We start from the raw sequence: 54,759 nt of genomic DNA on the forward strand, positions 1-54,759 counted from the left end.
AATCTGGTGGAAACGGTCAATTCCTTCATGGTGCGGCTGCAATCGGCGCTCGATGCGCTCAGGCATTTCACCGGTAATGCCAGCCATCAATTGCGCACGCCGCTTGCCATCATCAGCACCCAGCTTGCGCTTTCCGCCCGCGCCGCAAGTCTCGAAGACGCGCAGGCGGCGGCGCGCAAGGGCGGCGCTTCGGTGGCCCATGCCGAACACATCCTCGCCCAGTTGCTGCGCATGGCCAATATCGATGCCGCCGGTTCGAGCGAAAAACATGATTTTTCCCAGATCGACCTCGTGGCGGTGGCGCAAAACGTGACGGCAGATTTCGTGCCACGCGCGGCCGATGCCGGTATCGATCTCGGTTTCGAAGGCGAGGGCGAAGCGACAATTCTCGCCGAGCCGCTCCTTATCGGTGAACTGATCGGCAATCTCGTTTCCAATGCCATCAACTACGCGGGGCGTGGTGCGGAAGTCACCGTGCGCGTCGGCAGGCAAGGGGGTGCCGTCTGGCTGGAAGTGGAAGATAACGGACCCGGCATCCCCACAGACAAACGCGCCATGGTGCGCCAGCGCTTCGCCCGCGGCGAAGCCAACGCCGCCCCCGGCGCCGGCCTCGGCCTTGCGATCATCGAGGAGATCGCCGGGCTGTTCGGCGGGCGACTGACGCTGGAGGACGGCGCGGGCGGGCGGGGCTTAAGGGCCCGGGTGGAGTTTTCCTGAGGCGGCACTGCCGCGCCGTCCCCTTGGATGAGACTCGCGGTCCTATTCGTTCATCTTGTCGATAATCTGCATCATGATGTCAGCGCAGGCCTTCATCGGCTCGTCATCGGCACATTTGACGTCGATTTTGCGCTCGCCGTCTTCAATCCTGAAATGCGCTGCCTTGGAGGGCGGGGGTGGCATTCTCTTGCCATGCGGGCCGTCCCGCCAGCCTGCTTCCCTCGGACCACCAGGGCCGGGCGGAGGAGGTGGCGGCGGCGCATCCGCCCTTGAACCAGCGTCCGCTGGTCCCGGCGGTGGTGGCGGCTGCTGGGCGAAGCTGGACCCCGCCGCGATGAGAAACGCGGCGCCGGCAATGACGAGTTTTTTCATGTGAGAGACCTCGCTGTTGGGCTACAGTGAAGAAACGGTCACATGGGATGCTCGGTTGCCGGTCGGTAAAAATAATTCCGCGTTGTTTTCGTGGCGTATTAGCCCATCCGTTCCGAAGCGTAGCTGCCCGGGCTTGGCGGGAAGACTACGGTTCGGTTGCCGTTGATGAAAGTGCGGTGGTGGATGTGGGCATGGATGGCGCGTGCCAGTACCTGGCTTTCCACATCACGGCCAAGAGAGACGTAGTCTTCGGCAGATTGGGCATGGGTGACGCGCACCGTGTCCTGCTCGATGATCGGGCCTTCGTCCAGATCGGCGGTGACGTAATGGGCTGTCGCGCCGATCAGCTTTACGCCGCGGTCATACGCCTGCTTGTAGGGGTTGGCGCCCTTGAAGGATGGCAGGAAGGAGTGGTGGATGTTGATGATACGGCCCGACATCTTGCGGCACATGTTATCGGACAGCACCTGCATGTAACGCGCCAGCACCACCAGTTCGGTGCCGCTGGTCTCGATCAGGTCCATCAGCTGCGCTTCGGCCTGCGGCTTGTTTTCCTTCGTTACCTTGATGTGGTGGAAGGGAATATCGTGGTTGACCACCACTTTCTGATATTCGAAATGGTTGGAGACGACGCCGACGATATCGATCGGCAGCGCGCCGATCTTCCAGCGGTAGAGCAGATCGTTGAGGCAATGGCCGAAGCGGGACACCATCAGAAGTGTTTTCATGCGCTGGCCGTCGCTATAGATGCGGGCTTCCATGCCGAATTTTTCCGCCACCGGCTGAAAGCCCTCGGTGATGGCCTGCATCGTCGCGCCCTCTTCGGAAATGAAGGAAACGCGCATGAAGAACTTGCCGGTCTCGAGGTCGTCAAACTGCGAACTGTCGACGATGTTGCAGCCCTTTTCCGCCAGATAACCGGAAATCGCGGCGACGATGCCGCGGGTCGATTTGCAGGCTACTGTCAGAACATAGGTTGTCATTCGTTTTCCCTCAAAGACTTTGCACCGGCGAGAACCGGCGCAGTTGGCGCGTTCCATAGCGCAGCTCTGTGGCGGAGCAAAGCGCCAAGACGAGTGCAGCAAAGTCATAAGACGGGAAAAGGGGCCGCGCCGTGCCGGAAGCGACATGGAATGTTCCACGGCCAGCACGGCGGCGGCAGGCGTTGCCGCCTGCCGTTACCACTCTCAGGCGCGGCGCAGGCGCATGGCCGGGCGGCCGCGGCCGTCGATCAGCTCCAGCGTGCCGCGGCGCGGCTCGAGCCGGAAGGAGCGGGCGCCTTCAAGCGCTTCGATGAACTGCCTTTCCTGGCGCATGATGTCAGGAGCGCAGGCCATCTGGGTGGAAATCATCCGGCCGAAATCGAGGCGGTTGCGGCTTATCTTCACCTCGCCGCCGATGCCGTTGCAGCCGGCATTGCCGGAAACGCCGCCCTCGCGGGAAATTTCCAGCGTTGCCTCGCGGCGGCCGCGAATCCTTTCGCCACGGATTTCCTGCACCAGCCAGCGCCCCTCAATGCCAGCCTGCGGCTCCGGCCTGCCTGGAGCCGCCGCCACCCGTTCCAGAACGAGATTGGTATCGTCACGCCCACCGGCCAGAACCGAGTAACGGCGCGTGGTGGTGAAGAGCAGCCGGTCGCCCTCGCGGATTTCGGCGCTGAGCGCATAGGAGCGGCGGCCACGGATGTCGCGGTCGTCATAACGCAAAACGAAGGGTACCGGCACCTGCCCACGCGGGCGTATGGTTGTTTCGGCGATCGTCTGCGAAGGCGCGTCCGCCAGCGAGACGTCGATGAGGCGCACCGTAACAGTCGCGCCCGGCGGCAGGGCGATCCGCTCGCGATAGGAAACGCTGCCGCGCAGGCTTGCGGGTGCGGCAGCCGCACCGCCCGCTGCAAAAAGCGGTGCAAGCGCGAGGAGCCCTGCGAAATTCCGGCGCGAAAGAAGTGGCTGGCGGTCGTTCATGGTGCTTGCTCCGTGCTGCTGATCGAATTTCAGCGGATGATAAAAAACGGCACTGAACGGGCGATGAACCGGTGAATGTTTCCTCACGAGTGGGGCTGAGCCATCGCGGACTGATGAGGAAGGAGGGAGGCCACCACCAGCAGCCTCCCATTCACTTAGCCACGGAAACTGTCCCGCAGCGCTTCGAACTTCGCCAGCTGATCGCCACGCAGTTCCTTGTTTTCGTCGCGACGGACGAAAATCTTGAACATGGCGCCGCCGGCGGCATTCATGAACCAGACGGAACAGGAGCGTCGGCCATGAAAGCCGCGATCGACGAAGGTGATGCCGGCGCAATTGTCCTTCTTGATGTGGCCGCCGATGGGGCTGTCCCCGTGGATGTTGAACCAGCCGTGGCTTTCGCTGCCCTCTGGCAGGTCGCCCGGCACTTCCAGCACGATATCGCCGGTCTGGACGATCATCAGGACTTCGCCCCAGCCGCGCATCTCGTTCCAAATCGCGTCGAACTGATCGGAACCAGCCGAAACGGCCGCACCTTGCGGCAGGATCGCCAGAACCTCGGCTGATGTCACCTCTGCCTTGGCGGCAATGGCTTCCACGATGCCGTCAGGCTTTTCGGCAAGTGCTGCGGCAGCGCGGGCCTGCCGATCATCGGTCTTTTGTGCTGCAATGCTCATAGGCGAGCCTCAGGCGGCAATCGAACGGCGTTCGCCATTCTTGTCTTCGTGGATGATGACGTCAAAACCTTCGAAATGCGGGCCGGAAAGATATTCGACCTTGCCACGGTTCTCACCGGCCTTGGCATGGGCGGCGCGGAACTGTTCGGATTTGGTCCAGCTCAGGAAATCGTCCTTGGTGGCCCAGACGGTGTGCGAGGCATAGAGCGTGTGGTCATCCGCCTTCGGGCCTTTCAGCATGTGAAATTCGATATAGCCCGGCAGCTCGCTCAGGTGCGATTTACGCTCGCGCCAGATGGATTCGAAGGTATCCTCATAGCCCGGTACGACGCGAAAACGGTTCATTGCGATAAACATGGAAGTCTCCCTTTAAGTTTACAGTTGCAGTCAGGATATCCAGCCGAAGCGTGGATGGAAAGAGGCTGACGATAAAGCGAACAATTTTACTCCACTTATCGATTGCGCCTTCTATAAACATGTGCAAATAACTCAAGTTAAATAAGATGGGCAATCCCGTATCCGCCCGTGCCAGCTTGTGTTTCAGGATAGCGTCATGTTGAATTTAAGCCTTCGCTCGTTCGTTTTCGCCGCCCTCGTGCCCGCCGTCATCGCCGTTGCCGCGCCCGGAGCTAGAGCTTCGGACAAGGGCAATCCGGAGGCGAAACGCATCGTTGCAGTCGGCGGTACGGTAACGGAAATCCTTTATGCGCTCGGCGCGAGCGACCGCATCGTTGCGCGTGACAGCACCAGCAGCTATCCGGCGGACGTGCTGTCCAAGCCCGATATCGGCTATATGCGGGCGCTCTCGTCGGAGGGCATTCTGTCGCAGAAGCCCGATCTCATCCTGTCTGAAGATGGGTCCGGCCCGGCGGATGTCGTTGCCATCCTCAAGGCCAGTGCGGTGCCTTTCGTCACCGTCGATACCCCGCCGAGCGGCGACGCCATCCCCAGGAAGATCGAAGATGTCGGTGCGGCAGTTGGTCTTGCCGACAAGGCAAAGGCATTGGCCGCGGAAACCAAAGCCGGGCTTGATGTGCTCGCCAAGGACGTCTCAGCCGTGCCGGAAAAGAACAGGAAGCGTGTGCTCTTCGTGCTCTCCAGCGCCGGCGGTCGCATCATGGCGGCGGGCAAGGGCACCGAAGCGGCGGCGATCATCGAAATGGCCGGCGGCATCAATGCCGCGCAGGAAATCAGCGGGTACAAGCCGTTGACGGATGAGGCGGTCATCGCCTCCGCGCCCGATGTGGTGCTGACCATGGCGCGCGGCGACCATGCCGGCAAGGCGGATGAGATTTTCGCGCTGCCCGCGTTCCAGTCCACGCCGGCTGCTGCGGAGAAGGCGCTGATCAGCATGGACGGGCTTTACCTCATCGGTTTTGGCCCGCGCACGCCCGCCGCCGGTCGTGAACTGGCGCACAAGCTCTACCCTGATGTGGTGAAGCCGTGAGCCTTGCTGCCTTGAGTTCCACGGAGGGCAGGGTTGCCGGTGACAGATCCCGTCAGGGGGTCGTTACCCTTGCCGTGCTCGTTGGCATCCTGCTGTTTGCCTGCGGCGTGTCGCTCGTCAGCGGGCCCACGGGTGTGGGCATTTCCGAACTCTGGGCCTATCTGACTGGCAGCGCGGATCAACTCGATGCGCGTGATAAAGTCATTCTTGAGGCGGTGCGATTGCCGCGCACGGCGCTCGGCATGTTGATCGGTGCTGGGCTTGGCGTCTCGGGCGCCATGATGCAGGGTCTTTTCCGCAATCCGCTGGCCGATCCCGGCATTGTCGGTGTCACCTCGGGTGCAGCACTTTTTGCGGTTGCGGCAATCTCTCTTGGGGAAGGTGCGCTCGCAACGGTCGCCGTATTTTTCGGCCCGCATTTTCTGCCGCTGATGGCGTTTTTCGGCGGGCTTTTGAACACCTGGCTGCTTTACGTCATTGCCACAAGGGATGGCGCCACCTCCACGACGACGCTTATTCTGGCCGGCATTGCGGTTGCGGCGATTAGCGGTGCGCTGACCGGCCTGATGATTTTTGTGGCCGATGACCGGGCGCTCCGCGACATCACCTTCTGGTCTCTCGGTTCGCTTGGTGGGGCCACCCCTGCCAAGGTTCTCGCCACCTTGCCCTTCATCATCGTCGTGCTCGCCATCATTCCCTTTGTCGCAAGGGGGCTGGATGCGCTGATCCTTGGCGATGCGGCGGCCTTTCACATGGGCATTCCCGTGCAGCGGCTGAAGCGAGTCATCATTCTGGCCGTTGCCGCTGCCTGCGGGGCGAGCGTGGCGGCTGCCGGCTCCATCGGTTTTGTCGGTATCGTCGTGCCGCATCTGCTGCGGCTTGCCATTGGCCCATCGCACCGCTTCCTGCTGCCGGCCTCTGCACTTGGCGGGGCCGCACTTCTGCTTCTCGCCGACAGTTTTGCCCGCACGGTTGCGGCACCGGCGGAATTGCCCATCGGTGTGGTCACCGCGCTGATCGGCGCGCCGGTCTTCCTGTTCCTGCTGCTTGGCCGCGGCGGATTTTCCATGCGGAACATGTCATGATCCAGGCCGAAAACCTCACCCTCATCCGCTCCGGCCGCCGTCTGCTCGATGAGGTCTGCGTCGATCTGAAGCCCGGCAAGGTCAATGTCATTATCGGTCCGAACGGTGCCGGAAAATCGACGCTGATGAAGGTTCTGTCCGGCGAGATGCGTGCCGAGGCCGGTTCAGTGACCTATAATGATGTTGCCCTGCCGTTGTTTACGCCGGTTCAGCTTGCGCGCATCCGCGCCGTGCTGCCGCAGAATACCCAGCTTGCCTTTCCTTTCACCGCGCTCGAAATCGTGCGAATGGGCGCTGTCGCGCAAGGGTCGCGCGCGCCGGAAGAGCAGGCCCGCCGGGCGCTCGCCAGGGCCGGGCTTCGCGGGTTCGAGCAGCGCTCCTACAACATGCTGTCTGGCGGCGAGCAGCAGCGCGTGCAATTTGCCCGCGCTCTCGCCCAGGTGCCGCATCCCGTGGAAAACGGCGAGGTGCGGGCTCTCTTTCTCGACGAGCCGACGGCCAGTCTCGATATCGGCCACCAGATCGCGGTGCTGGAAACGGCGCGGGATTTCGCTATTGGCGGCGGTCTCGTGCTTGCCATCCTGCACGATCTCAACCTTGCGGCAGAATTTGCCGATCAACTTATCGTCATGCATGGCGGCCGGGTAACGGCGAGCGGTCCATCGCTGGACACGATCAGCGACGAGACGATTGAAAGGGTCTATGGCATTGGCGGCGTCGTCGGACGTCTGCCGGCGCGGCATATTCCTTATGTGCTGCCGCAGTCGAGGCATCGCTAGAGCATTTCCAGGAAAAGTGGAACCCGGTTTTCCGTCAGGAAATGCGACAAGGCTCTAAAGGTGATGTCGCCTCAGCTTTCCGGCCGGGTGACGATGAAGAGTGCAGAGCCGAGCATGACGGCGGCAACGATTGCCGCGCGCAGAGCCGGCGGGTCGCTGAGGAACCAGAAGGCGGCATAACTCGCACACATGGCCGACAGGGCCGCAATCTTTGCCTTGCGGGCAATTGCGCCGCGTTCGCGCCATTGCCGAAGCGACGGGCCGAATCGGGGGTGGGTCAGAAGCCACGCCTCGAGTTTCGGTGAGGAGCGGGAAAAGCACCAGAGCGCCAGCAGCAGAAATGGCGTGGTGGGCAAAACGGGAAGAAACGCGCCGACGATGCCGGTCGCGACCATAAGCCAGCCAAGACAGAGGTACAGAAGGCGCATGGATATGCCGGTATCATGAGTTCTCTACTCAGGATAGAGCGGCGGGGCGAAATGTGAGGGCCATTTTGACCGGAAAGCCCGCGTGTCCAGGTCATGCGCCAACTGTTTCGCCATCACATTTGCCGTGATCGGGCGGTTTCCCCTGCTCCTTAATCCGTCTTTAGGGTTGAAAGCACGGCACTCTGTCTTTATCCCCTTGGTCCGCAATGTCCGGAGCACAACCGGACGACGACGAGATAAGAAGCAGAAGGAAAACACCATGGCCAAGCTGATCCACTCGATGGTCCGGGTGCTGGAAGAAAAGCGTTCGGTGGAGTTTTACAAGCAGGCTTTCGGGCTTGAGATTGCGGAACGTGCCGAGTTCGAAAATTTCACGCTGATCTATCTCAGCAATGCCGAAGGCGATTTCGAGCTGGAGCTGACTGTCAACCGGGGTCGCGAAGTGCCCTATGCGCTGGGTGACGGCTACGGCCATCTCGCGGTCAGCGTTGCCGATGTGGATGCCGAACATCAGCGTTTCATCGAGCTTGGCCTGTCTCCGGGCAAGATCATCGAAGCCGACCATAAAGGTCAGCCTTTCGCGAAATATTTCTTCATTTGCGATCCGGATGGCTACAAGATCGAAGTGCTGCAGCGCGGCAACCGGTTCAAGTAACAAAGAGGCACATCATGGCAGAGGCAGGCGTCAAACTCGAAGACAGCTGGAAACGTGTTCTTTCCACCGAATTCGCCAGCCCCTACATGCAGAAGCTCAAAGATTTCCTGCTTGCCGAAAAAACTGCTGGCAAGCACATCTTTCCCAAGGGTGCCGAATATTTCCGGGCGCTGGATCTGACCCCGCTCGACAGGGTCAAGGTCGTCATTCTGGGGCAGGACCCCTATCATGGGGTTGGCCAGGCACATGGGCTTTGCTTTTCGGTGCAGCCCGGTGTGCGCATTCCGCCCTCGCTCGTCAATATCTACAAGGAACTGCAGAGCGATCTGGGCATCCGCCCCGTCAGTCACGGTTTTCTGGAAAGCTGGGCGAAACAGGGTGTGCTTTTGCTCAACAGCGTGCTGACGGTGGAAGAATCGCGCGCTGCCTCGCATCAGGGGCAGGGCTGGGAAAAGTTCACCGATGCCGTCATCCGCGCCGTCAATGACGAATGCGAGCATGTGGTGTTCCTGCTCTGGGGTTCCTATGCCCAGAAGAAGGCGGCTTTCGTGGACCAGAAAAAACACCTCGTGCTGCGCTCGCCGCACCCTTCGCCGCTTTCGGCCCATAACGGCTTTTTCGGCAATGGCCATTTTTCCAAGGCAAACGCCTTCCTGGTATCCCATGGCCGCGAGCCTATCGACTGGCAATTGCCGGAAACTGCTTAAGCAACCTTCCAGCCTCCTCCGTCATGCCGGCTCAAGACGGGCATGACGGGGAGTGCAGCAAACATCTTTACAGCGCAGTCGGGTCCGGTTTAAGAATACTCGACTACAAAGTGAAGGATTTGTGCCCGTGTCTCTCCTGTCTGCAGAAACCTCTGTCTCGCTGCCCGATCCCGCATCGATCGTCGATGCTTTCGAGGATCATTTTTCGGAGCATATGGAGATGGAGCGGGAAGGGACGACGGTGCGTTTCAAGGCGGAATATGGCCATGGCAGCTTCAGCGCCGAAGGTGGCCGGTTCGCCGCCCGGGTAAGCTGCGTTTCGGAACATATATTGACGTCGGTCAAGGCCATGGTGGCTGAGCATATCGTTGAGTTTTCCGGCAAGACGGGACTCGATTTCCGTTGGAGCGGACACGGCGCCTATCAGCGCGAGCTACCCAATCTCTTCGTCGGCAAGGTTGCCCGCGCCTATAATCTGACGCCGCATATGCGCCGTCTCGTGGTGTCCGTCGAAAGCGGTATTGAAAGGCTTGTCACCGGCGGCATGCATGTTCGCCTGCTGCTCGTTCCCGATCAGGCGCGCGCTGCGGTCTGGCCTTATCTCGCGCCCACCGGCGCGATCGTCTGGCCGGCGGGCGACGATCTTCTGACGCGGCGCGTCTATACCATCCGCTCCGGCGATGTCGGCCGCGGTGAGGTGGATATCGATTTCGTCATGCATGAGGGCGATGACATGCCGGGCGCAAATTTCGGTGCGACGGCAAAGCCGGGCGACGTTCTCGGCATCATCGGTCCGAGCGGCACTTGCCCGGAAGCGGAGCGTTACGTCTTTGCCGGCGACGAGACCGCGCTGCCGGTGATGCTGCGCATGGCGGCGGAAATGCCTGTTGGCAAGACGCTCAGCGTCTATGCCGAGATCGACAACGAGGCGGAACGGCAGGAGATCGTCTGCGCAGCCAATGTCGAATGGACATGGCTTTATCGGCGCGGCAAGCCCGCCGGCACATCGGGCCTTATCGAACAGGCGTTGCGCGGCCATGCCTGGACGGGCGAGCATGACGGCCTGCATGTTTTCGTCGCCTGCGAGAAGTCCGAGGCGAGGGCGGCGAAATCCTTCCTCACTGATGAGATCGCCTTCCCCAAGGCATCGCTGCGCGCCGTCGGTTACTGGAGCATGGGCCTCGCCGACGATCATTGAGGCATGCCTCTATCGACTGGGTTGAACAGTCGGTTTTATCGTTCACCAATCGGGAACAATCCGTTCCTGTTGCCGGTCTATGCCCGCAGCACTTCTTACCCCATCTTCACGCCATGAACACGGCTGGCCCGATTGACGGGCCGCCAGGGCGAAAAGGGGTTTTTCATGTTGAACCAGATCAAGGGCCTGCACCACGTCACCTCCATGGCCGGTAGTGCGCGCCAGAACAACGGCTTTTTCACCGATACGCTCGGCCTGCGCCGGGTGAAGAAGACGGTCAATTTCGATGCGCCGGATGTCTACCATCTCTATTATGGCGATGAGCTCGGCACGCCCGGCTCCGTCATGACTTACTTCCCGTTCCCGCATATTGCCCGTGGTCGTCCCGGCACCGGCGAAGTGGGCACAACGCTGTTTTCCGTCCCGGAAGGCTCGCTCGGCTACTGGCAGGATCGTCTTTCCAAGGCGGGCGTGGACGGTCTGAAGGCTGACGAGGCATTCGGCAATAAGCGCCTGCATTTTGCAGGTCCCGATGGTGATGGTTTTGCGCTGGTCGAGGTCAAGGATGATGCCCGTGCGCAGTGGACCGGCAATGGGGTCAGTGCGGATCAGGCGATCCACGGTTTTCAGGGCGCGTCCTTGCGCCTTCATGACGAAGGGGCAACCGCCGAGCTTTTGAAGTTCATGGGGTATGAGGAAGTGGACCGCCAGGATGGCGTGCTGCGTCTCGGCATGCCCGGCGGCAACGGTGCTGATGTCATCGACATCGAAACCATGCCGAACATCTCCGGCGCGCGCCTTGGCGCGGGTTCGGTGCACCACATCGCCTTTGCGGTCGAAAACCGCGAAAAGCAGCTCGAAGTCCGCAAGGCGCTGATGGATACGGGCTATCAGGTGACCCCGGTGATCGACCGCGATTATTTCTGGGCGATCTATTTCCGCACGCCCGGCGGCGTGTTGTTCGAAGTGGCCACAAACGAGCCAGGTTTCGACCGCGACGAGGATACGGCGCATCTCGGCGAGGCGCTGAAGCTGCCGACCCAGCACGCGCATCTGCGCGCCCAGCTGGAAAAGCAGCTGGAGCCGCTGGGTGACGAGAAGGCGGTTTAACCCTATCGGACCTGGCCATCCTTTGGCGAAACGTTAGCCACTCTTTTCTTCTCCCCGTCCGGGGAGAAGACGACACGCTGAAACCTCTCGCTCGACATGTGATGCCTAATGCCTTGCGGCAGAGTGAGTTCGGTATCGCTGCATTTCTCCTTTCAGAAAGGATTATCCAATGACCAAAGACACATATTTCCACAAATCCCGTGCCGGCGTTGCGGGTGCACCGCTTTTCGTCGTGCTGCACGGCACCGGCGGTGATGAAAATCAGTTCTTCGACTTCGGCTCGGGCCTGTTGCCGAATGCCACGATTGTCTCGCCGCTCGGCGATGTCGCCGAACATGGCGCTGCGCGGTTTTTCCGGCGCACGGGTGAGGGCGTTTACGACATGGCCGATCTAGAGCGGGCAACAGCCAAGCTGGCGGATTTCGTCAAAGCCAACCGGGAGCACTATCAGGCTGGTCCGGTAATCGGTCTCGGTTTCTCCAACGGCGCGAATATCCTCGCAAATGTGCTGATCGAACAGCCGGAGCTTTTTGATGCCGCCGTGCTGATGCATCCGCTCATCCCGTTCGAGCCGCAGGCGGCTGCGGCCAAATCCTCGCGCCGGGTGCTGATCACGGCCGGAGAACGCGATCCCATCTGCCCGGTGCCGCTGACGAAGGCGCTGGAAAAGAGCCTTGAAGCGCAGGGCGGCACGGTGGAAACGGTTTGGCATCCGGGCGGGCATGAAATCCGTTCGAACGAGATCGAGGCGGTGCGGGAGTTTCTAGCGCCTTATGGAGGGTAGCTTTCTGCCCGGCCTCCTTCCTCACCGGCATGCCGGATCTAGTCCGGGGTGACGGTGAGGGTAGGTGATCCGCCTTTCCGCATCGCAGCCAGGCAGAACGATCCTGCTACCCCCGCCTTAGCGATATCCGCATTGCTGCAACTGCGCCTCGTAACGCAGCGCCATGTTGGCGGAGCGGCGGGCGGCTTTCTGGACGGCGGAATTGTTGCGCCAGCTTCCCTTGGCGTAACCGGCATGGCCGGAATAATAAGCGAGGTAGAGGTTATAGGGATCGTTCAGCGCAATGCCGTTTTCGCGGCGGCTCTTGGCGTGATACCAGCCGACGAAATGGATCGCGTCGGTGAAATCCGTGCGGCTTGCCGACCAGCGGCCGGTTTCGCGCTTGTAGACTTCCCATGTACCGTCCAGCGCCTGGGCATAACCGTAAGCGGTGGACTGGCGCGTCCAGGGAATGAAGCCGAAGAGTTTGGTGCGCGGCGGGCGGGCATAGGGGCGGAAGGCAGATTCGGTGTAGATCGTTGCCATCATCACCGGCACCGGCACGCCGAACTCCCGTTCGGCTGCCCTTGCGTCACGTCGCCAATTGTTGAAGAGGCCGTTCCGCTGCTCGAAAATCGCACAGGCATTGGTGACCTGCGACGGTGCGGTTGCGCAACCGGCCAGAACAGTCATCAGTAAAACAACGGCAAATACGCCACGCATCGCGGAACCCTTTCGTTCCGCTATTCTTAAATTGCTAACCATTAACGTCGGGTTTTAAGACAAGGTTAATTCAAATGCCGCCGATCAAGCGCTTGTTAACCCGCTGAAAATTCCTGTGTCCGGGATGCGGCAAAACCATGGGGTGAGTGGCGTTTTTTTCCGGGCATGGCATTGCCGGCATCCCCGCACATCCCCGGTCTCACAAAGCCGCTTATGCTTATCCCATCCCGGTCATCCAGCGTGCGCGCGGCGCAAGGTGGGCGGGGCAGGCGGCCAAAACCGGGGAGTTTCCCGATGTCACGGTTGAGGCGGCCGGCATGTGCTCATCCTCCAAACAGGAACCGGTTTGGCGGGCGGGTCACATGTTGAAGCCGGGGCCGCATCGTCTGCAAAACCCTACTACACCATTTGATACTCCCGCAGCGATGCGGCCCCTTTATCGCTTCTAAGCGTTGCCTCGGTTTCGGGGCGACGGGCGCGGGCTATGTTTCCGGAGAGCCTGCCCGCTGTACAAAAATGAAAACCGATAAAATTGTAGCAATCGGCTTAAAGCGGCTGAAAACAGTGCTGTGCCATTGTGGGATCACAGACAAGGAGCGGACAACCTGCAAGGACGGGGCCGCTGCGGAAAACAGAAATCGAGACCGGCACAAGCCGGCGGATCGTCAAACGGGGTATGAAAATGCTGAAGAAGATTATTGCTGCCGCCATCTGCGGAATTGCCATTGCTTCCATGTCCACTCATGCCGATGCGGCTGGTGCCGCCGGTTTTGCCCGCAGCTTTGCCGCAGCCGAAAAGAGCGCCGTAACACAGATCGGTATTTCGGCGCCCGGCGGTTTCGATGGCTGCGTTCTGTCCGCCGGCCAATGCGTTTCGACGATTGGCGCGCCGCTGACCGGCGAACGCCGCGATGAACTGCTGCGCGTCAACCGCGATGTGAACGCCACCATGGGCGCACTCGATGATTATTTCTCCGGCTTTTCAGCCGATGTTCCGGCAACGCCTTCGGTAAGCGCCAATGATTGTGGCGATTGTGCTGCGATCAAGCGCACGGCACTGGCCGGTGCCGGCTGGTCTTCCGCAGCACTGCGCCTTGCCTTTTTGCTTGATGATGACGGATCGCTCGAAAAGGTGCTTGTTGTCACCACAGACAAGGGCGATATCGTGCTCGGCAACGCCGCTTTCTCTCCGGTTGAGCGCGAAACCGCGCTCTAACCCGAACTTTTCATGCCTGCCAGACTGCGCCGGTTTTCCAGACCCTTACGGGATCAGGAAGCCGGCGATTTTTTTCGTTCCGCCACGGCAATGCCGGCCAGCGCCATCACCAGCGCCGCGATCTGGTAGGGATGCAGGGTTTCGCTGAGGACGATGACAGAGAGAAGCGTGCCGAAGACGGGGACGAGGTTGATGAAAAGACCGGCGCGGTTGGCGCCGATCTGCTCCACGCCCTTGATGTACAGGATCTGGGCGATGAGCGACGCGAAGATGGCGGCATAGACCACCAGCACCCAACCCTTCTGATCGGGCCAGACGACGTTGTCGCGTGAGATTTCCCAAAAGACCAGCGGGACTGAGGTTAGGAGGGCGAAAAAGGCTGGGATCGCCATCAGCGTGCGCCAGTCCACGATTGGTTTCCAGCGCAGGATGACGGTGTAGATGGCATAGACCAGCACCGCCAGCAGCATGATGGCGTCGCCGGCATTCATCTCCAGTTGCAGCAGCGAGACCGGATCACCATGCGAGGCGAGAAGCGCCACGCCGGCAATGGTGAGACAGAAACCGGCGATCTGGCCGAACAGCACGCGAGTGCGGAACAGGATGAAGTTCAACACGAATATGACCATGGGAATGCCCGCCTGGATGACGGCGGCATTGATGGCGGAGGTGTGCTGAAGCGCGGTATAAAGAAAGACGTTGAAAGCGGTGTAACCGACACTGCCGAGCGCGAAGAAGTAAGGCAGGCGTTTTTTCACCACCGGCCAGTCCTTGATGAGCTGCGGCACGGAAATGGCGAAGATGATGGCGACGGCCAAAACCCAGCGCAGGAAGGTAAACGCCATGGGGCTGATGTGGCCGACGGCGAGCTTTCCGGCAACGGTATTGCCACCCCAGCAGAGCGTGGCGATGATGAGGGCGAGATAGGCTTTCGAAGGCACGCTGATGTTTCGCTTCTTCAAGGGGCGGGAAAAGGCTAAGGGGTGAATAGCGGCCTTGCGTCCGCGCTTGTCCCCCCACGGGGCGAGATAATGCGGAATTCGACGTTTTGTCACGGAAAAAGCAAAATTCACCATAAGAAACAGGGTCGCTTTCCGTAAAACAACGCAGTATACATTCGCGGGTTTGGGTTTCCCATCGGGTTATCGGGCGCGCAAGCGCCATGAGCAGGAAAGCAAGAAATGACGAATGTTGTGGTGGTCGGCTCGCAGTGGGGCGACGAAGGCAAAGGCAAGATTGTCGACTGGCTGTCCGAGCGGGCAGATGTCGTCGTGCGGTATCAGGGCGGCCACAATGCCGGCCATACTCTTGTCATCGATGGCATCAGCTACAAGCTTTCGCTTCTTCCTTCCGGCGTCGTGCGTCCGGGCAAGCTCGCCGTCATCGGCAACGGCGTCGTGGTCGATCCGCATGCGCTGATCGCTGAAATCGGCCGTCTGGAAGTGCAGGGCGTAAAGGTTACGCCGGAAAACCTGCGCATTGCAGACAATGCCACGCTCATTCTTTCCCTGCACCGCGAACTTGATGGCATGCGCGAAGACGCCGCCTCCAACAGCGGCACCAAGATCGGCACCACGCGCCGCGGTATCGGCCCGGCCTACGAAGACAAGGTCGGCCGCCGCGCCATCCGCGTCATGGATCTGGCCGACATGGAGGCGCTGTCCGCCAAGGTCGATCGCATCCTGACGCATCACAATGCGCTGCGTCGCGGCTTCGGCGCTGCTGAAGTTTCGCATGAAACCATCATGGAAGAGTTGAGCTCGGTTGCAGAACGCATCCTGCCGTTCAGCGAAACCGTATGGCTGCTGCTCGACAAGAAGCGCCGCGCCGGTGCGCGCATCCTGTTCGAAGGCGCGCAGGGCTCGCTGCTCGATATCGACCACGGCACATACCCCTATGTCACCTCTTCCAACACGGTTGCCGGTCAGGCCGCTGCCGGTTCGGGCATGGGTCCGGGTTCGCTGGGTTATATTCTCGGCATCACCAAGGCCTATACGACCCGCGTTGGCGAAGGTCCTTTCCCGACCGAGCTGCATGACGAAATCGGCCAGTTCCTGGGCGAAAAGGGCCATGAGTTCGGCACCGTCACCGGCCGCAAGCGCCGTTGTGGCTGGTTTGACGCAGCGCTGGTGCGCCAGTCGGTCGCCACCAACGGCATCACCGGCATCGCGCTTACCAAGCTTGACGTTCTCGACGGTCTGGACGAGCTGAAAATCTGCGTCGGCTACAAGCTCGACGGGCAGGAAATCGATCATCTTCCCGCAAGCCAGGGTGCGCAGGCTCGTGTCGAGCCGATCTATGTCACGCTGGAAGGCTGGAAAGAATCTACCGTCGGCGCCCGAAAATGGGCGGATTTGCCTGCTCAGGCAATTAAATATGTCCGTCAGGTGGAAGAACTGATCGGGGCGCCTGTCGCGCTTCTGTCGACAAGTCCGGAGCGTGACGACACCATACTTGTGACTGATCCGTTTGAGGACTAATGTCCTCGGCGATCTAGATTCATAAACCATATCGGGCCGGTACGTCGCCGGTCACGACGAGAAAGTGCTTATGGCGGATTTTGTAGCAGTCATTCGCAAGGCCGTGGATGGCTTGGCGAACAATACTCCCGAAAACCGGGCGAAGGTTTACGACAAGGCGCGCAGTGCGGTTGTGCGCCAGCTCGAGAATATGAAGCCACGTCCGCCGGAAGAATTGTTGCGCCGGCAGATCGCCAAGCTGGACGCCGCCATAGCCGAGGTGGACAGTGAATATGCCGAGGCCTTGCCGGCACTGGAGGAGGATGATGCTTTCTCCCCCGTGGCGGAAGAGGCGGATGCTGTCTATCATCCGCAGGACGTTGCCGAAGAGCCTGCCGTTCATGCCGCCGAGCGGTACGAGCCGGTGGAGGAAGAGCCTGCTCCGGTTGTGCCCGCACATTCGGAGCCGGTTTATGAAGAACCGGCCCGCGAAGAGGAGCCTCGCCCCGAGGAACCCGTCGCCGCTTTAATCCCGCATGAGGAGCAGCATTACGGCGCGCGTGAGCCGGAGGAGCTTTACGACGCACCCGAACCGGCCCGTGTCGCGCCGGTTCATGAAGCCGGTCCTCACGAGGAAGTCGGTACCTATTTCACCCGCGCGCATGAAGAGCCGGCCTATCAGCCGGAGGACGAGCGCGTTGACGATATCGCGCCTGAAGCGGCGGCCCCCCATGCCGATGATTCCGTGCCGCCCCATTGGGCGCAGCCGGTTGACGAGGATGACTGGCGCAAGCTCGAAGAAGCGCAGGACGAGGATGTTCGCCCGGCTGCCGAGGCCGAAGTGCGCCACGAGAGGGACGACCATTCCGTCGTCGCCGGTTATTCCGCGCAGCACTATCAGGCCCCGGATGTCAGCTTCGAGCCGGAGCGGCGCGACGGGAACGAGCATGCCGGTTACCGCGCTGCTGCCGATCACGATCCGATTTTTGGCGGGCACGACGATTTTTCCGAACCCCGGCAGACCGAAGACACGGCTCCGAAGAAGGCTGCTGTCGTCGAGGACTTCTCGTCCTATTTCGAGGATACGGATCTCGCGATCCCGCCGAAGGCCACGCCTGCGTTGCCGCGCGCCGATAACGATCCCTTCGATGACCGTGCCTCCAAGGACAACAAGGAGCGCACGCCCTGGGACGATCTGGACGAGCTGATCGGTTATGACGGCGCATCGTCTTCCAGCCGGGCAACGACGAACGAAATGCCCGCTCTCGGTGCTGGTGCCGCGACGCCCGCTTACATGGTCAAGAAGAAGCCGCGCCGGAATTATGCCTCGCTGGTACTTGCGCTTGTGGGCGCCGGGCTTCTTGCCGGTGGTGGTTATGCGCTGTGGTTGAACCGTGATGCGCTGAACGACATGGTCGGTGGCCTGGTGCAATCGGCACAGAAGGATGGCGGCACCCAGACGCCTCCAGCCAATACGGCGCAGACGCCGACATCCACACCGCCAGCTGCCCAGCAGCCGCCCGCCAGCGGGCAGCAGCCGACGACAAGCCCCACCAATCATCAGGCGCAGCCGCATGCCGATGACGGGTCCGTCACCGGCACGAAGTTCACCCAGCGGCTTCTGGCCGACGGAACCGAGCGCGACGAGGGGCCGGCGCCGGGCGCCAATGGCCAGCCCGTCACGGCGGAAGGCCAGTCGGTCTATGAGCAGAATGTTGCGCCGCCGCCTGCAGGCGAGGCTCCGGCCAATACGGCTGCGGGTACTCCGGCTGGTACGCCGCCGGCACAGCCGCCTGCTGCGGCCGCTGCCGCCACGGGCGACCGCATGTTCCTCTACGAGGAAGTGCTCGGCCAGACGGTTCCGACCGCCATTCAGGGCAGCGTTTCCTGGTCCTTGCAGCAGGAAAACGACAATGAGGGTCGTCCGTCCGCAACGGTGCAGGGCCAGATCACGGTTCCCGGCCGTGGCCTCAGCGCGCTCATCACCTTCAAGCGCAACACCGATCCTTCGCTTCCGGCAAGCCATCTGATCGAAATCGTCTTCTCGGTTTCGCCCGGTTTCGAAGGCGGCGCGATCGACAGCGTCCAGCGTATCGCGATGAAGAGCACGGAGCAGGATCGTGGTAATGCCCTGATCGCGGTTCCGGCCAAAATCACCGACGATTTCCACATGATCGCGCTCAACGACTTCCCGGATGCGATGAAGACCAATCTGGAGCTGTTGAAGAGCCGCAACTGGATCGACATCCCGGTTTCCTACCGCAACGGCCGCCGTGCGCTTCTGACCTTGCAAAAGGGCAATGACGGCATCGCCGCCTTCGACACGGCGCTACGCGAATGGGCGGCTGCAAAGCCCGCGACCGGTCAGTGATTGGTGTGGGGGATCGGCTAAAGCCGGTCCCCTCATTTCTTCCTTATGTCTTGCAAATAAAAAGCCCGCAGATCTCGCGATCTGCGGGCTGAGAAATTTCCTGGCAAAGAATCTCACTCTTTCGTCACGCCGGACATCAAGGGGAGTGAGAGGGGATGGCAGTCGAGCCAGCTACTCCGACGTCATCCTCGGGACAGGCCCGAAGATGACGTAGCCGATAAGTTCAGCCCCACTCTCTTAAAAAGACCGAGCCTTACGCATCCACCACGCGCAGCGCGCGGGCGGCTTCGAGGGCTTCCTTCTGGACGGCTTCCTGAACCTTCTCGAAGGCGCGAACCTCGATCTGGCGCACGCGTTCGCGGCTGATATCGAACTCGGATGAGAGTTCTTCCAGCGTCACCGGGTCTTCGGCAAGGCGGCGGGCCTCGAAGATGCGGCGTTCACGATCGTTCAGCACGCCCATGGCCTTGGCCAGCATGCGGCGGCGGGTTTCCAGCTCGTCCTGCTCGATCAGCACGGCTTCCTGGCTTTCATGGTCGTCCACCAGCCAGTCCTGCCATTGGCCGGATTCGCCTTCGGATGCCTTGATGGGCGCATTCAGCGATGCGTCGCCATGCAGGCGGCGGTTCATCGAGATCACTTCTTCCTCGGAAACCTGCAGCTTGGTGGCGATTTCCTTGACGTGTTCCGGCTTCAGATCGCCATCGTCGATCGCCTGGATACGGCCTTTCAGCCGGCGCAGGTTGAAGAACAGGCGTTTCTGGTTGGCAGTCGTACCCATCTTCACCAGCGACCACGAACGCAGGATATATTCCTGGATCGAAGCCTTGATCCACCACATGGCGTAGGTGGCCAGACGGAAACCGCGTTCCGGATCAAACTTCTTCACCGCCTGCATCAGGCCGACATTGCCTTCGGACACGACTTCGCCAATCGGCAGGCCGTAACCGCGGTAACCCATGGCAATCTTGGCAACAAGGCGCAGGTGGCTGGTGACGAGCTTGTGAGCGGCGTCGCGGTCGCCATGCTCGGCGTAACGCTTGCCAAGCATGTACTCTTCCTGCGGCTCCAGCATCGGGAATTTACGGATTTCGTCGAGATATCTATTGAGACCGGCTTCGCCGGCCGTAATTGTAGGCAAACTATTGCGGGCCATAAAGCACCCCCTTATCTATGGTCTGGAACGGCACCCTCATCGATTGGCGATTACTCGCCCAAGGCACACCGCTAGTGGCTGGTCGTTACCGACCCCGCACGAACCCACGTAACAAATATGTATGCACCCGCCGCGTTTCAAGCGAACACAGCGTTCACACATGCGTTATGTCCCGGCGACACCTTCTTTGACCTGTTTAACTTTCGAACGGTAAATTCGTTCCGAAAAACCACCGAGACCGGAGCGCACCATCAACTCATACATGACCCGCCGGCGGGTGGGGTTGTGCAGGCGAACGACCCGGGAGCCGAGAAACTCCGTTTCGACATGATCGAGTGTCTGCAAGTCGGGGCCAGAGGCAATCGCGTCCGCGTAGACAGCGTGAAATTCCCGGCGGCAGACATAGGTCTTGTATTTCGTCATGGCGAAGCAGGCGAGGCTGTGGCCGTGGGTGCGCAGAAAATCGGCGACGCCAACGGTCACTTCCGGCCATGCGGGGTTGAAGGTATCGTCGAAGACGATGACGCCGTGCGGGGCGATCACCTCCAGCGCCAGTTTCGCGTCCGCCAGCACATGGTGCAGGTGGTGCCCGCCGTCGATGCTGAAGAACCTGACGGGACCGGTCCGCGACGTAATATCGGTGGGTGCGAGCCGGGTGCTGTCGCCCTTGATGATCAAGTCCTCATCCATCGCAAAACCCAACCGCCTGCCGTTTTCCATCAGGCGGTCATATTGGTCGAGGCTTCCGTCCGAGGGTGGGTCGAGTTCGAACAGGTCGACGCCCAGAACCTTTTCCTGCGGCTGCGCGAATTTGCGCAGCAGAAAATAGGAGCGGCCATAATAGACGCCGATCTCCGCCATGCCGCCCTTCAGGCCGTCCCTTGTCTGCGCCTGCAGCAGCGCCTTGAAGACAAGCGCGTCGGGTGGGTCGATATAGCCTTCGACGCTTCGTAATCCCTGAAAGATAAACTGGCGTTCATCGGTGTTCATGCGCGATAGATCCCGTCGTCATGCCGGTTCCGTTCAGCTCTGCGGATAAAACGGCGTTCCTTGCAACGTCTGTCTTTCGGCAAGCCCGAGGTCCGGCCACGGCATTCGCGGTGACGATTTCAAGCTTTCCGGGGTTCGAAGAGGTGCGACGATTGAAGCGGAATTGGGGCGGTCTACAAGAAAGACCATGTGGGGAATATCGCTATCCGCTAATCTCTTTTTATTTTCCGTGGCTTCCGGCAAGATGCACGGCGTGGTTTTTTTGACCTCGCCGTGCGGCATTTTCAGCTCCGCAGGGCGATGAGCAGTTCTTCCATATCATCAGGCATGTCTGTTTCGAATTCCATCACCTCGCCGGTGCGGGGGTGTTCGAAGGCCAGGAGATAGGCATGCAGCGCCTGTCGCGGAAAGCGGTTGACGGTGCTTCTTGCCGGTTCCTCAAGCAGGTTCGCCTTGGTGCGGAAGGCCGCGCCATATTCGGGGTCGCCGATCAGCGGATGGCCGATATGGGCCATGTGCACGCGGATCTGATGGGTGCGGCCGGTTTCCAGGCGGCACTCCACCATCGAGGCGAGGCAGGACGCATCCGCCTTTTCATGGAAACGTTCCATAACCTCGTAATGGGTTATCGCCTCGCGGGCATCGTCCGTGTCCTCGCGCTTGACGGCGCGTTTGGTGCGGTCGGCGCCGCGGCCGAGTGCGGCGTCAATGGTGCCGCGCAGCGTGCGCGGTCGGCCCCAGACGACGGCCTTGTAGGCGCGTTCCAGCGGGCCGGTGCGGCCGTGATCGGCAAATTGCGCGGCGAGATGGCGGTGTGCATTGTCGTTTTTCGCCACGACCATGACGCCGGAGGTTTCCTTGTCCAGCCGATGCACGATGCCGGGGCGCTTCACGCCGCCAATGCCGGAGAGGCTGTCGCCGCAATGATAAATGAGGGCGTTGACCAGCGTTCCGGTCCAGTTGCCGGCGCCGGGATGCACGACGAGACCGGCGGGTTTGACGAGCACGATCAGGTCGTCGTCCTCATATTCCACATCGAGCGGGATATCCTCGCCCTTGGGTTCAGGGTCTTCCGGCTCCGGCATGACGATCTCGACGCGGTCGTGCGGGTGCACCTTCTTTTTCGGCTCGGTCACCGGCGTGCCGTTCAATAAGACGGCACCCTGCTCGATCAGGGCTTTCAGGCGGCTGCGCGACAGATCGCCGCCAACTTCGCCCGCCAGCCACACATCGATGCGGCCTTCGGCGTCTTCGCCGGCAATCAGGACTTTCCTTGCGTCTCCGCCTTGTTTAAAGGGGTCGTTCATTCTTATTTTTCCGATCAATCAGCATTCTAGGGAACCCGATGACGCACATCGAGCAAGACGAACAGGAAGACAAGCCGCTTGATCCGGCCATGGATAAAGTTCGCCGCAAGATGATCCGTTTGCAGATCGTGTCGGGCTCCGTGATGTTCATCAGCCTTATGGCTGTGTTCGGCGCGGTTGTCTACAAGGCGGTAGGACCATCGAAAACCGTTGTAACGCAGAGCGTACCGCAAAATCTGGCGGTTCCCACCGGCAACGGACCGCTTGCCGTGACCGCCAGCCTGCCGCAGGGCTTTACAATCGACAATGTCAGCTATTCCGGCGGTGACATGCTGTTTTACGGCAAGCTTGCCAACGGCACCCGCAAGGCGCTGGTCTTCAACGTCGCGGCCGGCCGGTTTCTCGCCGATGTGACGGTCGATGCCCAGTGAGGATATTGATCCGGCGGGCGCGCATGCGCTCCTGGGCGGTCGGGCTCTGATCCCGGTCGAAGACCCGGCCGATCCGCGCATTGCCGCCTTTCGCGATATTCGCGAGCGTGATCTCACCGGTCGCCAGGGCCGTTTCATCGCGGAAGGCACGGTTGTGTTGCGCATGCTGGCCGCCGCCCACAAGGCGGGTGGTGCCTTTGCGGCGGAGAGCATTCTCATCCTCAAGAACAGGCTTTCCGGCGTCGCGGATATCCTAGCCGATTTTCCGCCCGATGTGCCGGTCTATGTGGCGGAAGCGCCGGTGCTGGATAGCATTGTCGGTTTTCACCTGCATCGCGGCATTCTGGCGCTCGGCCGCCGGGTGCGTGACATTACGCTGGACGGGTTGACGGACGCGCTTCCCGCCTCGTCGCTGGTGCTGGTGGGCTGCGGCATTTCCAACCACGACAATCTGGGTGCGATGTTCCGCAACGCCGCGGCCTTTTATGCCGATGCGGTTTTTCTGGACGAGACTTCATGCGATCCGCTCTATCGCAAGGCGCTCCGGGTGTCCGTCGGTTCCGTTCTCTCGGTTCCCTATCATCGCGGCGGTGGTGCGGTGCAGATGCTGGAGCGGCTTTCGCAGGCCGGTTTTGCGATCTGGAGCCTTTCGCCGAATGGCGAGACCGAGATTCGCGATATTCCGCGTTCGGATCGCATGGCGCTGGTCATCGGCACGGAAGGCGAGGGGTTGCCGCAATCGGTACTGTCTCGGTTCCATACCGCCCGGATTGCGCAGTCGCCGCAATTGGACAGTTTGAATGCGGGGACGGCTTCGGGGCTGGCGCTTTATCAGATGGCGGGGGCGATAGGGCGGGTTTAGGTCTTCGCGATGTTACTCGTGACGAATGCCGCTCACCCCCCTCTGTCCTGCCGGACATCTCCCCCACAAGGGGGAGATCGACCTGAGGCTAGGTCTCGGCCATCTCGATGTTTGCGAATGAAGTGACGTAAAGCTTCTTGCCGATCTCCCTCCTTGGGGGGGAGATGCCCAGCAGGACAGAGGGGGGTAAACCACACCCACCGAAGGGAATATCAACCCTTCCGCTTCTCCATCAACACACTCGCCCGCTTCGCAAGGCTCTCACGGCCGGTCGAGGCGCTGGCCTTCGCAAGCAGCCCCGGGATCGGCGATTTCTCGCCCTCCTGCGCTGCGGTGAGCGCGATCATCTGGGCGGCGATGCGGGCGATTTCGCGACGGATCGGTTCGTCGTTGCCGGTGCCGCGCACATTCAGAAGGCGTTCGGTGAGTGCCGTTCCCTGATTGCGGATATCCTCGATCTCCTGCTCCAGACCTTCCGGCGGCGTCGCTGCCGGTTCCATGGCGGTTGGGACCGGTGGAATGTCTGCCGCGACCACGGGCGCGATTTCGGGCAGGACGGGCGCCTTCTGCGGCTGGCTTGCGGTTTCCCCGTTCAGTACGGCGGGGTTGGGCAGACGGATGATCATGTCGTCGGCGCGGCCGCCGGTTGCGGCAAGCTGTTCCTTCAGGCGGGCAACCTCCTGATTGCGCAGGGTGAGCATTGTGTCGAGATCGGCATTTTTTGCCATGACACTGGCGATCTGTTCCTCCAGCCGGGTAACCTTGCGGCTTTCGCGCGCAACCGCCGTCATGGCCTCCTTGTTGCGGGCAGCGACATCCTGCAATTCGCGGGTCGCCGTTTCGCCCTCCTTGCGGAAACGCGAGGCGGTCTGTTTTGCCTGCTCGGCCTCCAGATCGCGGGTGGCGGCGAGGATTTTCGAATCATCCAGCTCGCGGGTCAGATTGGTGAGGCGAGCGGTGATCTCAGACATCTGGCCGGCACGCGCATTTGCGGCCTGTTCCTGCTCCAGAAGGTTTGCCTGTATTGCGCTCGCGCGTTCCTCGCTGGCGTCGAGTGCGCCTCGCAATTCGCCGATTTCCAGCGTCAATTCCTCGATTTTCAGCAAAAGGCCGCGGTTCTGCTCGCCGAGGCGATAGGCATCGCTGGATGCTGCCTCGTTGGCGAGGCGGAGCGAGGTGTTCTTTTCCCGTTCGGTGTCCAGTTCCTGACGAACCTTGGCGTTTTCGGCGGCATAGAGCGCGCGTGCCATGTCCTTCTGGGCACGAACTTCCTGGGGGCTGATGGGCATTGTCGCGCGCAGCCGGTTTTCCGTATAGGCAACGATGCGGCGATGGATCGCGGGCGCGATCAGCAAGGCCAGCAGGGTTGCGGTGAGAAAACCCAATCCGAAAAGAATGGCATATTCAATCACGCGAGACAGTCTCCGAAACTCAGATACGCGCGCATTCGGAAAGAGGAGCGCGAGAGCACGTTACGCTATTATTGCAACTGTTGGGAGGGGTATCGCCAAGGCAATTGCGCGGGGAGCCGCAAGAGTGCCTCCCCATCTCAGCGTCAGAAGGGGTTCCAGGTCGGTTCCTGGGTAAGCTTCAGGTAGCCGACATTGATGCCGAGGCGCGCGCCGATGCCGGTGCGAATGGGTGCCAGCGTGACATCGCTGCTTTTCAGATAGGTCATGCCGACGCCGGCGACGATGAAGGCCGAGCCGCTGACGCCGCCGTAACGGCGATAAAGCGAATCGACCGACGGCAGGTTGTAGACCAGCATCATGGCGCGGGTGCCCTGGCCGCCGTAATCGAGGCCGAGCGAGGGGCCTTGCCAGAAGACGGGATGCTGGCCGGCATTCTTGGTATAAAGCGTGCCTTCGCCATAGGTGAGGCCCGCGACGAAAGCGCCGGAGCCTTCCTGCCCCAGAATATAGCCGTTCGGAAGACCGTATTGCTGGAAGGCGCGTTCCACCACCTTGGCGAGCCCGCCGGTGGTTTCACCGAAGAATCCGTGGCCTGCATCCACGACTTCCTGAAAAGAATATTGATCGCTGTTCTGGGCCGAGGCCGGTGCGGCCCACATCAAAAGGCTGGCAAGGAGCGCAAAAATCTTTCCCAGTCCGAGGCGTGCAATGGTGCGGGTTTTCGTAAGGCGCATCGTCATGTCCGTCCGTCTGTTCGTTGGTGCATCAGCCCGAAAATCCGAATCGATTTTCGGCAGGGCCCATGCGAAGATTCAAAGTTCCAGAGCATCCTTTATACGTCCGAACGGACGCAGGGCGCTCCAGGGTGGCCTGTTAAGGCATTTGGCATTTTGAAACCATCCTATTAACAATCGGTTTACCAAATATGGTGTCATTATGGCTTAACAATTTCCACACCGTCCGCGCCTCCCTTGCGCAGGAGAGAATTTTATGACGAGCAAACTCAATATCACGCTGTCCGGTCCCGATCTGGCAGCTCTTCTGTGCAGTCGTGTGTGCCATGACGTGATCTCTCCTGTCGGCGCCATCAATAACGGCCTCGAATTGCTGGACGAGGGCGGCACCGATGACGATGCGCTGGATCTCATCCGCACATCCGCTCTTAACGCATCCGTGCGGCTGAAGTTCGCCCGCCTCGCTTTCGGCGCGTCCGGCTCCGCTGGCGCTTCGATCGATACCGGCGAGGCTGAAAAAGCCGCCAAGGATTTCGCTGCCGCCGAAAAGAAGGCCGAAGTGACCTGGAACGGCCCACGCGCCATCGTCGCGAAAAATCGTGTCAAACTTTTGCTCAACCTCTTTCTCGTGTCGTACAGCGCGATCCCGCGCGGGGGTAATGTGGATGTGGTGCTGGAAGATCCGGAGGGTGACGCCAAATTCGAAATCACCGTCAAGGGCAAGATGATGCGCATTCCGGCCAAATTCGCCGAGATCTACGAAGGCAGGCTGGAAGAGGCGGTCGACGCCCATTCCGTGCAGCCCTATTACACGCTGCTTCTGGCGGAGGAGGCCGATATGGCCGTGGAATACAAGGTGCATGAGGATCGCATCGTGTTTACCGCAAAGACGGTTGCCGCGTGACCGTTCAGTTGCAGAGGTAGTTTTGTGAAAGGGCCGGGTAGCGTTTTCCGACGCGCCGGCCTTTTTTGCTTTTGGGGAAGAGGTTCATGACACGTCTGACAACCGCGCGCCTCGTCCTGCGGCCGCACGCCATCACGGATGAAGCGCTTTATTGTGCGTTCTGGAGCGCGGATGTCCGGCCCATCGAAGGGGTCACATCGATTACGCCGCTGGACCCCGAAATCGCCTTTGCCCGTCTTTTGCGCTTCATCGGCCATTGGTCGGTCTTCGGCTTCGGTCCCTTTGTCGTGGAGGAGGCAAGCTCCGGGCGTATCGTCGGCGAGGTGGGCTTTGCCCATATGCGCCGTGGAAACGGCACCGATTTCGATGGCGTGCCAGAAGCGATGTGGAAAATCGATGCTGATCTGAACGGCAAGGGCGTCGCGACCGAGGCGGTGGCGGCGGCAACCGGGTGGTTCGATCGCAGCGGAATTTCGCAGCGGACCGTCTGCATGATCGACCCGCTCAACACCCCCTCGCTCGTCATCGCCGCCCGTTTCGGCTTCCGCCTGTTTCGCGATTCGACATTCCGGGGCAATCCCATCCGGCTTTTCGAGCGGGTGGTGGGGGTTTATTAGTGCTGCGCATTCCCGCCGTGCCGTCTCAATCGCGTTTCAGGGCGACCTGAAACCTGTTCGAGGTCTCGGGCGGTGGCGGTTTGAACCAAGGGTTGATCCAAGATCAATTTTTGGAGCTTAACATGCGCAATTTTTTTGTGGTTGCCATCGCCATCCTCTCCACCGCTGCGCAGCTGATTCGGAATATATCGCCCGCAATCTGCCAAAGGCGACCACGGTTTATCGCGAAATACCGGATGCCAGCCATTTCAGTTTCATGCAGATATGCAAGCCAAACGGCGAAAAAATCGTCGAGGAGCTTTCACCGGGGGAAGGTTTCGTCTGCCGTGACGGCGGTGGCAGGGACCGCCTGGCAATCCACCGGCAGATCGCGGAGGCGATTGTCGGCTTCCTGAACGTGGAAATGCATTAAGACAGGTGTTCGGGACGTCTCGGTGAACCGTTGCGCGACGTCCCGATCCGTCAGGTCACTTTTTGCGGATGATACCGATAGGCAAGGTCTTCGGGATCAGACCGTGGTGCCAATGGGTCGATAACACCGCCGAGGCGCTGTGCAACTGCTGCTGATTTGCTGTTGCGCGGCGAGACATAGCTGACCAGCGTCTGCAATTTCAGGGTCTCGAATGCCCAGTCGCGCAGTGCAGAGGCCGCTTCCGCAGCATAACCGTGGCCTTCCTGGCCGCCATAAAGCAGCCAGCCCAGTTCCCTTTCGGGAAATAGCGGGCCGTGATTGATGCCGACCTGGCCGATACATTGCCCGGTTTCGCCAAGTTCGATCATCAGCGCCCCGTGGCCGAAAAAATGCCAGTTGGCGAGATCGTGACAAAAAACGCCCCAGGTTGACGGCAGGTCATATGGTCCGCCGACGCCGATGGAGCGGGTTGACGCCATAAAGTCGCGATAGGCGGGGAAATCCGCCATGATCTGCGGGCGCAAAATCAGGCGTTCCGTTCTGAGGGTGGGGATAGAATGGTCCATGGCACTATCCAATCATGAAATCGCAACAAAAAACCCGCTGTCGCCAGCGGGTCTTTTAAAAACTGCCATATCCTGAAGGGGATCAGGCGGTTTCGAGAAATTCCGTGGCTCCATCAGGCTCGCGCAGGACATAACCGCGGCCCCAGACGGTTTCGATGTAGTTTGCGCCGCCTGCGGCATTTGCGAGCTTCTTGCGCAGCTTGCAGATGAAGACGTCGATGATCTTCAGTTCCGGTTCGTCCATGCCGCCATAAAGGTGGTTCAGGAACATTTCCTTGGTCAGCGTCGTGCCCTTGCGCAGCGAAAGCAGCTCAAGCATCTGATATTCCTTGCCGGTCAGGTGAACGCGCTGGCCGCCCACTTCAACCGTCTTGGCATCGAGATTGACGATCAGCTCGCCGGTGGAGATGACCGATTGCGCATGGCCCTTGGAACGGCGGACGATTGCGTGAATACGGGCAACAAGCTCGTCCTTGTGGAACGGCTTCGTCATGTAGTCGTCTGCGCCGAAGCCGAGACCACGAACCTTATCTTCGATGCCGGCCATGCCGGAGAGGATGAGGATGGGTGTCTTGACCTTGGAAAGGCGCAAGGTTCTCAAGACCTCGTAACCCGACATATCGGGCAGGTTGAGATCGAGAAGAATAATGTCGTAATCGTAGAGTTTACCGAGGTCCACGCCTTCCTCGCCGAGGTCGGTCGTGTAGACGTTAAAACTTTCCGACTTGAGCATCAGTTCGATGCTCTGCGCTGTTGCGCTGTCGTCTTCAATAAGTAGAACCCGCATAATTATCCCCTTTGCCGCCCGCAGATTGGTAAATCATTGCCTCGCGCGATGCGGATCCAGACGTTGCCTGATTTGCAGGCTGCCACCAAATGGTTAACAAATTCTAATTGCCTTTGGCAAGGTGTATCGAATTTATTAAGCAAAGTTGGCATTTCGCTGTTTTTGCACGTGAATCCACCATCGCCAAAATTGAAGCTTAACGTGAGGATATCTCGCTAAGTGATTCAATCGACTCTTACATCGTCGGGCCCGTTTTTTTGGACCTGGCATTTACCGACCCTTAAATGATCGTGTTTATCATTAACGATGCCCGTAAACGAAAGGTTAACGGCGGCGTTTTTTTATTAACGCCGGGTAACTTTTGGGAATCATTCCGGCACAACGGGTTAACCGGGCCGGTTGAGCGGGCGGGTTAAACGGGCCGATCGAGGGGGCATAGTGCCTTTTTGATCCGGGTCTCGCTATCCATGGAGTATTGCGTATGAAGTCGCGTGACAGCCTGGTTCGCCTGAAAGAATTTCAGGTTAATGAAAAACGCCGGCAACTTAGCCAGTTGCAGCAGATGATGTCCGAGTTTGAGCGGATGGCAAAGGAACTGGTGCATCAGATATCGCTGGAAGAGAGCAAGTCCGGCATTACCGATCCGACCCACTTCGCATATCCGACCTTCGCCAAGGCCGCGCGTCAGCGTGCGGACAATCTTCAGGTCTCGATCCGGGAGCTGAAGACCCAGCAGGAAGCCGCAGAGGCTTCTCTGGAAGAGGTGCAGGCCGAATATGAAAAGGCGGCGGCACTGGAAAACCGCGACGGAGCGATCCGCGCCCGCGCCTAGGTATTGGCGCAAGATCATATAAGGATCGCCCTCATTGACGGCTGCCGGTGGATCAGGAGGCGGCTTTCAATGACCGGATGCCCATGCTTTTTTCTGGAAGGCCGCCTCTTGTTGGCGGCCTTTTGCTTTGGCGCACCGCAGCGCCTTGCCCTGCTGGTTTCTTGCGGGGCAGGGACGCAGGGAATCCCTGCGTTTTCGATTGTCCGGGGCCGGGGAAAGGCGTAATTTGGTGAAGTTCCGACCAAGAGCCGGAGGCTTGTCCCACGCGCGCCCTGCGCGGACGCGGGTGGGCCAGAAGCGGGGAGGAAACAAATGGCCCGCCAATATATCGATTGCCGCGAATTCCCGAGCGACAGCAAATGCTCGATCGCTATCTCAGCCGATACGCCGGAGGAGCTCATGGAAGCGGCGGTTCAACATGCCGTGGCAGTGCATGGCGCCGAGGATACGCCGGAATTTCGGGCCGAAGTTCGAAGGAGCATACATGCAGGAACACCGCCGCTGAAGGTGGCGTGATTGCTGGCAGCCTGAAATCTATCCGTCGACATGCCGGGCCTGATCCGGCATCCAACCGACGCGCGTCTGCGCGGCGGAAGATTCCCTTAAGCTCAAGGATTTGAGCTGGCTGGACCCCGGCTCTTGGCCGGGGTGACGGAGCGTGTGGGCTCCGCTTTCGCTAAAAAACAAACTTGAGGTTTTGTCCCGAGTCTCAGCCCGTCTGGCTAGTTACCCCTTGATAACATCTGCCCAGTCAGGGTGGCGTAGCGTCTGAGCCTTGAAGAAAGGGCAGAGCGGAATGATTTTCCAGCCGCCCTTGCGCGCTTCATCGATGGCATGGGCGGCGAGCGCCTGGCCGACACCCTTGCCCCGTAGTGCATCGGGCACGCCGGTATGGTCGATGATGATGAGGGAAGGGGAGGTGCGCGAATAGGTCATCTCGGCCTTGTGGCCGTCGATGGTTGCCGAATATTCGCCGCGCGATCCGGTTTCGGTTGTCTTGATATCCATGATCTCTGCCTTCGCATTGCTTTTCGTTTTTTCCACTGTAACGGCCTGCGCCTGAATTGAAACAGCGGGATAGCGAACGCAGTGGACACAAACCGGTGACAGTCACCGGCTGTGTCTGGCAATTTTCAGGGGAAATCCAAAATCAAACCGAAAGCCCCGTCGATACGACGGGGCGTTTTGGAAGTTCGGTTTGGGCGCGTTGCCGCGCCGGCGCACTGGTTTAGTGGCGATATTGCTGAATGCGCGTGGTGCGCAGGCCGGCAAGGCCATGATCGGCAATCGACGACTGCCAGGACAGGAATTCTTCGACGGTGAGCGTATAACGCTCGCAGGCTTCCTCAAGGCTCAGAAGTCCTCCGCGCACGGCGGCGACGACCTCTGCCTTTCTGCGAATAACCCATCGACGGGTATTTGACGGCGGAAGATCCGCAATCGTCAGAGGGCTGCCATCGGGGCCGATGACATATTTAACTCGTGGGCGTATCATTTCGGTCATTGGACACTCTATACAAACTCAAGACCATATGACGGGAACTTTAGCCCCGTACCTTTAAAAATTGCCTAAGCAGTTCGTGACAATTTATTAAGAATTTGAACGGTTTCGCCCGATCTGTTCGAGTCGCCTTATTTTGTCGGGAAAAAATTTTTCCAAAAATCGTGTTTTTTATCGTCCATCGGTTGTTTTCCTCACAGCGCCGCAAGCGAAAGGCACGTTTTCCCGCTGCCGTGGGCGAATTCCGCGGTTCCCTCATGCACCAGCCGCAGGCGATCGCCGGCATTGAGGGGCAGGATAAGGGTCGTCGACTGCGAGGCGTCGGCATTGGAGGCGTTGCCCGCTACAGTGAGGCCGCCAGCCGCGCCGTTGACGGCAAGCGAAACCCGGTGCCCGGATGAGGACACCACGGCAAGCGACAGGGTGGCCAGATAGAGACCTTTCACGGGAACGACGAGTTCCCTTCCGCCGCCTGTGCCGACCGCGTCGCCGAGAACGAAACCACCCTCATCGATGAAGAGCATTGAAAACCCCGAAGCCGAGCCGTTGGCCGGCCTCGTCGTGCCCGAAGGCAGGCTTGCCAGAACCACGGGCCGGTTCGGCATCGTGACCCTGCCGTCGCCGCTGCACAAAAGGGCCGTTTGCCAGGAAATGCCGTCGGCGCTGGTCTTGATCGAAAAACCGTCATTGCCTGCAAGGCCCATTTCCGCCCGGCCGCTCCAGCCGGACTGGAACAGCAGCGAGGCGGTATCGGCCTTTGCCGCCTTGTTGATCGCCATGCGGTGGTTGCCGTTCTCTTCTGTGTGGGTGAAGAGGCTGGCGGGGGCGGCAAGCGCCAGACGGTTGGTGACATCGGCCTGTGTGCCAATGCCAAGCCTTTCGAGGGTCGCCGCGGCAGGCAGCGGCACGTCCCGCCATGCGCTGTCCCGTAGGACGCGATGTTTACCCTCGCTGGCAAACCATGCCGTCCAGCCGGGTTGCGGCGCTATCAGCAGCCATGCACCGTCCTGCCGGAAGGCAAGCTTCCCGCCCTTGCCCGCCCAGTCGCCAGCGGAGTCAAGCGAGAGCAGGAAGCAGTCTCCCTCCGGCGCATTGTCGGGCGGGGCGGCGACCACGTCCTTGACGACCAGCTGGACGATCGCGTCCAGCCGCTGCAGCGCCTCATTGTGGGTGACGTGTTTCTGTGCCTGCGAGGGCAGGATATAAGGAAGCCTAAGTCTCGCCGTCTGTTCAGTCATCATGTCTCTTCCGCGCTCGGTGGCTGTTCGCTGGCGATTGTGATGCGGCGGGGCGGGGCGGGGATGAGCGGGGATGAAATTATTTTTGCGGCTTCGGTGGGGAGTGCATTCCGTGGTTGCGGAGATGGGTGGCTGGGGCAGCGGGAGAGCAGTCTTTGCTTCGGTGCCTGCGGCTTCACCCCCCTCTGCCCTGCCGGGCATCTCCCCCACAAGGGTGGAGATCGACTCGTGGCGGGGTCCCGCCAATCTCGACGTTTGAGAACGAAGCGGGGGTAGCGCATCTTGCTGATCTCCCTCCTTGTGGGGGAGATGCCCGGCAGGGCAGAGGGGGGTGAAGCCGCAAACACCGAAGCGGACGTCTAGAAAAGCGCAATCACCATATTCCGGCGTCGCCGCCGTCCTATCGCGCAATTTCCACCGTCGCTGCCATTGCGCCCTCGGCAATGAAATCCGGGTTGGCGAGTGCATCTTCACCATCGCCTCTCACCTCATAGGCAAGCAGCCGGCCCTCGCAATCCAGCGTTCTGCCACCGGCGGCGCGCAGTACGGCGTCGCCTGCCGCCGTATCCCACATCATGGTGCGGCTGAAGCGGGGATAGATATCGGCAGCACCTTCCGCCAGCATGCAGAATTTCAGTGAGGAACCAACGGAAATGCAGTCTTTCAGGCCGTGTTCGGCCACGAAGGCTTCCGTTTTCGCGGTACAGTGCGAGCGGCTGATCAGCGCCACGGGGGAGGCGCCGCGCTGGCGTGCGCGGATGGGGTGGCGCGCGAGGATCGCTCCTTCGCTTGATATTGCGAGCTTTTCGGCGCTGTTGTCCTTGCCGGTCCAGGCCTGGCCGCGGCAGGGGGCGTAAACCACGCCTGCAACCGGCACGCCGTTTCTGATCAGGGCGATATTGACGGTGAAATCATCCTTGCCGGAAATGAATTCCTTGGTCCCATCCAGCGGATCGACCAAAAAAAATTCCGTGCCTGTCTCCGGCAGAATGCCGTTCGAGACCGCTTCTTCGGCAATGACCGGGATTTCGGGAAAATGCGCAGCCAGTGCCTGTAGAATGATCACCTCCGCCCGCTGGTCTGCCTCGGTCACGGGCGAGCAATCGTCCTTGTACGATACGTGTGGCCCGGCGCGATGGACCGCCATGATTGCCTGCCCGGCGTCCAGCGCCGCTTTCGTCAATATGTCGATCATCTTGTTGCCGTTGCCATTTCGTGCCGGGGATCCTTTACCCCTCTATTTCGCTACTCTTTTGCCCGCCACCCGTCAAACAATGCGTCAGGCAACACTGAAATAAGCATTCGAACGCCATTTTTTTAGCACTTACTGCCGAAATCCTGGCTATTCTGATCGGGAAAACGGCAACGAATGTGGAAATTCCAAATTTTGTGCAGGATCGCCCGTTTTTGACTTCACATTTTTAGCGAACACGATATGCATTTTGCAGGTGGGGGCTAATCGAAAAGGTTCCCCCTATAATTAACATAAACGAGGCGTGGCTCATTAGAGGTCATGCCCAGGGGAAAGACATGGAGTATTTTATCCAGCAGCTCATCAACGGGCTGACTCTTGGATCGATCTACGGCCTCATCGCAATTGGCTATACGATGGTCTACGGCATCATCGGCATGATCAACTTCGCCCATGGCGATATTTTCATGCTTGGCGGTTTTGCCGCGCTGATCGTTTTTCTGATCGCAACATCGTTTTTTGCCGGTATTCCGGTGGCGCTTCTTCTGATTTTGATGATGGTCGTCGCCATGCTGATGACCGGCCTGTGGAACTGGGTGATCGAGCGCGTGGCCTACCGTCCGCTCAGAGGCTCGTTCCGCCTTGCGCCGCTGATCACCGCCATCGGCATGTCGATCGCGCTGTCCAACTTCATCCAGGTGACACAGGGTCCGCGTAACAAGCCGATCCCGTCAATGGTCACGGACAGCTACCATTTCGGCTCCATCACCGTCTCGCTGAAGCAGTTCATCATCATGGCGGTGACGTCGGTGCTGCTGTTCGCCTTCTGGTACATCGTCAACAAGACTCCGCTCGGCCGGGCGCAGCGCGCCACGGAACAGGACCGCAAGATGGCGGCCCTTCTGGGTGTGGATGTCGACAAGACGATCTCGATCACCTTCATCATGGGTGCCGCACTCGCGGCGGTCGCCGGTACGATGTATCTGATGTATTACGGTGTCGCATCGTTCAACGATGGCTTCATTCCGGGCGTCAAGGCGTTTACCGCAGCGGTTCTCGGCGGTATCGGTTCGCTTCCGGGCGCCGTTCTCGGCGGTCTCCTGATCGGCCTCATCGAATCTCTCTGGTCCGCCTATTTCTCCATTGCCTACAAGGACGTCGCGGCATTCGGCATCCTGGCTTTCGTGCTGATATTCAAGCCGACCGGTATTCTCGGTCGTCCGGAAGTCGAGAAGGTGTGATCCCATGACCAATATCGCTTCCGAAAACGACACTTCCAGCCCGAGCCTGATGGCAACGGCGGTGAAGGAAGGCATCTTTGCGGGCATCGTCTCGCTCGGCATGTTCATTCTTTACGTCGGTATCGTCACCTATCAGGACATCAACAACCAGCTTATCTGGGGCACCCGCTGGGGGCTTCTGTCGATCTTCGTCGGCGTCGCCGCCATCGGCCGTTTCCTGATGGTCGGCTTCATCCGGCCGTCGATGGATCGCCGCAAGCTTGCCAAGGCCAAAAGCGGCATTCTGGAAATCTCCGAGGAAAAAGGCTTTTTCCACAAGCACTTCCTGAAGCTCGCGCTTGTCCTGCTGCTGCTTTATCCCGTCGTCGCCGTGCAGCTGTTCGGTTTTCAGGGTTCGCTGAAATTCGTCGACAATTTCGGCATCCAGATCCTGATCTATGTGATGCTGGCGTGGGGCCTCAACATCGTCGTCGGCCTCGCGGGCCTGCTCGATCTCGGTTATGTGGCATTCTATGCGGTGGGCGCCTATTCCTACGCGCTGCTGTCAAGCCATCTCGGCCTGTCCTTCTGGGTGCTTCTGCCGGTGGCCGGCATTCTCGCGGGCTTCTGGGGCATCATTCTCGGCTTCCCGGTGCTCAGACTTCGTGGCGACTATCTTGCCATCGTCACGCTCGCCTTCGGTGAAATCATTCGTCTCGTGCTGTTGAACTGGACGGATGTGACCAAGGGCACCTTCGGCATTTCCGGCATCGCCAAGGCGTCTATCTTCGGCATCTGGTCCTTCGATGTCGGCGCGCCGAACAATTTCGCCAAGGCCTTCGGCCTGACGATGTCGTCGGCCTATTACAAGATCTTCCTGTTCTACGTGATCCTGCTTCTGTGCATGCTGACGGCTTACGTCACCATCAAGCTGCGCCGCATGCCGATCGGCCGGGCGTGGGAAGCTTTGCGTGAAGACGAAATCGCCTGCCGTTCGCTCGGCATCGATACCGTCATCACCAAGCTTACCGCTTTTGCGACAGGCGCGATGTTTGGCGGTTTCGCCGGTTCGTTCTTCGCCGCCCGTCAGGGTTTCGTATCGCCGGAAAGCTTCGTCTTCCTGGAATCGGCCGTCATCCTTGCCATTGTCGTTCTCGGCGGCATGGGTTCGCTCACGGGCATCGCCATTGCCGCCCTCGTCATGGTCGGCGGCACGGAGCTGCTGCGCGAAATGGAATTCCTGAAGCATGTCTTCGGGCCTGATTTCACGCCGGAACTCTACCGCATGCTCCTGTTCGGTCTCGCCATGGTCATTGTCATGCTGTTCAAGCCGCGCGGCTTTGTCGGCTCACGAGAACCGACGGCCTTCCTCAGGGAACGCAAGGCCGTCTCCGGCAGCTTTACCAAGGAAGGTCACGGTTGATGGCTTCCGGAACGACAAACATGACACCCAATCTAACTGGCGACACGATCCTCAAGGTCGAACATCTCTCGATGCGGTTTGGCGGCCTGATGGCCATCAATGACTTCTCCTTTGAGGCGAAGCGCGGCGAGATCACGGCGCTGATCGGTCCGAACGGTGCTGGAAAGACCACGGTTTTCAACTGCATCACCGGCTTCTACAAGCCGACGATGGGCATGATCACCATGCGTCAGCAAAACGGCGAGGCGCATCTTCTGGAGCGCCTGCCGGATTTCGAGATCACCAAGAAGGCGAAGGTGGCGCGTACCTTCCAGAACATCCGCCTGTTTTCGGGTCTGACGGTTCTGGAAAACCTGCTGGTGGCGCAGCACAATGCGCTGATGAAGGCATCGGGCTACACCATTCTCGGTCTTCTCGGCCTGCCCGCCTACAAGAGGGCGGTCAACAGTTCGATCGATAAGGCCAAATACTGGCTGGACAAGGCCGATCTGACCGACCGCGCCGACGACCCGGCCGGCGATCTGCCCTATGGCGCGCAGCGCCGCCTGGAAATCGCCCGCGCCATGTGCACGGGGCCGGAACTTCTGTGCCTCGATGAACCGGCGGCCGGTCTCAACCCGAAGGAATCGCTGGCGCTCAATGCGCTACTGCGCGGTATCCGCGACGAAGGCACGTCGCTGCTTCTGATCGAGCACGACATGTCGGTGGTGATGCAGATTTCCGATCACGTCGTGGTTCTCGAATACGGCCAGAAGATTTCCGACGGTTCGCCGGACCATGTGAAGAACGACCCGAAGGTCATCGCCGCCTATCTGGGTGTCGAGGATGATGAAGTGGAAGACGTGATTGCGGAAGAACTCGACGGAGGAGTGGCCTGATGTCCGGTGAACCGCTTCTCAAAGTACAGGGTGTCGAAACCTACTACGGTAACATCCGGGCCTTGGCCGGTGTCGATGTCGAGGTCAACAAGGGCGAGATCGTCAGCCTTATCGGCGCCAACGGCGCCGGCAAATCGACACTGATGATGACCATCTGCGGCAGTCCGCAGGCGCGCACTGGCCAGGTGACGTTCGACGGCGAAGACATTACCCGCCTGCCGACGCACCTCATCGCCCGCAAGCGTATTGCCCAGTCACCCGAGGGCCGCCGGATTTTCCCGCGCATGACGGTGCTGGAAAACCTGCAGATGGGCGCCAATCTCGACAACCTCAAATATTTCAAAGAGGACGTCGAGAAGATTTTCGTCATGTTCCCGCGGCTGAAAGAACGTCAGAGCCAGCGTGGCGGTACGCTTTCCGGCGGCGAGCAGCAGATGCTCTCCATCGGCCGCGCGCTGATGGCACGGCCGAAACTGCTGCTTCTCGACGAACCGTCGCTGGGCCTTGCCCCGCTTATCGTCAAGGGCATCTTCGAGGCCATCAAGAAGCTCAACCAGGAAGAGGGCCTGACCGTCTTCCTCGTGGAGCAGAACGCCTTTGCGGCACTGAAGCTTTCCGACCGCGCCTATGTGATGGTCAACGGCAAGGTGACGATGAGCGGTTCGGGCAGGGAATTGCTGGCTGATCCGCAGGTACGCGCGGCCTATCTCGAAGGCGGCCGGCACTGAAAGATTTTACTTGCGCCGGAAATTTTGCGGCGCAAGATAACGAACCGCCGCCGGCCGTTTTCGAAGGGGAAATGGCCGGTGGCAAACAATAAAATGCCTGCCGGAAAAACGGCGGGACGACAAACAAGGCAGGGCCGGACATTTGCATCCCGGCGCTGATGGGGAAAGAAGATGCAGGGCCTTTTATTCGAGACCGATAGCGGCGTGCGTTATATTCTGCGCGCACTGGTTGTTCTTCTTGGTTTCTGGACGGCGTGGCGCACGGGCAGATCCGTCGCCGATGGCTGGGGCGATTTCCCGCGTGTGGTGATCTATACGCTGGCTTTGGGGCTCGTGATGCGGTTTCTGCATTTCGCGCTTTTCAACGGGCCGTTCATCAACGGCTTCTACTACGTGTTTGACGTCGTTCTTCTTCTGGCTTTTTCCAGCATCGGTTTCCGCATGCGCAGGACGAGCCAGATGGTCAATAACTACTATTGGCTCTACGATCGGACGTCGGCATTTTCATATAAAAAGAAAGATTGACAGCCGGATTCCTCCGGCTGCACGATACTCGCGTGAGTGGAACGTTTCCTGTTCGGTTAAGGTGGGTACTGAACAGGTCCTGGTAGTCAACCCATCCAAAGGAACTGGGAGTATAGTAATGAAGAAGTCTCTTCTTTCCGCCGTTGCGCTGACCGCCATGGTCGCCTTCAGCGGTTCGGCCTGGGCCGATATCGTGATCGCTGTCGGCGGCCCGCTGACAGGCCCGAACGCCGCATTTGGCGCTCAGCTTCAGAAGGGTGCTGAACAGGCTGCGAAGGATATCAATGCTGCAGGCGGCATCAACGGCGAGCAGATCAAGATCGTTCTCGGCGATGACGTTTCCGACCCGAAGCAGGGTATCTCGGTTGCCAACAAATTCGTTGCTGATGGCGTGAAGTTCGTTGTCGGTCACTTCAACTCCGGCGTCTCCATTCCGGCTTCCGAAGTTTATGCCGAAAACGGCATTCTCGAAGTAACGCCTGCTGCGACCAACCCTGTTTTCACCGAGCGTGGCCTGTGGAACACCTTCCGCACCTGCGGTCGTGACGACCAGCAGGGTGGCATTGCCGGCAAATATCTGGCCGACCACTACAAGGACGCCAAGATCGCCATCATTCACGACAAGACCCCATATGGTCAGGGCCTTGCCGACGAAACCAAGAAGGCAGCCAATGCGGCCGGCCTGACGGAAGCCATGTATGAAGGCGTCAATGTCGGCGACAAGGACTTCTCCGCACTGATCTCCAAGATGAAGGAAGCCGGCGTTTCCGTTATCTATTGGGGTGGCCTGCACACCGAAGCCGGTCTGATCATCCGCCAGTCGGCTGACCAGGGTCTGAAGGCGAAGCTCATCTCGGGCGACGGTATCGTCTCGAACGAACTTGCCTCCATCGCCGGCGACGCCGTCGAAGGCACGCTGAACACCTTCGGTCCCGATCCGACGCTGCGTCCTGAAAACAAGGAACTGGTAGAGAAGTTCAAGGCCGCCGGCTTCAACCCGGAAGCCTACACGCTCTACTCCTACGCCGCCCTGCAGGCGATTGCCGGTGCTGCCAAGGCTGCCGGTTCCGTTGAGCCGGAAAAGGTTGCCGAAGCTCTGAAGAAGGGCACCTTCCCGACCGCACTCGGCGATATCTCCTTCGACGAGAAGGGCGACCCGAAGCTTCCCGGTTACGTCATGTACGAGTGGAAGAAGGGCCCGGACGGCAAGTTCACCTACATCCAGCAGGGGACGTAAGTCTTACTGGACTGCAATATGGAGGCCCGGTCGCAAGACCGGGCTTTCTGCTTTCTGGTGCGGGGCATTTCCGGCGTCAGCACCCAGCCAGCCCAAGTCCTTGGGCGAAAACACTTTCCGAGCCGCACGTCAGACGGATTCCGTCTCAAAGACGGAATGACGGTGATGGGAAAGGCTCGAAACATTTGGCTCCGATCGCGCCTTCAGCCAGCTTCAGCCGCCAGCCTCTCCAGCACAATATCCGCACGTTCCGTGACGGGGGCTTTCGGCAGCACAATCGTCTCATAATCCAGACGGGCATAGTCGTGCAGCAGGCGTTGATATTCCTCCACTGCCGCCTCGAAACCGTGCTTGCGCTCGCTGTCGCCTCGGTAGATCTCCGGCCAGGGCGGGGTGAGGAAGACCAGCGGGTTATAGCGGTGCGTGCGCCGCAGCGTTTCGATGAAGCCATCGCCGCTAATATGATGAAGTGCTGAGCCGGCGTCGATCAGGCCGCGGTCGAAGAAGACGAAGCCTTCCGTTGGCGCCTTTTGCCGGTCCTCCAGCGCCATGGCGATCGCCCGGCGGGCAAAGGCTTCCAGGTCGATCCAGGGGAGGGCGGTGCCGTTATTTCTCGTTTCCTCAATCACGATGCGCCGCCCCGGTTCCTCGACGGTCGCGAAACCACGGTGAGCAAGCTCGGCAAGCAGGGTTGATTTGCCGCCGCCGGAGCAGCCGGAGAGAATAATGAAATGGTCCATGGGAACCTCCCTGCGCGGGGTTTGGGTTGGATGGAAGGTGATGTTTTTTGGGGGGACTGTATTGCGGCGTTGCCGCTTGTTTCTTTCCTCGAGGGGAGAAGAAATATGCTGCACTCGCTCGGCGAATAAGTCGATGCTCTACGCTTAAGCGGAAAATATATGTTTTTCCAACCGTGTCACATCAGTTGCAGCCGTCACCCCTGATGCAAAATATGCGCGGCCTTGACGGCGGCGGAGGCGCGGTTTTCGACACCGAGTTTGACGTAGATCTGTTCCAGATGTTTGTTTACGGTTCTGGCGGAAAGGCCGAGAATATCGCCGATATCGCGGTTGGATTTGCCTTTGGCAATCCAGAGCAGAACTTCCGATTCCCGCGTTGTCAGGGCAAAGTGGTCCTTTAGCAGGTGGTCGTCGGATTTCTCGTTGGCGGCTGTCAGACGGAAGAGATATTCGTCCGGTCCCATTGCGCCGAGGAAGGAGAGCTGCAAAGCGGGCCGCCCGGCCTCGGTGATCGTCAGCGGTGCATCGCGGGCGGAATCCACTGTTGTCCTGTCGGCCAGCCAGCCGGAAATATGGGTAACGACAATCTCCAGCCCATCATCACGGCCGGTGGCGGCGTTGACCAGCCGGGTTGCCTGTGGTGTGGACCAGTGGATCGCGCCGTTGGCGCGCACGGCAAGCAGGTGGCGTCCGGCGGCATCAAGCGCCACGCGGGCGCTCTGCGCCGAGCGGGCATTGGAGAGATGCACACGGATACGGGCGCGCAGCTCATCGATGTTGATCGGCTTGGTCAGATAGTCGACACCGCCGGATTCGAGCGCCCGCACCACATGTTCGGTCTCCGTCAGCCCGGTCATGAAGATGACAGGCACCTGGGCCACGGCGGCGTTGGCCTTCAGGCGGCGGCAGGTTTCGAAACCGTCCATGGCCGGCATGACCGCATCGAGCAGGATGATATCGGGCGTGATGCGTTCGGCAATGTTGAGCGCGGCCTGACCGGATGTGGCGATCAGCGCCGAAAAGCCTGACTGTTCCAGCGCATCGGTGAGGAACCCGAGCGCTTCCGGGCTGTCATCCACCAGCAATACAATGTCTCTCGGCAGTGCTGCGCCTTGCCCGCTCATGCCTTGCCGTCTCCCCTGTCGCTCTCTTCAAACCGCTTTAGAAAATGGGCGTAACCGGCCAGATCGAAGGCCTGCACATAGGTGCCAAGCTCTTGCGTGAAGGGCAGGTTGTTGGTGTTGCGGGCGAGATCTGCGAGTTTTGCCTCTATGCCGCGTATGTAGCCTATTTCGCCGAGCCTCTGCAAATCCTTGATATGAATCGCGCCGGGATGAACGATCTGCGCCGGCGGCTGGGGGATGGGTGCCGGGGGAAGGTCGGTATCGTAAATCCATTTCAGGCCGAGATGCACCGCAAGCCTGTCGCACAGGTGGCGGATGTCGACCGGCTTGGCGATGGCGTCGTTGTGATTGTCTTCTCCGGCACCCGCTACGGTGCCGTCACCGATATTGGCCGAGAGCATGATGAGCGGAGCTGTCTGCCCTGCTTCACGCAACTTCGTCACAAGCTGCCAGCCGGACATTCCGGGCATGGAGATATCGATGAGGAAGAGGTCGGGCTGCACGCCTTCGATGAGTGTCAGGCATTCCGGTCCGCTCTGGGCGGTCAGCACCACGAAATCGAGCGGCGAAAGCACCTGCCGCATCAGCTCGCGGTGATCCTCGTTATCATCAACCACCACGATGGTGCGGCGTGGGCCCGAATAGGAGCGAATGGTTTTTTCCGGCGCAGGTGCGGTACTTGGCCGGTGCACAGCCGACAGCATGAGACGGACGCGGAAGGTGGAGCCGTTGTCCTTTTCGCTGGAGACGGAAATCTCGCCGCCCAGTGTGTTGGTCAGAAGCCTCGTGATGGTGAGGCCGAGGCCAAGGCCCGGCATGGGGCGCACGCTTTCGGCCTCGCCGCGCTGGAAAGGCTCGTAGATGCGGGCAAGATCTTTTTCGGCAATGCCGCGCCCGGTATCCGACACCGTGAAGCTCGCCACCTGGCTGCGATAGGCGACATCGAAGGTGACGCTGCCCTCGTCGGTGAACTTGATGGCGTTGGAGAGCAGGTTGACGAGGATCTGGCGCAGACGCTTTTCATCCGTGCGGACATATTGCGGCAGGGAATGGGCGCGTTCATGCCGGAATTCCAGACCCTTGGCCTGCGCCTGCGGGCGGAACATATCAACGATCTGGTCGAGGAAATCCTGAATATTGATCTCGTTGGAATAGACCTGCAGGCGGCCAGCCTCGATCTTGGAGATATCCAGAAGCCCGTCAATCAGGCCGGAGAGATGGTCGGCGGAACGGCGAATGACCTTGATGGCCGATTGCCGCGGCGCGGGAATGGTCTCATCGCGTTCGAGGATCTGGGCGTAGCCCAAAACAGCGTTGAGCGGCGTGCGCAATTCGTGGCTGAGGCCGACCACGTAGCGGCTCTTGGCGCGGTTGGCGGCCTCAGCCGTTTCCTTGGCGTCCTGAAGGGCGGCGTCAGTCTTCTTGTGTGCGGCGATTTCCTTCAACAGCAGCGTGTTCTGGCGTGAGGATTCCTCTTCCGCAACCACCCGGCTGTCATGGGCAAGAACCAGAAACCAGCAGACGATGCCGGCAATGACGGCAAAGACGAAAAATACGATGAGGATGGTGCGGTTGACCACGTCAGCCGTTGCCGGCGAGGCGGTGCCGACCTGATGGGCGATGAGCGCCAATATGCCGCCAATGGCGGTGACGGCGATGGCCGCCGCCATGCCATAACGTCCGAGCCTTGTGGCGAGTTTTGCAACCAGTTGGTGGGGCAGGAAAGATTTTGCGACCGTCGCGACCTGATAGTTGAGCTTGGCCTTCGGCTTGCACATGTCATGGCAGCGGCTGTCCAGCGAGCAGCAGAGCGAACAGATCGGCGCCGCATAGGCCGGACACCATGCCATGTCTTCCGGCTCGAACGGGTGTTCGCAGATGGAGCAGGTGATGGCGCTCAGCTCGCGCCATTTCTGGCGCGGCTTGCGGGCCAGATAGAATTTGCCCTTCGTGCCCCACGCGATCAGCGGCGAGGCGATGAAGGCGACGATGAGGGTGAGATAGGGCGCAAGCGAGGCAGCGAGTGCGCCGAAGGTGCCGAAATGCGCCATCAGCGCAATCGTGGCCGAAAGCGCCATGGAGCCGACGCCGACGGGATTGATATCGTAGAGATGGGCGCGCTTGAACTCGATGCCCGGTGGGGCAAGGCCGAGTGGCTTGTTGATGAACAGATCGGCCGAGATGGTGCAGAGCCAGGCCATGGCGACGATGGAAAAAATGCCGAGTGTTTCTTCCAGCAGGCGATAGATGCCGAGTTCCATCAACAGCAGCGCGATCACCACGTTGAAGACCAGCCAGACCACGCGGCCGGGATGGCTGTGGGTGAGGCGGGAAAAGAAGTTGGACCAGGCGAGCGAGCCCGCATAGGCGTTCATGACGTTGATCTTCAGCTGCGAGACCACCACGAAGGCGACCATCAGCAGCATGGCCGCCGTATGGTTGGGGATCATGTAGCCGAAGGCGGTGAGATACATCTGGGCGGGATCGGCGGCGCGGTCCACCGAGACGCCGGAACTGAAGGTCAAGACCACGAGGAAGGAACCGGCCAGCAGCTTCGGCACGCCGACGACGACCCAGCCAGCACCGGCCAGAAAGACCGCGATGCGATGGCGCAGACGGCTCTGGCCCTCGGCGGGCAGGAAGCGCAGGAAATCCACCTGTTCGCCGATCTGCGACATCAGCGCGAGGATGACGGCAGACGCCGCGCCGAATTCCACCAGATTGAAATGGGCCACGGTGCCCGGCGGACCGGAGGCGTGATGAATGCCGGAAAAGGCCCGCCACAGATCGTATTTTTCCCAGTCCATCAAAGCGATGAAGATGAAGGGCAATACGTTCAGCACGATCCAGAAGGGCTGGGTGATGATCTGGAAACGGCTGATGAGGCGCACGCCATGGGTGACGAGCGGAATGACCATGACGGCGGAGATGATGTAGCCGATCCACAGGGGAATGCCGAGCGCCAGCTCCAGCGCGCCGGACATGATCGACGCCTCGATGGCGAAGAGCATGAAGGTGAAGGCGGCGTAGATCAGCGAGGTGATGGTGGAGCCGATGTAACCGAAGCTCGCGCCGCGTGTCAGGAGATCGATATCGACGCCGTGACGGATGGCGTAACGGCTGATCGGCAGGCCGACGGCAAGCATGGCAATGGCCGCGACGATGATGGCGTAAAAGGCGTTGGTGGTGCCGTATGACAGCGTGATCGCGCCGCCGATGGCTTCCAGTGCCAGAAAGGAAATAGCGCCGATGGCGGTGTGGGAGATGCGGTTGGACGAAAATTGCCGGGCGCTTTTGGCGGTGAAGCGCAGCGCATAATCTTCCAGCGTCTGGTTGGCGACCCAGCGGTTATATTCGCGCCTGACGGGGATGATGCGTTGCCGTGCGGCCATGCCTAGGATCCAGCCCCTTCCCGCAAAAGGTGTTTTGCCATTCTCACAGCCGCACCGACATGCCGCCATCCACCGTCAGCACATGGCCGTTGACGAAGGAGGAGGCGTCGCTGGCCAGAAACAGGGCTGCACCGGCGATTTCATCCGGCCTGCCCCAGCGTTCCAGCGGTACGCGCAGTTTGGCAAAGGCGACCATGTCAGGGTTTTCGGCAAGGGCCGCATTGGTTTCCGTGGCGAACATGCCGGGTGCAATGGCGTTGCTGGTGATGCCGCGCGCGCCATATTCGACAGCGATTGCGCGCATCAGCCCGGTCAGCCCCTGCTTGGCAACGGGATAGATCGCATCGCCCGGCCTGACGATGTGGCCGAGAATGGAGGTGATGGTGATGATGCGGCCGTAACCGTTGGAATTCATGGCTTGCGCGGCATCTCGCGACAGCGAGACGGAGGAGGTGAGGTCGGTGCGGATAAGCTCCAGCACGTCCTCGTCGCTGAATTCGGAAAGCGGGCGGCGGTCGCGTGCGCCGACATTGTTGACGAGGATATCGAGATGGCCGAATTCGTCCATGATGCGGTGGACGAGGGCAGTTCCGGCGGCGGTGTCGGCAATGTCGAAAGCGGCATAATCGGCTTTTCCGCCGGCTTGCCGAAGTGTGCCTGCTGCCTGTTCCAGCGCCTCGTCGTTACGGCCGGTCAGCCACACATGGGCGCCAGCCTCGGTAAAGGCCCTGGCGATTTCGAAACCGAGACCGCGGCCGCTGCCGGTGATGATGGCGATGCGGTTTTCGAGAGAGAATTTTTTGAGAATGCCCATCGCTCACCTTCTTGCTTTAGAGCATCGGACCGAAAACCGTGTCGCGGTTTCGGAAAAGCCGATGCGGTTGGTCAAAGCCACGCAACGTCTTCGAGTTTGCGCATAGGCAAGAATATTCCACGCAGGGCAGAGGGCGAAAGGTCGCCTGTCCGGTCCGGCCGTTCGGTGGACATAAAAATGGCGTCGCCCGGTTGCGGGCGACGCCATGTCTTGGGTTATCAGGCAGCAGCCGACTTTGCGAGCGGCACTTCTGCAATCGTCTTCAGAACGACGGAAGCGATCTGGTAAGGGCAGCCCTGCGAGTTCGGACGACGGTCTTCGAGGTAACCACGGTAACCGTTGTTGACGAAGGAGTGCGGAACGCGGATCGAGGCGCCACGGTCGGCAACGCCGTAGGAGAACTTGTTCCACGGAGCGGTTTCGTGCTTGCCGGTCAGGCGCAGGTGGTTGTCCGGACCGTAAACGTCGATGTGCTCCTGCCAGTTCTTGGCGAAAGCGGCCATGAGGGCTTCGAAATACTCCTTGCCGCCAACTTCACGCATGAACTTGGTGGAGAAGTTGCAATGCATGCCCGAACCGTTCCAGTCGGTATCGCCGAGCGGCTTGCAATGGAATTCGACGTCGATGCCGTACTGTTCGCAAAGACGCAGCAGCAGGTAACGGGCGATCCAGATCTGGTCGGCGGCGCGCTTGGAGCCCTTGCCGAATACCTGGAATTCCCACTGGCCCTTGGCCACTTCGGCATTGATGCCTTCGTGGTTGATGCCGGCTTCGAGGCAGAGGTCGAGATGTTCTTCAACGATTTCGCGGGCAACCGAGCCGACGTTCTTGAAGCCGACGCCGGTGTAATACGGACCCTGCGGAGCCGGGTAACCCTGCTCGGGGAAGCCGAGCGGGCGGCCGTCCTGGTAGAAGAAATATTCCTGTTCGAAGCCGAACCATGCGTCCTCGTCGTCGAGGATGGTCGCGCGGCTGTTCGATGCATGCGGGGTGACGCCGTCAGGCATCATGACTTCGCACATGACCAGCACGCCGTTGGTGCGGGCCGGATCGGGGTAGATCGCGACGGGCTTCAGCACGCAATCCGAAGAGTGGCCTTCGGCCTGCTGCGTGGACGAGCCATCAAAACCCCAAAGCGGCAGCTGCTCGAGCGTCGGGAATTCATCGAATTCCTTGACCTGTGTCTTGCCGCGCAGGTTGGGGACCGGCTTATAACCGTCAAGCCAGATGTACTCGAGTTTGAACTTAGTCATTACGAACCTCTCATAGGTAACAATGCGAAGCCTTGAGGCTTGCCGTGGCTTTCGCCACCGGAAGCACATTCGCGTTCAAGGGCTGGCCATATAGATGCATGCCGCGTGCCAGATTGGCGATGTTTTGCGAATTCTTCGAAAAATCTTTCAGGCATGCTCAGGGCCGAGGGGGCCGATATGGCCACTAACCGCTCATGCTGCACTGCGGCAGGTAAATCGAACCCTAATGTTTCGTCAGTGATTCCTAACAGATAGCGGGTGGCATCGCTCAAAATGCCCTGTTGCGGTGCAATGTTTTCGATTGCGAACGACGGATCGGCATTTGCCCCAAAACCGGCGCTTCCGGAATGGTTTTTCTTGCTGAATGACCATTTAATGCCTATATTTTTCGCAACGTGATTTTTTTTTAATCAGATGGAGCTAAACCGGAGCTAACGGGTTTGCTTCACAACCAAAGTGCTTCGATGCAAACAAAGTGAGATGTTCGATATGGCAACTGGCTTTCATCGTGAAACGGCAACGATCTTTCAATTTCCGGTCGGCGGACGCGCGGGGCTCTCAAAGTTCCGTAACATCGGGCTGAGCGATCTGGAGCGCGAGGCACGTCAGCCGCATGTCGATTTCGGCTCCTGGTATCATGACGATGCGATCCGCGACGAAGAGCGGGACGACAAGCCGCACGCCTGATGTGAAGCGTCGCTGATCGTTTCTTCTCCCCTGCCGGTGAGAAGGTGGCGCGAAGCGCCGGATAAAGTGACGACTTCTCAGTCTGTCTCCGACCTCGCACCATCGACCCGCTGCTGCTCTCGTCTTCCCTGCCGGAAAAGAAGCAAGTTGAAACGCCAGGTTTCACATCGATTGCCCCGGCCGGGATTTCCCTCTCCCCAACACTCCCTGCAGCTTTCGCCACCCCGCCTACGTCAATTGACGTATACGGTTTCTCGCCCGCGAGATCGATAGTCCCTTCCAGCAGCGGTCAACGATGCCGCTGAAGCCCCGTGAGGGCTAAACAAGGAGAGGGGTTCTTCCGATGACATTCCGCAAGACGCTTAGCGCCGCGCTGCTCGGCGCAATCATGTCCACCACCGCCTTCCATGGCGCATTTGCCGCCGACGATACGATCAAGGTAGGCGTGCTGCATTCTCTTTCCGGCACCATGGCGATTTCAGAGACGACGCTGAAGGACGCCATGCTGATGCTCATCGACGAGCAGAACAAGAAGGGCGGCGTTCTCGGCAAGAAGCTCGAAGCCGTCGTGGTCGACCCGGCCTCCGACTGGCCGCTGTTTGCCGAAAAGGCCCGCCAGCTGATTTCGCAGGACAAGGTCGCCGCCGTTTTCGGTTGCTGGACATCTTCGTCGCGCAAGTCCGTGCTGCCGGTTTTCGAAGAGCTGAATTCCCTGCTGTTCTACCCGGTGCAGTATGAGGGTGAAGAATCCTCCCGCAACATCGTCTACACCGGTGCAGCGCCTAACCAGCAGGCCATTCCGGCCGTCGATTATCTCGCCAAGACCGAAGGCGTCGAGCGCTGGGTTCTGGCAGGTACCGACTATGTCTACCCGCAGACCACAAACAAGATCCTGAAGGCCTACCTGATGTCGAAGGGCGTCAAGGAAGAGGACATCATGATCAACTACACGCCGTTCGGCCAGTCCGACTGGCAGACGATCGTGTCCGACATCAAGAAGTTCGGCTCGGCCGGCAAGAAGACCGCCGTTGTTTCCACCATCAACGGCGATGCCAACGTGCCCTTCTACAAGGAGCTGGCGAACCAGGGCATCAAGGCCGAGGACATTCCGGTCGTCGCCTTCTCGGTCGGTGAAGAAGAGCTTGCCGGTCTCGATACCGCGCCGCTGGTCGGCCACCTTGCCGCCTGGAACTACTTCCAGTCTGTCGATACCGAGGTCAACGCCGAATTCATCAAGACCTGGCATGCGTTCACCAAGAACGACAAGCGCGTGACGAACGACCCGATGGAAGCCGCCTATATCGGTTTCAACGCCTGGGTTAAGGCCGTCGAAACCGCAGGCACGACCGATACGGACGCGGTTCTTGACAGCATCATCGGCGTTTCCGTGCCGAACCTTTCTGGTGGTTACTCCACCGTCATGCCGAACCACCACATCACCAAGCCGGTGCTGATCGGTGAAATCCAGGCCGATGGGCAGTTCGAAATCGTGCAGCAGACGCCACAGGTCGTGGGTGACGAATGGTCGGATTACCTGCCTGACTCGAAGGATCTGATTTCGGATTGGCGCAAGCCGATGTCCTGCGGCAACTTCAACGTGGCCACGGGCAAGTGCGGCGGCAAGGGCAGCTGATAAGGAAACGAACGCCGCCCCTCTTTGGAGGGGCGGATTGTTTACAAACTGAGCCAGAATTACCCCCCTCTGTCCTGCCGGACATCTCCCCCTCAAGGCGGGAGATCGGCAAGATGCTCTCCCGCCATTTCATCCTTGAACGTCGAGATGGACGGGACCTTGCCACGGGTCGATCTCCCCCCTTGAGGGGGAGATGCCCGGCAGGGCAGAGGTGGGTGAAGCCGCATATTCAGGTCGTGCCACACGCAACCGCAGAGTCGCAAACCGCTCCAAGGAACCCGACATGACGATCCGATCTTTTCTCGGAGCCATCTTCCTCTGGCTCACCCTGGGGATCGCCGCCCAGTCCCTCGCGCAGAGCGATCCGAAGGCGCTGATAGACCAGCTCGGCGCGGCTGACTTCAAGCAGGCCGAAACATTGATCGGCCAGATTGCTGCCACCGGCGACGCGCGGGTGGTGCCGGCGCTTGAGGCTTTTGCATCAGGCGATCTTTACGTGCGCAAGGCCGACAATCTGGTGTTCATGACCAAGCCGTCGGGTTCCAATTTCACGCTCATCGATCCGCTGACCGGCGAAAGTGCTGGCGAAGCGCCGAAGGCGGCGGTTACCAAGATCAGGGTCAACAACAATCTGCGTCGCGTCATCCGCGCCGCGATGGGCGGCCTGACGTTGCTCAGTCCGGAACGCTCGGTGCGGCTTTCCGCCGCCGATGCGGTTCTGAAAGCCCCCAGTGCCGAAAATCTGGAATTGCTGGAAGCGGCCATATCCAAGGAAACCGACAAAGAGGTGCGGACGCGGATGGAGGAGGCGCGGGCAGTCTCGCTGCTTTCCTCCGACCGCCCCCTTGAGGTGAAGAAAGAAGCGATCGCCACCATCAAGGCGCTTGGCGGGCGCGATGCGATCAGCATTCTGATGGCGGCGACGCCCACGGTTGATCCGAGCCTGAAGCCCGATGTGGACGAGGCGATTTCCAGCATCGAAAGCGCGCTTGCCATCTGGGACTACGCACAGAATGTCTGGTACGGCCTGTCGCTCGGTTCCGTGCTGCTGCTCGCCGCCATCGGTCTTGCCATCACCTTCGGCGTCATGGGCATCATCAATATGGCGCATGGCGAGATGGTGATGATCGGCGCCTATTCCACCTTCATGGTGCAGGAGCTGATCCGCAGCCATTTCCCCGGCCTGTTCGACTGGTCACTGGCGATTGCCCTGCCGGCCGCCTTTCTTGTCACAGCCTGCGTCGGCCTCATCATGGAGCGCGGCGTCATCCGCTATCTCTACGGGCGACCGCTGGAAACGCTGCTCGCCACCTGGGGTATCTCGCTGATCCTGCAACAGGGCGTGCGTTCCATCTTCGGCCCGACCAACCGTGAGGTCGGCAGCCCGAGCTGGATGTCCGGCTCCTTCAGCGTCGGTTACCTCAACTTCACCTGGAACCGCGTGTGGATCGTCTGCTTCTCGCTTTCCGTCTTCTTCGCGCTGCTGGTGCTTTTGAAGCGCTCCGCCTTCGGCTTGCAGATGCGCGCCGTGACCCAGAACCGCCGCATGGCCTCTTCCATGGGCATCCGCACGCCCTGGGTGGATGCCTTCACCTTCGCGCTCGGTTCCGGCGTTGCCGGCCTTGCCGGGGTAGCGCTGTCGCAGATCGACAATGTCTCGCCCAATCTCGGCCAGAGCTACATCATCGACAGTTTCATGGTGGTGGTGTTCGGCGGGGTCGGCAATCTCTGGGGAACGCTCGTGGGTGCGCTGTCGCTCGGCGTGCTCAACAAGTTCCTTGAGCCGACGGTGGGCGCCGTGCTCGGCAAGATCCTCGTGCTCGTTCTCATCATCCTGTTCATCCAGAAGCGGCCACGTGGTCTCTTCGCACTCAAGGGAAGGGCGATCGAAGCATGATTACCGGCTTCCTCCTGCGCGCGCTCGATCGGCGCATTTCCATCGCCATCGGCATCATCCTGGCCATCGCCGTGCTGGTGCCCGCCTCCAATCTGCTGTTGCCGGCTGACAGCGCGTTCCGCATCCCGACCTACATCATGTCGATGCTCGGCAAATATCTGGCCTACGCGCTGCTGGCGCTGGCGCTTGATCTGGTCTGGGGATATTGCGGCATTCTCTCGCTCGGCCACGCCGCCTTCTTCGCGCTCGGCGGTTATGCCATGGGCATGTATCTGATGCGGCAGATCGGCACGCGCGGTGTTTACGGCCATCCTGTGCTGCCTGACTTCATGGTGTTCCTCAACTGGAAGGAACTGCCGTGGTTCTGGCACGGCTTCGACATGTTCTGGTTTGCAGCACTGATGGTGCTGGTGGTGCCCGGCCTGCTCGCCTTCGTGTTCGGCTGGTTCGCCTTCCGCTCGCGCGTCAACGGCGTTTACCTCTCTATCATCACGCAGGCCATGACCTACGCCCTGCTGCTTGCCTTCTTCCGCAACGACATGGGTTTCGGCGGCAATAATGGTCTCACCGATTTCAAGGATATTCTCGGCTTTTCCGTGCAGGCGGATGGCACCCGTGCCGTGCTGTTTGCGATGACGGCCGTTATGCTGGCGCTTTCGCTGCTGATTGCATCCGGCATCGTCAATTCCAAATTCGGCAAAGTGCTGGTGGGCGTGCGCGATGCCGAAAGCCGGGTGCGCTTCCTCGGTTTCCGGGTGGAAAACATCAAGCTCTTTACCTTCGTCGTCTCGGCCATGATGGCGGGCATTGCCGGTGCGCTGTTCGTGCCGCAGGTGGGCATCATCAATCCCGGCGAATTCTCCCCCGCCAACTCCATCGAGGTGGTGGTTTGGACCGCAGTCGGCGGGCGCGGCACGCTGATCGGGCCGATCATCGGCGCGCTGCTGGTCAATGGCGGCAAGAGCTATTTCACCGGCGCTTTCCCCGAATTCTGGCTGTTTGCACTGGGTGGGCTGTTCATCGCGGTGACGCTGTTCTTCCCCAAGGGCATCGTCGGCACCGTGCAGCATTATCTGGTCGGCCGGCGCGAAAAGCGTGTTGCGCGGGCGGCAAGTGCGGCCGGACAACCGGGCAATGACAGTGCTGCAACAGCGGCGCAACAGGCGGCGGAGTGAGGCTGATATGAACACGGTTTCCGAAAACAGAACCAAAAGCCTGCTTTATCTCGACGGTGTTTCCGTTTCCTTCGACGGGTTCAGGGCGCTCAATTCCCTGTCCTTCGTGGTGGAGCCGGGCGAGCTGCGGGCCATCATCGGTCCGAATGGCGCCGGCAAGACGACGATGATGGATATCATCACCGGCAAGACCCGGCCGGATACCGGCACGGTGCTGTTCGAAGACAGCATCGACCTCACGAAAAAGGACGAGGCGGATATTGCCCAGCTGGGCATCGGGCGTAAATTCCAGAAGCCAACGGTGTTTGAAAGCCATACCGTCTGGGACAATCTGGAACTGGCGTTGAACCGCAAACGCGGCGTCTTCGCCACGCTGTTCTACAGGCTGACAGCGGAGGACAAGGCGCGTATCGAGGAAATCCTCGCCACCGTGCGTCTCAGCCACCGCCGCGGCGATCTCGCGGCCAACCTCTCGCACGGCCAGAAACAGTGGCTGGAAATCGGCATGCTGCTCGCGCAGGAACCGAAGCTGCTGCTGGTGGATGAGCCGGTGGCGGGCATGACGGATGCGGAGACAGCCGAAACCGCCGTGCTTCTGAAGGAAATCGCCAAGACCCGCTCGGTCGTGGTGGTGGAGCACGACATGGGCTTCATCCGCGAGCTGGGCGTAAAGGTGACGTGTCTTGCCGAGGGCTCGGTGCTGGCCGAAGGGTCTATCGATTTTGTGTCCAGCGATCCGAAGGTGATCGAGAATTATCTGGGACGGTGATGGAAGCGTCTGCGGCTTTACCCCCCTCTGCCCTGCCGGGCATCTCCCCCACAAGGGGGGAGATCGGCAAGCGGCTAACACCCTGCCCCAAGACCAGTAGGCGATGGGACGAGCGGGAACGGCATCTGATTTCCCTCCTTGTGGGGGAGATGCCCGGCAGGGCAGAGGGGGGTAGCGCCGCCCACCAAAGCATCAATGGAGTTGCACCATGCTGAACGTCGAAAACATCAACCTCCACTATGGCGCAGCCCAAGCCCTGCGGGGCGTGTCTCTGAAAGCGGAGATGGGCAAGATCACCTGTGTTCTCGGCCGAAACGGCGTAGGCAAAAGCTCGTTGTTGCGCGCGGTCACCGGCCAGCATGCCATCAGTGGCGGGTCGATCAGCTTTGAAGGGGCAGCACTGGATGGGCTGGCACCTTACCACCGTGCCAAGCGCGGTGTCGGCTACGTGCCACAGGGGCGTGAAATCTTTCCGCTGCTCAGCGTGCAGGAAAACCTTGAAAGCGGTTATGCGCCGCTGCCACGCAAGGAGCGTTTCATTCCCGACGATATTTTCAGCCTGTTTCCGGTGCTGCAATCGATGCTGGGCAGACGCGGCGGCGACCTGTCCGGTGGCCAGCAACAGCAGCTCGCCATCGGCCGGGCGCTGGTGACGCGGCCGAAAATCCTCGTTCTCGATGAGCCGACCGAAGGCATTCAGCCGTCGATCATCAAGGATATCGGCCGCGCAATCAAATATCTCAGGGATTCCACCGGTATGGCGATCCTGCTGGTCGAGCAATATCTGGATTTCTGCCGTGAGCTTGCCGACTATGTCTACATCATGGACCGGGGCGAAATTGTGCATGAGGGGCTTGCCGAAACGCTGGATACGCCCGAGGCGCGTCGCCATCTGACAGTATAAATCGAGACTAGAAGCCACGCCTGCCGATCACGGCGTGCAAACGGCCGATTAATATTTTGAAAGTCTATGCGTGTCTGCATGGCTTTTATGCGCAATTTTAGCATTTCATTGAATAAACGCCTGTGATATTGGCAGCGGAAATGCTGCATGCGAGACACAGACGAAGTCTATTCGCACGCCGCGACAGTTGATCCCTTACATTCCACGCGCGTCCGACGTATCGTCGGGGAAACCGTGCCCAATAAAGGCGTGTCAATGCATCAAGACTTTGCCCTTGGCCGGGCTGCCCGGCTGTTCCGCTCCGCCCGCACCCTGTTTCTGGGTCTTGCGATCTGCGCGAGCGCGAGTGTCGCAGCGTCAGCCTCGACCTGCGGTCAGCTTGCTCAACCCGGCGTGGAACCGGGCAGGCATGATTTTTCCATTCTCTCCAGTGGTCAAAAACGCGAAGGCGTTTATTTCGTTCCATCGGCCTATGACGGAAAAAAACCGGTGCCTGTGGTGTTCGATTTCCACGGCTCCAACAGCAATCCGCACGGCCAGCTGAACCGCAGCGGCTGGGACAAGCTTGCCGAGCGCGACGGCCTGATGGTGGTGGCGCTGGCGGGCAGCCTCAATGGCGAATTGCCCGGCACCCATGCCTGGAATGTTCCTGGTGTTACCACCCGTCCCGGCGGGCTGGATGAGGTGAGCTTCATTCGCGATGCAATTGCCATGGTGAAAGGCAAGTTCTGCGTGGATGAGGAGCGCT

56 protein-coding genes and 1 pseudogene (2 of these 57 running past the window's edge) are annotated in these 54,759 nt (G+C 60.1%); 32 read left to right on the plus strand and 25 right to left on the minus strand.

Translation table 11 applies throughout. The annotated features are described in order from the left end of the window. On the plus strand, window positions 1–717 hold the 3' portion of the coding sequence (locus ACQZ45_RS09375) for a sensor histidine kinase (RefSeq protein ID WP_113292366.1). Its footprint begins 660 nt before the window's first position; 717 of the gene's 1,377 nt are visible here — the last part of the coding sequence; its start codon lies beyond the left edge, outside the window; it ends in the stop codon at window positions 715–717. 42 nt (window positions 718–759) lie between these two features. Here ACQZ45_RS09375 and ACQZ45_RS09380 read toward each other — a convergent pair whose 3' ends face one another. The 5 genes from ACQZ45_RS09380 to ACQZ45_RS09400 all read right to left on the minus strand — a co-directional run bounded on the left by ACQZ45_RS09380 (window position 760) and on the right by ACQZ45_RS09400 (window position 4,087). Further along, window positions 760–1,089: a hypothetical protein gene (locus ACQZ45_RS09380; protein ID WP_003514020.1), complete on the minus strand. Its 330-nt coding sequence runs from the start codon at window positions 1,087–1,089 to the stop codon at window positions 760–762. 98 nt (window positions 1,090–1,187) lie between these two features. Then, window positions 1,188–2,072 carry a formyltetrahydrofolate deformylase gene (gene purU / locus ACQZ45_RS09385; RefSeq protein WP_003514019.1) on the minus strand — a complete coding sequence of 295 codons (885 nt, stop codon included), beginning with the start codon at window positions 2,070–2,072 and terminating at the stop codon, window positions 1,188–1,190. A 204-nt stretch (window positions 2,073–2,276) separates the two neighbouring features. Further along, the gene (locus ACQZ45_RS09390; RefSeq protein ID WP_112751987.1) at window positions 2,277–3,053 is read right to left on the minus strand and encodes a YbaY family lipoprotein; all 777 of its coding nucleotides are present in this window, start codon (window positions 3,051–3,053) and stop codon (window positions 2,277–2,279) included. 155 nt (window positions 3,054–3,208) lie between these two features. Continuing rightward, window positions 3,209–3,730 carry a heme utilization cystosolic carrier protein HutX gene (gene hutX / locus ACQZ45_RS09395; protein ID WP_003514017.1) on the minus strand — a complete coding sequence of 174 codons (522 nt, stop codon included), beginning with the start codon at window positions 3,728–3,730 and terminating at the stop codon, window positions 3,209–3,211. Window positions 3,731–3,739: 9 nt separating this feature from the next. Further along, a complete protein-coding gene (locus ACQZ45_RS09400) occupies window positions 3,740–4,087 on the minus strand; it encodes an antibiotic biosynthesis monooxygenase family protein (protein ID WP_003514016.1) in 348 nt (115 codons plus the stop codon). Between the two features lie 196 nt (window positions 4,088–4,283). On the opposite strand from ACQZ45_RS09400, the gene ACQZ45_RS09405 reads away from it, so the two are divergent. From ACQZ45_RS09405 to ACQZ45_RS09415, 3 genes are read left to right on the plus strand one after another with little or no spacing between them, the layout of a single operon-like run. Next, a complete protein-coding gene (locus ACQZ45_RS09405; RefSeq protein WP_003514008.1) occupies window positions 4,284–5,177 on the plus strand; it encodes a heme/hemin ABC transporter substrate-binding protein in 894 nt (297 codons plus the stop codon). Then, the gene (locus ACQZ45_RS09410) at window positions 5,174–6,262 is read left to right on the plus strand and encodes a FecCD family ABC transporter permease (protein WP_003514007.1); all 1,089 of its coding nucleotides are present in this window, start codon (window positions 5,174–5,176) and stop codon (window positions 6,260–6,262) included. Before ACQZ45_RS09405 ends, ACQZ45_RS09410 begins: the two co-directional genes overlap by 4 nt. After that, on the plus strand, window positions 6,259–7,041 hold the full coding sequence (locus ACQZ45_RS09415; protein ID WP_003514004.1) for a heme ABC transporter ATP-binding protein: 783 nt from the start codon (window positions 6,259–6,261) through the stop codon (window positions 7,039–7,041). The genes ACQZ45_RS09410 and ACQZ45_RS09415 overlap by 4 nt, the downstream gene beginning before the upstream one ends. 71 nt (window positions 7,042–7,112) lie before the next feature. Here the strand turns inward: ACQZ45_RS09415 and ACQZ45_RS09420 are convergent, their stop codons facing one another. Continuing rightward, window positions 7,113–7,469: a YbaN family protein gene (locus tag ACQZ45_RS09420; protein ID WP_003514002.1), complete on the minus strand. Its 357-nt coding sequence runs from the start codon at window positions 7,467–7,469 to the stop codon at window positions 7,113–7,115. 259 nt (window positions 7,470–7,728) lie between these two features. Here ACQZ45_RS09420 and ACQZ45_RS09425 point away from each other — a divergent pair, with 259 nt between their 5' ends. The 5 genes from ACQZ45_RS09425 (at window position 7,729) to ACQZ45_RS09445 (ending at window position 11,923) form a co-directional block, all read left to right on the plus strand. Then, complete coding sequence (locus ACQZ45_RS09425; RefSeq protein ID WP_003514001.1) at window positions 7,729–8,124, plus strand: VOC family protein; 396 nt, start codon at window positions 7,729–7,731, stop codon at window positions 8,122–8,124. 14 nt (window positions 8,125–8,138) lie between these two features. Next, the gene (ung, locus tag ACQZ45_RS09430; protein WP_025594362.1) at window positions 8,139–8,831 is read left to right on the plus strand and encodes a uracil-DNA glycosylase; all 693 of its coding nucleotides are present in this window, start codon (window positions 8,139–8,141) and stop codon (window positions 8,829–8,831) included. Window positions 8,832–8,952: 121 nt separating this feature from the next. Then, window positions 8,953–10,029: a siderophore-interacting protein gene (locus ACQZ45_RS09435; protein WP_065662147.1), complete on the plus strand. Its 1,077-nt coding sequence runs from the start codon at window positions 8,953–8,955 to the stop codon at window positions 10,027–10,029. Between the two features lie 165 nt (window positions 10,030–10,194). After that, entirely contained in the window at window positions 10,195–11,139 is a 945-nt protein-coding gene (locus ACQZ45_RS09440; RefSeq protein ID WP_065687539.1) for a VOC family protein, read from the plus strand. Window positions 11,140–11,308: 169 nt separating this feature from the next. Continuing rightward, window positions 11,309–11,923, plus strand: a complete 615-nt coding sequence (locus tag ACQZ45_RS09445; protein ID WP_065687509.1) for an alpha/beta hydrolase — start codon at window positions 11,309–11,311, stop codon at window positions 11,921–11,923. Window positions 11,924–12,040: 117 nt separating this feature from the next. Here ACQZ45_RS09445 and ACQZ45_RS09450 read toward each other — a convergent pair whose 3' ends face one another. Continuing rightward, window positions 12,041–12,625 (minus strand): transglycosylase SLT domain-containing protein, encoded by a 585-nt coding sequence (locus ACQZ45_RS09450; RefSeq protein WP_013636743.1) that lies wholly within the window; start codon window positions 12,623–12,625, stop codon window positions 12,041–12,043. Between the two features lie 682 nt (window positions 12,626–13,307). Between ACQZ45_RS09450 and ACQZ45_RS09455 the strand changes: the two genes are divergently transcribed. After that, entirely contained in the window at window positions 13,308–13,841 is a 534-nt protein-coding gene (locus tag ACQZ45_RS09455) for a transglutaminase-like cysteine peptidase (protein WP_113292375.1), read from the plus strand. Window positions 13,842–13,894: 53 nt separating this feature from the next. Here ACQZ45_RS09455 and ACQZ45_RS09460 read toward each other — a convergent pair whose 3' ends face one another. After that, on the minus strand, window positions 13,895–14,782 hold the full coding sequence (locus tag ACQZ45_RS09460) for a DMT family transporter (RefSeq protein ID WP_035251928.1): 888 nt from the start codon (window positions 14,780–14,782) through the stop codon (window positions 13,895–13,897). A gap of 240 nt (window positions 14,783–15,022) precedes the next feature. On the opposite strand from ACQZ45_RS09460, the gene ACQZ45_RS09465 reads away from it, so the two are divergent. Both ACQZ45_RS09465 and ACQZ45_RS09470 read left to right on the plus strand, forming a co-directional pair. Beyond that, entirely contained in the window at window positions 15,023–16,321 is a 1,299-nt protein-coding gene (locus tag ACQZ45_RS09465; protein WP_003513983.1) for an adenylosuccinate synthase, read from the plus strand. Window positions 16,322–16,391: 70 nt separating this feature from the next. Then, the gene (locus ACQZ45_RS09470; RefSeq protein ID WP_162736268.1) at window positions 16,392–18,671 is read left to right on the plus strand and encodes a ribonuclease E domain-containing protein; all 2,280 of its coding nucleotides are present in this window, start codon (window positions 16,392–16,394) and stop codon (window positions 18,669–18,671) included. A gap of 253 nt (window positions 18,672–18,924) precedes the next feature. Here the strand turns inward: ACQZ45_RS09470 and rpoH are convergent, their stop codons facing one another. From rpoH to ACQZ45_RS09490, 4 genes are all read right to left on the minus strand, one after another. Next, window positions 18,925–19,827 (minus strand): RNA polymerase sigma factor RpoH, encoded by a 903-nt coding sequence (rpoH, locus tag ACQZ45_RS09475; RefSeq protein ID WP_003491840.1) that lies wholly within the window; start codon window positions 19,825–19,827, stop codon window positions 18,925–18,927. 165 nt (window positions 19,828–19,992) lie between these two features. Then, entirely contained in the window at window positions 19,993–20,817 is an 825-nt protein-coding gene (locus ACQZ45_RS09480; protein WP_025594353.1) for a class I SAM-dependent methyltransferase, read from the minus strand. Between the two features lie 33 nt (window positions 20,818–20,850). Further along, window positions 20,851–21,099 (minus strand): hypothetical protein, encoded by a 249-nt coding sequence (locus ACQZ45_RS09485; protein ID WP_019565095.1) that lies wholly within the window; start codon window positions 21,097–21,099, stop codon window positions 20,851–20,853. 2 nt (window positions 21,100–21,101) lie between these two features. Further along, entirely contained in the window at window positions 21,102–22,124 is a 1,023-nt protein-coding gene (locus tag ACQZ45_RS09490; protein WP_003513979.1) for an RluA family pseudouridine synthase, read from the minus strand. Window positions 22,125–22,162: 38 nt separating this feature from the next. Here ACQZ45_RS09490 and ACQZ45_RS09495 point away from each other — a divergent pair, with 38 nt between their 5' ends. Both ACQZ45_RS09495 and ACQZ45_RS09500 read left to right on the plus strand, forming a co-directional pair. Next, window positions 22,163–22,555 carry a hypothetical protein gene (locus ACQZ45_RS09495; protein ID WP_003513978.1) on the plus strand — a complete coding sequence of 131 codons (393 nt, stop codon included), beginning with the start codon at window positions 22,163–22,165 and terminating at the stop codon, window positions 22,553–22,555. Continuing rightward, a complete protein-coding gene (locus ACQZ45_RS09500; RefSeq protein WP_003513977.1) occupies window positions 22,545–23,417 on the plus strand; it encodes a TrmH family RNA methyltransferase in 873 nt (290 codons plus the stop codon). The genes ACQZ45_RS09495 and ACQZ45_RS09500 overlap by 11 nt, the downstream gene beginning before the upstream one ends. Before the next feature lie 212 nt (window positions 23,418–23,629). Here the strand turns inward: ACQZ45_RS09500 and ACQZ45_RS09505 are convergent, their stop codons facing one another. Together ACQZ45_RS09505 and ACQZ45_RS09510 are read right to left on the minus strand one after the other, a co-directional pair. Beyond that, window positions 23,630–24,829 carry a coiled-coil domain-containing protein gene (locus ACQZ45_RS09505; RefSeq protein WP_113292368.1) on the minus strand — a complete coding sequence of 400 codons (1,200 nt, stop codon included), beginning with the start codon at window positions 24,827–24,829 and terminating at the stop codon, window positions 23,630–23,632. Window positions 24,830–24,972: 143 nt separating this feature from the next. Beyond that, a complete protein-coding gene (locus ACQZ45_RS09510; RefSeq protein WP_003513975.1) occupies window positions 24,973–25,569 on the minus strand; it encodes a DUF1134 domain-containing protein in 597 nt (198 codons plus the stop codon). A gap of 250 nt (window positions 25,570–25,819) precedes the next feature. Between ACQZ45_RS09510 and chpT the strand changes: the two genes are divergently transcribed. The 3 genes and pseudogenes from chpT to ACQZ45_RS09525 all read left to right on the plus strand — a co-directional run. Continuing rightward, window positions 25,820–26,467, plus strand: coding sequence for a histidine phosphotransferase ChpT (chpT, locus tag ACQZ45_RS09515; RefSeq protein WP_003513974.1), 648 nt, complete (start codon window positions 25,820–25,822; stop codon window positions 26,465–26,467). Window positions 26,468–26,553: 86 nt separating this feature from the next. Beyond that, the gene (locus tag ACQZ45_RS09520; RefSeq protein ID WP_113292369.1) at window positions 26,554–27,084 is read left to right on the plus strand and encodes a GNAT family N-acetyltransferase; all 531 of its coding nucleotides are present in this window, start codon (window positions 26,554–26,556) and stop codon (window positions 27,082–27,084) included. 172 nt (window positions 27,085–27,256) lie between these two features. Next, window positions 27,257–27,496, plus strand: a pseudogene (locus tag ACQZ45_RS09525) (alpha/beta hydrolase family protein); the annotation flags it as partial. Between the two features lie 50 nt (window positions 27,497–27,546). Here the strand turns inward: ACQZ45_RS09525 and ACQZ45_RS09530 are convergent. Beyond that, window positions 27,547–28,062, minus strand: a complete 516-nt coding sequence (locus tag ACQZ45_RS09530; protein WP_113292370.1) for a GNAT family N-acetyltransferase — start codon at window positions 28,060–28,062, stop codon at window positions 27,547–27,549. Window positions 28,063–28,144: 82 nt separating this feature from the next. Beyond that, window positions 28,145–28,849: a response regulator transcription factor CtrA gene (ctrA, locus tag ACQZ45_RS09535; RefSeq protein ID WP_003491823.1), complete on the minus strand. Its 705-nt coding sequence runs from the start codon at window positions 28,847–28,849 to the stop codon at window positions 28,145–28,147. 481 nt (window positions 28,850–29,330) lie between these two features. On the opposite strand from ctrA, the gene ACQZ45_RS09540 reads away from it, so the two are divergent. Both ACQZ45_RS09540 and ACQZ45_RS09545 read left to right on the plus strand, forming a co-directional pair. Beyond that, window positions 29,331–29,681, plus strand: a complete 351-nt coding sequence (locus ACQZ45_RS09540; RefSeq protein ID WP_013636730.1) for a flagellar export protein FliJ — start codon at window positions 29,331–29,333, stop codon at window positions 29,679–29,681. 312 nt (window positions 29,682–29,993) lie between these two features. Further along, a complete protein-coding gene (locus ACQZ45_RS09545) occupies window positions 29,994–30,197 on the plus strand; it encodes a DUF1059 domain-containing protein (protein ID WP_003513967.1) in 204 nt (67 codons plus the stop codon). A 210-nt stretch (window positions 30,198–30,407) separates the two neighbouring features. Here the strand turns inward: ACQZ45_RS09545 and ACQZ45_RS09550 are convergent, their stop codons facing one another. The 4 genes from ACQZ45_RS09550 to cysQ all read right to left on the minus strand — a co-directional run bounded on the left by ACQZ45_RS09550 (window position 30,408) and on the right by cysQ (window position 33,615). Then, window positions 30,408–30,689, minus strand: a complete 282-nt coding sequence (locus ACQZ45_RS09550) for a GNAT family N-acetyltransferase (protein WP_003513965.1) — start codon at window positions 30,687–30,689, stop codon at window positions 30,408–30,410. Window positions 30,690–30,909: 220 nt separating this feature from the next. Beyond that, window positions 30,910–31,185 (minus strand): CtrA inhibitor SciP, encoded by a 276-nt coding sequence (gene sciP / locus ACQZ45_RS09555; protein ID WP_003513963.1) that lies wholly within the window; start codon window positions 31,183–31,185, stop codon window positions 30,910–30,912. 191 nt (window positions 31,186–31,376) lie between these two features. Beyond that, a complete protein-coding gene (locus tag ACQZ45_RS09560) occupies window positions 31,377–32,420 on the minus strand; it encodes a DUF2793 domain-containing protein (RefSeq protein ID WP_041694489.1) in 1,044 nt (347 codons plus the stop codon). 400 nt (window positions 32,421–32,820) lie between these two features. Next, window positions 32,821–33,615, minus strand: a complete 795-nt coding sequence (gene cysQ, locus ACQZ45_RS09565) for a 3'(2'),5'-bisphosphate nucleotidase CysQ (RefSeq protein ID WP_448742238.1) — start codon at window positions 33,613–33,615, stop codon at window positions 32,821–32,823. A 335-nt stretch (window positions 33,616–33,950) separates the two neighbouring features. Here cysQ and ACQZ45_RS09570 point away from each other — a divergent pair, with 335 nt between their 5' ends. The 6 genes from ACQZ45_RS09570 (at window position 33,951) to ACQZ45_RS09595 (ending at window position 39,623) form a co-directional block, all read left to right on the plus strand. Beyond that, a complete protein-coding gene (locus tag ACQZ45_RS09570) occupies window positions 33,951–34,853 on the plus strand; it encodes a branched-chain amino acid ABC transporter permease (protein ID WP_003513958.1) in 903 nt (300 codons plus the stop codon). A 49-nt stretch (window positions 34,854–34,902) separates the two neighbouring features. Continuing rightward, window positions 34,903–36,255, plus strand: coding sequence for a high-affinity branched-chain amino acid ABC transporter permease LivM (gene livM / locus ACQZ45_RS09575; RefSeq protein WP_370647612.1), 1,353 nt, complete (start codon window positions 34,903–34,905; stop codon window positions 36,253–36,255). Then, window positions 36,255–37,133 (plus strand): ABC transporter ATP-binding protein, encoded by an 879-nt coding sequence (locus ACQZ45_RS09580; protein WP_019565106.1) that lies wholly within the window; start codon window positions 36,255–36,257, stop codon window positions 37,131–37,133. Before livM ends, ACQZ45_RS09580 begins: the two co-directional genes overlap by 1 nt. Beyond that, entirely contained in the window at window positions 37,133–37,861 is a 729-nt protein-coding gene (locus ACQZ45_RS09585) for an ABC transporter ATP-binding protein (protein ID WP_003513939.1), read from the plus strand. The genes ACQZ45_RS09580 and ACQZ45_RS09585 overlap by 1 nt, the downstream gene beginning before the upstream one ends. Window positions 37,862–38,032: 171 nt before the next feature. Further along, window positions 38,033–38,386: a DUF6867 family protein gene (locus ACQZ45_RS09590; RefSeq protein ID WP_003513938.1), complete on the plus strand. Its 354-nt coding sequence runs from the start codon at window positions 38,033–38,035 to the stop codon at window positions 38,384–38,386. A 118-nt stretch (window positions 38,387–38,504) separates the two neighbouring features. Next, window positions 38,505–39,623, plus strand: a complete 1,119-nt coding sequence (locus ACQZ45_RS09595; RefSeq protein ID WP_003513936.1) for a branched-chain amino acid ABC transporter substrate-binding protein — start codon at window positions 38,505–38,507, stop codon at window positions 39,621–39,623. A 203-nt stretch (window positions 39,624–39,826) separates the two neighbouring features. Here the strand turns inward: ACQZ45_RS09595 and ACQZ45_RS09600 are convergent, their stop codons facing one another. From ACQZ45_RS09600 to ACQZ45_RS09620, 5 genes are all read right to left on the minus strand, one after another. Continuing rightward, window positions 39,827–40,363 carry an AAA family ATPase gene (locus tag ACQZ45_RS09600; RefSeq protein ID WP_112154310.1) on the minus strand — a complete coding sequence of 179 codons (537 nt, stop codon included), beginning with the start codon at window positions 40,361–40,363 and terminating at the stop codon, window positions 39,827–39,829. 194 nt (window positions 40,364–40,557) lie between these two features. Beyond that, entirely contained in the window at window positions 40,558–41,487 is a 930-nt protein-coding gene (locus ACQZ45_RS09605) for a response regulator (protein ID WP_003513933.1), read from the minus strand. Continuing rightward, window positions 41,484–44,879, minus strand: coding sequence for a hybrid sensor histidine kinase/response regulator (locus ACQZ45_RS09610; protein ID WP_065658671.1), 3,396 nt, complete (start codon window positions 44,877–44,879; stop codon window positions 41,484–41,486). Before ACQZ45_RS09610 ends, ACQZ45_RS09605 begins: the two co-directional genes overlap by 4 nt. 43 nt (window positions 44,880–44,922) lie before the next feature. Then, window positions 44,923–45,693, minus strand: a complete 771-nt coding sequence (locus tag ACQZ45_RS09615; RefSeq protein WP_112675516.1) for an SDR family oxidoreductase — start codon at window positions 45,691–45,693, stop codon at window positions 44,923–44,925. Window positions 45,694–45,911: 218 nt separating this feature from the next. Then, the gene (locus tag ACQZ45_RS09620) at window positions 45,912–46,946 is read right to left on the minus strand and encodes a glutamine synthetase beta-grasp domain-containing protein (protein ID WP_003510168.1); all 1,035 of its coding nucleotides are present in this window, start codon (window positions 46,944–46,946) and stop codon (window positions 45,912–45,914) included. 480 nt (window positions 46,947–47,426) lie between these two features. Between ACQZ45_RS09620 and ACQZ45_RS09625 the strand changes: the two genes are divergently transcribed. The 7 genes from ACQZ45_RS09625 to ACQZ45_RS09655 all read left to right on the plus strand — a co-directional run. Then, complete coding sequence (locus ACQZ45_RS09625; RefSeq protein WP_003513926.1) at window positions 47,427–47,633, plus strand: DUF2735 domain-containing protein; 207 nt, start codon at window positions 47,427–47,429, stop codon at window positions 47,631–47,633. 343 nt (window positions 47,634–47,976) lie between these two features. Further along, window positions 47,977–49,266, plus strand: a complete 1,290-nt coding sequence (gene urtA, locus ACQZ45_RS09630; protein WP_003513924.1) for an urea ABC transporter substrate-binding protein — start codon at window positions 47,977–47,979, stop codon at window positions 49,264–49,266. A 283-nt stretch (window positions 49,267–49,549) separates the two neighbouring features. Further along, window positions 49,550–51,163: an urea ABC transporter permease subunit UrtB gene (gene urtB, locus ACQZ45_RS09635; protein WP_113292439.1), complete on the plus strand. Its 1,614-nt coding sequence runs from the start codon at window positions 49,550–49,552 to the stop codon at window positions 51,161–51,163. Further along, on the plus strand, window positions 51,160–52,338 hold the full coding sequence (gene urtC, locus ACQZ45_RS09640; protein WP_003513919.1) for an urea ABC transporter permease subunit UrtC: 1,179 nt from the start codon (window positions 51,160–51,162) through the stop codon (window positions 52,336–52,338). The genes urtB and urtC overlap by 4 nt, the downstream gene beginning before the upstream one ends. A gap of 7 nt (window positions 52,339–52,345) precedes the next feature. Next, window positions 52,346–53,107, plus strand: coding sequence for an urea ABC transporter ATP-binding protein UrtD (urtD, locus tag ACQZ45_RS09645; protein ID WP_003513917.1), 762 nt, complete (start codon window positions 52,346–52,348; stop codon window positions 53,105–53,107). Between the two features lie 208 nt (window positions 53,108–53,315). Then, window positions 53,316–54,011, plus strand: a complete 696-nt coding sequence (urtE, locus tag ACQZ45_RS09650) for an urea ABC transporter ATP-binding subunit UrtE (RefSeq protein ID WP_003513916.1) — start codon at window positions 53,316–53,318, stop codon at window positions 54,009–54,011. 255 nt (window positions 54,012–54,266) lie between these two features. After that, on the plus strand, window positions 54,267–54,759 hold the beginning of the coding sequence (locus ACQZ45_RS09655) for a CE1 family esterase (protein WP_019565111.1). The gene runs 761 nt beyond the window's last position; 493 of the gene's 1,254 nt are visible here — the first part of the coding sequence; the start codon lies at window positions 54,267–54,269; the stop codon falls past the right edge of the window.

This window comes from Agrobacterium sp. 16-2014-1-2a, from assembly GCF_053522705.1.

Coding starts and splice junctions, on each gene's coding strand:
- urtC (WP_003513919.1), top strand. CDS start 51,160: ATGATTACCGGCTTCCTCCTGCGCGCGCTCGATCGGCGCATTTCCATC.
- chpT (WP_003513974.1), top strand. CDS start 25,820: ATGACGAGCAAACTCAATATCACGCTGTCCGGTCCCGATCTGGCAGCT.
- ACQZ45_RS09425 (WP_003514001.1), top strand. CDS start 7,729: ATGGCCAAGCTGATCCACTCGATGGTCCGGGTGCTGGAAGAAAAGCGT.
- ACQZ45_RS09480 (WP_025594353.1), bottom strand. CDS start 20,817: ATGAACACCGATGAACGCCAGTTTATCTTTCAGGGATTACGAAGCGTC.
- ACQZ45_RS09470 (WP_162736268.1), top strand. CDS start 16,392: ATGGCGGATTTTGTAGCAGTCATTCGCAAGGCCGTGGATGGCTTGGCG.
- ACQZ45_RS09620 (WP_003510168.1), bottom strand. CDS start 46,946: ATGACTAAGTTCAAACTCGAGTACATCTGGCTTGACGGTTATAAGCCG.
- sciP (WP_003513963.1), bottom strand. CDS start 31,185: ATGACCGAAATGATACGCCCACGAGTTAAATATGTCATCGGCCCCGAT.
- ung (WP_025594362.1), top strand. CDS start 8,139: ATGGCAGAGGCAGGCGTCAAACTCGAAGACAGCTGGAAACGTGTTCTT.
- urtB (WP_113292439.1), top strand. CDS start 49,550: ATGACGATCCGATCTTTTCTCGGAGCCATCTTCCTCTGGCTCACCCTG.
- ACQZ45_RS09415 (WP_003514004.1), top strand. CDS start 6,259: ATGATCCAGGCCGAAAACCTCACCCTCATCCGCTCCGGCCGCCGTCTG.
- ACQZ45_RS09490 (WP_003513979.1), bottom strand. CDS start 22,124: ATGAACGACCCCTTTAAACAAGGCGGAGACGCAAGGAAAGTCCTGATT.
- ACQZ45_RS09560 (WP_041694489.1), bottom strand. CDS start 32,420: ATGACTGAACAGACGGCGAGACTTAGGCTTCCTTATATCCTGCCCTCG.
- purU (WP_003514019.1), bottom strand. CDS start 2,072: ATGACAACCTATGTTCTGACAGTAGCCTGCAAATCGACCCGCGGCATC.
- ACQZ45_RS09390 (WP_112751987.1), bottom strand. CDS start 3,053: ATGAACGACCGCCAGCCACTTCTTTCGCGCCGGAATTTCGCAGGGCTC.
- ACQZ45_RS09570 (WP_003513958.1), top strand. CDS start 33,951: ATGGAGTATTTTATCCAGCAGCTCATCAACGGGCTGACTCTTGGATCG.
- ACQZ45_RS09485 (WP_019565095.1), bottom strand. CDS start 21,099: ATGCCGCACGGCGAGGTCAAAAAAACCACGCCGTGCATCTTGCCGGAA.
- livM (WP_370647612.1), top strand. CDS start 34,903: ATGGCAACGGCGGTGAAGGAAGGCATCTTTGCGGGCATCGTCTCGCTC.
- ACQZ45_RS09590 (WP_003513938.1), top strand. CDS start 38,033: ATGCAGGGCCTTTTATTCGAGACCGATAGCGGCGTGCGTTATATTCTG.
- ACQZ45_RS09540 (WP_013636730.1), top strand. CDS start 29,331: ATGAAGTCGCGTGACAGCCTGGTTCGCCTGAAAGAATTTCAGGTTAAT.
- ACQZ45_RS09595 (WP_003513936.1), top strand. CDS start 38,505: ATGAAGAAGTCTCTTCTTTCCGCCGTTGCGCTGACCGCCATGGTCGCC.
- ACQZ45_RS09400 (WP_003514016.1), bottom strand. CDS start 4,087: ATGTTTATCGCAATGAACCGTTTTCGCGTCGTACCGGGCTATGAGGAT.
- ACQZ45_RS09500 (WP_003513977.1), top strand. CDS start 22,545: ATGCCCAGTGAGGATATTGATCCGGCGGGCGCGCATGCGCTCCTGGGC.
- cysQ (WP_448742238.1), bottom strand. CDS start 33,615: ATGATCGACATATTGACGAAAGCGGCGCTGGACGCCGGGCAGGCAATC.
- ACQZ45_RS09585 (WP_003513939.1), top strand. CDS start 37,133: ATGTCCGGTGAACCGCTTCTCAAAGTACAGGGTGTCGAAACCTACTAC.
- ctrA (WP_003491823.1), bottom strand. CDS start 28,849: ATGCGGGTTCTACTTATTGAAGACGACAGCGCAACAGCGCAGAGCATC.
- ACQZ45_RS09615 (WP_112675516.1), bottom strand. CDS start 45,693: ATGGGCATTCTCAAAAAATTCTCTCTCGAAAACCGCATCGCCATCATC.
- ACQZ45_RS09530 (WP_113292370.1), bottom strand. CDS start 28,062: ATGGACCATTCTATCCCCACCCTCAGAACGGAACGCCTGATTTTGCGC.
- ACQZ45_RS09405 (WP_003514008.1), top strand. CDS start 4,284: ATGTTGAATTTAAGCCTTCGCTCGTTCGTTTTCGCCGCCCTCGTGCCC.
- ACQZ45_RS09440 (WP_065687539.1), top strand. CDS start 10,195: ATGTTGAACCAGATCAAGGGCCTGCACCACGTCACCTCCATGGCCGGT.
- ACQZ45_RS09610 (WP_065658671.1), bottom strand. CDS start 44,879: ATGGCCGCACGGCAACGCATCATCCCCGTCAGGCGCGAATATAACCGC.
- ACQZ45_RS09550 (WP_003513965.1), bottom strand. CDS start 30,689: ATGGATATCAAGACAACCGAAACCGGATCGCGCGGCGAATATTCGGCA.
- ACQZ45_RS09605 (WP_003513933.1), bottom strand. CDS start 41,487: ATGAGCGGGCAAGGCGCAGCACTGCCGAGAGACATTGTATTGCTGGTG.
- ACQZ45_RS09625 (WP_003513926.1), top strand. CDS start 47,427: ATGTTCGATATGGCAACTGGCTTTCATCGTGAAACGGCAACGATCTTT.
- ACQZ45_RS09445 (WP_065687509.1), top strand. CDS start 11,309: ATGACCAAAGACACATATTTCCACAAATCCCGTGCCGGCGTTGCGGGT.
- ACQZ45_RS09510 (WP_003513975.1), bottom strand. CDS start 25,569: ATGACGATGCGCCTTACGAAAACCCGCACCATTGCACGCCTCGGACTG.
- ACQZ45_RS09380 (WP_003514020.1), bottom strand. CDS start 1,089: ATGAAAAAACTCGTCATTGCCGGCGCCGCGTTTCTCATCGCGGCGGGG.
- urtE (WP_003513916.1), top strand. CDS start 53,316: ATGCTGAACGTCGAAAACATCAACCTCCACTATGGCGCAGCCCAAGCC.
- rpoH (WP_003491840.1), bottom strand. CDS start 19,827: ATGGCCCGCAATAGTTTGCCTACAATTACGGCCGGCGAAGCCGGTCTC.
- ACQZ45_RS09545 (WP_003513967.1), top strand. CDS start 29,994: ATGGCCCGCCAATATATCGATTGCCGCGAATTCCCGAGCGACAGCAAA.
- hutX (WP_003514017.1), bottom strand. CDS start 3,730: ATGAGCATTGCAGCACAAAAGACCGATGATCGGCAGGCCCGCGCTGCC.
- ACQZ45_RS09495 (WP_003513978.1), top strand. CDS start 22,163: ATGACGCACATCGAGCAAGACGAACAGGAAGACAAGCCGCTTGATCCG.
- urtD (WP_003513917.1), top strand. CDS start 52,346: ATGAACACGGTTTCCGAAAACAGAACCAAAAGCCTGCTTTATCTCGAC.
- ACQZ45_RS09600 (WP_112154310.1), bottom strand. CDS start 40,363: ATGGACCATTTCATTATTCTCTCCGGCTGCTCCGGCGGCGGCAAATCA.
- ACQZ45_RS09465 (WP_003513983.1), top strand. CDS start 15,023: ATGACGAATGTTGTGGTGGTCGGCTCGCAGTGGGGCGACGAAGGCAAA.
- ACQZ45_RS09520 (WP_113292369.1), top strand. CDS start 26,554: ATGACACGTCTGACAACCGCGCGCCTCGTCCTGCGGCCGCACGCCATC.
- ACQZ45_RS09450 (WP_013636743.1), bottom strand. CDS start 12,625: ATGCGTGGCGTATTTGCCGTTGTTTTACTGATGACTGTTCTGGCCGGT.
- urtA (WP_003513924.1), top strand. CDS start 47,977: ATGACATTCCGCAAGACGCTTAGCGCCGCGCTGCTCGGCGCAATCATG.
- ACQZ45_RS09455 (WP_113292375.1), top strand. CDS start 13,308: ATGCTGAAGAAGATTATTGCTGCCGCCATCTGCGGAATTGCCATTGCT.
- ACQZ45_RS09580 (WP_019565106.1), top strand. CDS start 36,255: ATGGCTTCCGGAACGACAAACATGACACCCAATCTAACTGGCGACACG.
- ACQZ45_RS09420 (WP_003514002.1), bottom strand. CDS start 7,469: ATGCGCCTTCTGTACCTCTGTCTTGGCTGGCTTATGGTCGCGACCGGC.